Genomic DNA, 54,898 nt, shown 5'->3' on the forward strand with positions numbered 1-54,898 from the left:
TATATTAAAACGATCTTAAAATAGCTTTAAGTTACAGTAATCGCATTACGCCTCTCTCCTCCCGTATACTCAATTCGCATCCTGAAATTAATATTCAGAGTATGAATTCATTTGAAAAAGGATATTTTCATGTATATGGGTAAAAAAGTACTGTTAGCGGTTGCGATGGCTGCCATTGTATCGGGTTCTGCCTTTGCGGAAGAACAAGGTTCTGGCAAAATTACATTTAAAGGCGTGGTTATTGATGCACCATGCAGCATCGCACCGGATAGCGTTGACAAAGAAATTGACCTGGGTGAAGTGACCACTGCCGTTATCAATGCCAATAAAAAGTCTACTCCTGTTCCGGTTGATATCAACCTGGAAAACTGCCAGCTTGACGATCCTGCTGATGAGACCGACACGCCAATTACCAAAGTTGATGTCACTTTCACCAGCGCAGCAACAGACGCGACTGACACCAGCCTCATGACCAACACCTATGCCAGCGGCGCACAGAACGTGGGCGTTCGTTTGCTGGATAACGCCGAATCCAACATTACGCTGGGCGCGGCTAATGAAGTTGACCTTCTGGCTGGCTCCACCACCCAGACGCTGCACTTTAAAGCGTTAATGGAAGTCCCTGCCGGTAAAACCGCGACTGCTGGCCAGGTTGAAGCCACAGCCAACTATGTTCTGATGTACAAATAAGATTACGCTGCAACATAAACCGACTGGCTAAATAAGCCAGTCGGTTAGCAATATTATTTTGAGTAACAGGATGATGACATATAAATTACAATCAATAATCATCATAGCGTCCCTGTTAATGACGAAATTCACTTTTGCCACTGAGTTTAATATCAATGCTATTGATAAAGACCAGCGAGGCAGCGTCGATCTTTCTCTTTTTAAAGATGAGATAGCCGTCATCCCTGGCAGCTACTTTGTTACTGTTTCCATTAATGACGTCCCACTTGCTAACGGCTGGCAGCTTAACTGGAAAGAGATCAATCATTCAGTTCAGGTGTGTATTCCGCCTGAACTGGCTGATTCCTTTGCGCTCAAAGATGATATTCGTAACGCCTTATCCGAAAAAGACGGATGCCTTGATTTCGCCTCCAGACCCGATATTACCTTTAAGTTCGAGCAAGCAACCCAAACGCTGAAGGTTACCGTTCCGCAGGCATGGCTACAGTACCGCGCAGCAGACTGGATGCCGCCCTCCACATGGGATAACGGCGTCCCTGGCGTAATGCTGGATTACAACCTGTTCGCCAGCCATTATCAGCCCAATAATGGCTCATCCTCGGATAACGCCAACACCTACGGGACCGCCGGCGCCAATTTGGGTGCGTGGCGGCTGCGCAGCGATTATCAGTACACGCAAACGCATAACGACGCCGGTTCTGAGCATGACGGGCGCTTTTCACGCGTTTACATGTTCCGCCCCTTGCCTTCACTCGGGGCGAAATTGACCCTTGGCGAAACGGATTTTCAGTCCGCCATTTTTGATGCGTTTACCTATACCGGCGCCTCCCTGATCAGCGATGAACGCATGCTGCCATGGTCTCTGCGGGGCTACGCGCCACAAATTACCGGGATAGCGCAAACCAACGCTACAGTTACGGTCAGCCTGGCCGATCGCGTGATCTATCAAAGTAAAGTTCCGCCGGGACCGTTTGTAATTCAGGATCTTAACCAGTCGGTACAGGGCACGCTGGACGTCAAAGTGACGGAAGAAGACGGGCGCGTCAGCACCTTCCAGGTCTCTGCAGAATCGGTGCCGTTTTTAACGCGCAAAGGTCAGGTTCGCTATAAGCTGGCGACCGGAAAAGCGCGGAAAGATGCCTCTCATGACGTTGAGGATAACGCCTTTATGAGCGGTGAATTCTCCTGGGGCATGCTGTCACAAACCTCCCTTTATGGCGGCACGCTCGCCGATGGCGATCGTTACCGCTCCGTCGCCGCCGGGATCGGGCAAAACATGGAGTACCTGGGTGCCCTCTCATTTGACGTGACCCAGGCAACCAGCCAGCTGCCTCACCAGGCCAGCCAAACAGGTTACAGCTACCGCTTTAACTACAGTAAGCGTTTCGATACCACCGGCAGCCAGCTTACGCTTGCCAGCTATCGCTACTCCGACCCGCAGTTCCTGAGCTACGCCCGTTTTCTGGATGATGACAACGGTGACCGCCAGTCTGAGAAGCAGACGCTCAGCGTGACGGCCAGCCAGTACATTTCGGCGCTATCGCTCAACCTCTATGTCAACATGCTGCGCCAGACCTGGTGGGACGATTCGCCCTCCACGACGGGCAGCGTGACCGCGGGCTATAACTTTGACATCGGTCGCTGGAAAAACCTGGGCGTCACCGTGTCGTGGAGTAAAACGCACTATGAGGACGAAGACGACGATACGCAGTTCTACCTCTCACTGAGCGTCCCACTCGATCCCGATCATCGTCTGAATTACGACCTGCGCAACGGCGACAGCCTGAGCCAGAATGTATCGTGGTATGACACATCCGATCGCAATAATACCTGGGGCGTTTCAGCAGGCACCGAGAGCGAGAAGTCAGATGCCGGCGCGCAGGTAAGCGGCAATTATCAGCATTATTCCCCTTATGGCGATCTGAATCTTTCCGGGAGTTATAAGGCTAATGAATACAACTCCCTGAGCGCCAGCTGGAATGGATCCTTTACCTCAACGGCCAAAGGCGCTGCGCTGCATCGTCGCAGCTACGGTAACGAGCCGCGCGTGATGGTCAGTACCGACGGCGTAGGCAACATCCCGCTGAACATGTCGCGGGATGAAACCAACCGATTTGGCATCGGCGTTTTACCGTCGATTTCCAGCTATTCGCCCTCCAGCGTGCAGGTCAATATGAACAATCTGCCCGATGGCGTAGACGTGGACACCCGCGTCGTGACCTCAACCTGGACAGAGGGGGCTATCGGGTTCCGTCAGATTGCCACCCGCGCGGGCAACGATATCACAGGCATCTTACGCACCCCGTCCGGCACGCCACCGCTGGGCGCAGTTGTTCGTCTGCTGGAAAACGATCGACAGATTGGAATGGTCGCCGATGATGGCCACGTCTGGCTGGGCGCCGTAGAGCCAGAACAGCAGTTCCGCGTAACGTGGGGGGACAATCAGCAGTGTCGCTTCGCGTTACCTTCACACCTTGAAAACAGTATGCAGTTGATACTGCCATGTCAGTAAGAAACCATGATGAAACTTACCCCACTTAAAAGCCTGTGCCTGATGCTCCTTAGCACCGCCTTTGCCAGCCACGCAGCCGTTAACCTGGACCGCACGCGCATAGTTTTTCCGGAAAGCGACAAGGCCAGCAGCCTGAAGATTGAAAACCAGAGCAAAGCGCTGCCCTATCTGGCGCTCTCCTGGATTGAAGATGAGGAAGGCCGTAAGGAAGATACGCACTTTATGGCGCTGCCTCCGATTCAACGCATCGAAGCGGGTTCCGCGTCCCAGGTCAGGATCGTTAAGCAAGCGGCCACCGGCCAGTTGCCGAAAGACAGGGAATCCCTGTTCTATTTCAACCTGCGCGAAGTGCCGCCAAAAAGTGCCAGCGCCAGCGAAGAGCGCAGCGTCATGCAGGTGGCGATGCAGAGCAGGATCAAACTGTTCTGGCGTCCTAAAGCGATTACCAAAAAGCCCGGCGAGCAGGCGGAAATGCGGATGGAAATGTCAGCCACCGCGAAAGGGCTGACTATACATAACCCGACGCCGTACTACATCACCCTGGCATGGCTCAGTAAGAATGCCAAAACCATGCTGCCGGGCTTCGACAGCCTGATGCTTGCCCCCTTCGCGACGGCGACGACCTCCACTGGCGGCTACCACGGGAATTATTACAGCATCGGCTATATCGACGACTACGGTGCCCTGAAAAAAGTCGACGTGCAGTGCGCAGGAACGGCGCAGTGCACGCTCAGCGAACGGAAGATCGAAAAAGATGCGAAAGCTCGCTAACGTCCTGTTTATTTTGCTGGTTTCTACGTTGCCGTTAAAAGAGGCGCTGGCCCTCGACTGCTATCTGGGCGGTTCCGGTGGCCCCGTTGAGGAGACCAAAACGATCTCGCCGTTTGCTATCCCCAGCAATGCGCAGGTGGGAGAAAAAATCTGGGAGTCGGATGACATTAAAATCCCGGTAACGTGCGACCACAACGTTGTCGGCGGTTTTGAACAGGAAGATGTTTTCGCCTGGGTGAATCCTTACCCTGCCGCATCGGATCCCTATTATGAGCTTGGCGTGACCTATGAGGGAATGGATTACGATGCAACAGGCCAGCCTAACGGCGTCGATACCCGACAGTGTCTGGACAACCAAAACATCACAATTTATACCCCGGCGCAGATCCGGCAAATGGGCTGGGAAAACCTTATCTGCTCCGGTAACCCGGACGATATCCATACCTCGCGCACTTTTGTTGCGCGTCTGCGCTTATACGTAAAAATCAAAGCGATGCCGCCCCACGGCTACGTCAGCTCGCTGACCGATTACATCGTCGTTCAGTTTGACGGAAAAGGCGGCGTGAACCAGATGTCGGACGCGAAAAACCTGAAGTACCACATCAACGGTCTGCAAAACATCACCGTGCTGGACTGTGGGGCGACTTTCAGTATTTTCCCGGAGAATCAGGAGATCGACTTTGGCACCTTCAGCGCCCGCGATATTGTGAATCAGCAGACGCGTAAACGAACGTTTTCGGTGAAAACGACAAAGGTGCAGGATGTCCAATGTTCAGATGGGTTCAAAATGGATTCGTCGTTCTATACTACGGAATCGCTCACCGCTGAGGACACGGCATTACTCATTGGAAATGGCCTGAAGTTGCGGATACTCAATGGCGCTCAGCCTTATACCTTCAACCACTATGAAGAATATGCCGATTTTACGGGCAGCACGCTGCAATATCAGCAGGATTACACCGCAGAGCTATCACCCGTAGAAGGAAAAGCGATCCAGTCCGGCCCGTTTGAAACCGTGGTGCTGTTTAAAATTAACTACCACTAGAGACAAAAAAGCCGGGTTTCCCCGGCTTTTTCACATCAGCAATGTCAGCTGGCTTTGCGCTCGTGCGCCTGGCGATACTCCACCAGATCTTCAATCGTCACCACCGGCATGTTGTGCAGACGGGCAAAGGTGATGCACTCCGGCGCGCGCGCCATGGTGCCGTCATCGTTGGTGAGTTCGCACAGCACGCCAGCCGGTTTGAAGCCAGCCAGCGTCACCAGGTCGATGGTCGCTTCGGTGTGGCCACCACGGGTCAGCACGCCGCCCGGCTGCGCGCGCAGCGGGAAAACGTGGCCTGGACGGTGGAGATCGGATGGTTTTGCGTTATCGGCAATCGCTGCACGTACGGTAGTCAGACGGTCAGCCGCCGACACGCCGGTAGTCACGCCGTGCGCCGCTTCAATGGTCACGGTAAAACCGGTTCCGAAGGCGCTGGTGTTGTTTTCAACCATCATCGGCAGATCGAGCTGCTGGCGGCGGTCTTCGTTAATACACAGGCATACGATGCCGCTGCCGTGACGAATAGTCAGCGCCATCTGCTCAACGGTCATATTTTCGGCGGCAAAAATCATGTCGCCTTCGTTTTCACGATTTTCATCGTCAAGCACCATCACACCGCGGCCTTCGCGCAGTGCATCCAGTGCATGTTCAACACGTTGAATTGAAGTGCCAAAAGAGGAAAGTAGCGTCTGATTCATGGTAAAAAAACCTCATTAACTTTATGGTTACCAGAATCAGGGCAGTCTTAGGAGCGCCGTACAAGCGGCAAAAAAATAACGTGAGCGGGCCATGCCCGACTGGATCGTTACTCTCTCCCATCCGGACTTTAACCGTCGGCCCCGGAATTACACCGGATCTGCTGACCTTTGAGAATTCACCCAAAGCGCTCGCGGGCTTTCAGCGTTAAGCTGATTTACCGCCGGTGGGGAATTTCGCCCCGCCCTGAGAATAAGCGAGATAACTATAACGCTATTGATTAACCTGGGCAATGCATAAGCTTCAAACAAATCTGCTTTATCCTGGGTCATGACGCGCTACAATGTTCATCAACACCGAATTATCAAGGGAAGCCATTATGATTGACCCGAAAAAAATTGAGCAGATCGCGCGTCAGGTTCATGAGTCCATGCCGAAAGGCATTCGTGAATTTGGTGATGACGTTGAGAAGAAAATCCGCCAGACGCTGCAGGCGCAGCTGGTTCGCCTTGATTTAGTCAGCCGCGAAGAGTTTGACGTGCAGACTCAGGTTCTGCTGCGCACCCGCGAGAAGCTGGCGCTGCTGGAACAGCGTCTGAGCGAGCTGGAAAACCGTAATGCGCCGGAAGAAGTGAAGCCGGCACCGGCTATTCCACCGGTGGACGACCAGGCATAACTGCGGCCTGATGCCCTCACCCCAGCCCTCTCCCACAGGGAGAGGGAGAAAAACGAACGGGCCAACTGGCCCGTTTTTTACTGACTGTCTTTCTGGATCTTCTTGATGATGTTGGTGGTTGAGCACCCGTCCTCAAAATTGAGCACCATCACCTCACCGCCGTTGGCCCAGACCTCTTCGCTGCCCGCGATCTGCTCCGGCTTGTAATCCCCGCCCTTCACCAGCAGGTCTGGCAGAATGCCGGCAATCAGGCGCTGCGGGGTATCTTCTTCAAACGACACCACCCAGTCCACCGCTTCCAGCGCGCCAAGCACAATCATACGTTGCTCGAGCGGGTTCACCGGACGCGTTTCGCCCTTCAGGCGTTTGGTCGACGCATCGCTGTTCACTGCCACAATGAGGCGATCGCCCAGCTTGCGCGCGTTCGCCAGATACGACACGTGGCCCGCGTGCAGGATGTCGAACACGCCGTTGGTCATCACCACTTTTTCACCACGCTTGCGCGCGGCGGCGACGGCCACCTTCAGCTCGTCTTCGGTCATCACCCCAAAACCGGTGTCGGCGCGGCCGCGCACCGCGTTTTCCAGCTCGATTGGCGAAACGGTTGAAGTGCCCAGTTTACCCACCACCACGCCCGCCGCGGCGTTAGCGAAGTAGCACGCCTCTTCCAGGGAATTACCCGCTGCCAGCGTCGCCGCCAGCACGCCGATCACCGTATCGCCGGCACCGGTCACGTCGTACACTTCCTGCGCCTGGGTTGGCATATGCAGCGGCGCTTTGCCCGGCTGCAGCAGCGTCATCCCCTGCTCGGAGCGGGTCACCAGCAGCGCGGACAGCTCGAAATCAGCGATGATTTTCATACCGCGCTCAACCAGTTCATCTTCGGTTTTGCACTTGCCCGCCACCGCTTCAAACTCGGAGAGGTTTGGCGTCAGCAGCGTCGCGCCGCGATAGCGCTCAAAATCGGTGCCTTTTGGGTCGATCAGCACCGGTACGCTGGCTTTGCGCGCCAGCTGAATCATCGTTTGCACGCTCGCCAGCGCGCCTTTGGCGTAGTCAGACAGCACCAGCGCGCCGATATTACCCAGCGCCTGATTGATGCGCTCGTGCAGCGGCTCAGGATCAACGCCTTCAAAGCCTTCTTCAAAATCGAGGCGGATCAGCTGCTGGTTGCGCGACAGCACGCGCAGTTTCGTAATCGTTGGGTGGGTCGGAACAGAAACGAAGTCGCACTTCACGTTCACGTCCGCCAGCGACTTGCTCAGCGCGCGCGCCGCATCGTCGATACCGGTCAGGCCCACCAGACGCGAGTGCGCGCCCAGAGAGGCAATGTTCATCGCCACGTTTGCCGCGCCGCCGGGACGCTCTTCAATGGTGTCGACCTTGACCACCGGTACCGGCGCTTCCGGAGAGATGCGGCTGGTAGGCCCATACCAGTAGCGATCCAGCATCACATCCCCGACAACCATTACTCCAGCACGTTCAAACTCTGGCAGTGTTACTTTCATTCCTGACTCCAGAAAGATTCACAATTTGCGCGCGATAATATCACACTTGTTTTGTTACGCACGGTTCCACCAGCCACTTCTGCCAGCTTGTGGTGACCTGCGCGCGTTCTTCAGCGAAACACGCCAGCGCCACATGGCCCGGCTGCTCCTGCAACGCCAGGTGATGAAGCTCATCGCGCAGCGTGGTGTAGGCGCGGGTTAAGGCCTGCGCCTCCTGCTCGTCCATAATGTCGTTTTGCGCCAGCAGCTCCAGAATGCGCACGTTATCGGACCAGCGGGTCAGCTTCGGTTTGTCGTGGGCGTGCAGCAGCACCAGGTACTGAGTGATAAATTCAATATCGGTAATTCCGCCCTCATCGGCTTTGATATCAAAGCGATCGCGGTGTTTATTCCCGAGATGGGCGCGCATTTTCTCGCGCATCTCCCGCACCTCGGTTTGCAGCGTGCTGCCTTCGCGCGGGGTGGTCATGACGGCCTTGCGAATGGCATCGAACCGGGCGTGAAGCTGCGGATCGCCATACACCACGCGAGCGCGCACCAGCGCCTGATGCTCCCACGTCCAGGCTTCATTCTTCTGGTAATCGGCAAACGCGTCCGTCGAGGTGACCAGCATGCCCGCCGCGCCGGACGGGCGCAGGCGCGCGTCCACTTCGTACAGAATGCCTGACGAGGTGCGGGTGCTGAACAGGTGCATGATGCGCTGGGCCAGGCGCAGATAGAACTGACGCCCGTCAATCTCGCGCTCGCCGTCGGTCATCACGTCCGCCGGGCAGTCGTGCAGGAAAATTAAATCCAGATCGGAGCTGTAGCCCAGCTCCCAGCCGCCCAGCTTGCCGTAACCGACCACGGCAAACCCTCGCCCCTCGCGGTCAGCCAGGTGCTTCGGCTGGCCGTAGCGGGCCACCATCTGCACCCACGCCTGATGGACAACCGCATCGATAATCGCTTCCGCCAGCCAGGTTAAGTGATCGCTCACTTTCATCACCGGCAGCGTACCGGCGATATCCGCTGCCGCCACGCGCAGCATCTGAGCCTGCTTAAACTGACGCAGCGCCTCCAGCTGCTGCTCTTCGTCCTCTTCCGGCACGCGCAGGAGGTACTGGCGCAGCTCGTCGCGATAGGCGTCCGTCGCCGTCGGCTGATAGAGCGTGTTCGGGTCGAGCAGTTCGTCCAGCAGCAGCGGGTAGCGCGCCAGCTTGTTGGCCACCATCGGCGACGCGGCGCAGAGGGAAATCAGGTGCTTAAGCGCCCCCGGAAACTCGCTCAGCAGCTCAAGATAGGTAGTACGGGTGATGATCCCGCTCAGCAGCGGCATCATGCGCGAAAGCGGCACCGGCGCATCCTCGCGCGAGCAGACCTCGCTCAGCAGGTGCGGCATCAGGTGATCCAGCACCTGACGACCGCGCGGCCCAATGGCGCGCTTGTTCAGTTCGAGACGGAAATCGGCAATCAAGGCTACCACGCGGTGGCGGGCGTCGTCGCTTAGGTGCGCCAGCACCGGCGTGGTGTCATCTTCCTGAAGCGCGTCCTGCCACAGCTCGCGCCAGTGCTCCGAGATCGCATCGTCCGGCGATTCGCTTTCATCGTCGCCGATCAGATCGTTAAAGATGCGGCGAACGCCTGCCATATGGGCATCCAGCCGTTCAGTCAACGTTGACCAGCCGTCCACGCGCATGCCCCAGGCCAGGCGCGCCCGGTTAAGGTCATCGCCCGGCAGGGTCTGGGTCTGTTCGTCGTTGATGCTTTGCAGCAGGTTTTCCAGGCGGCGCAGGAACAGATAGGCCTCGCGCAGGGTTTGCGCGTCGCCGTCCGGCAGCAGATGCAGCTGCTCAATGGCGCTCAGCGTCGGCAGCAGCGAGCGGGACTGTAGCGACGGCTCGCGCCCGCCGCGGATCAGCTGGAAGACCTGAACGATAAATTCGATTTCGCGGATGCCGCCCGCGCCAAGCTTGATGTTGTCCTTCAGGCCGCGACGGCGCACCTCGCGGGCGATCATCCCTTTCATATTGCGCAGGGACTGGATCACGCTGAAGTCAATGTAGCGGCGGAACACAAACGGGCGCAGCATGGCGCGCAGCTCGTTGGCGTAAGCGTCGTCGCTGTCGCCCATGATCCGCGCTTTGACCATCGCGTAGCGTTCCCAGTCGCGCCCCTGCTCCTGGTAATAATCTTCCAGCGCGGCGAAGCTCAGCACCAGCGGGCCGCTGTCGCCAAACGGGCGCAGGCGCATGTCCACGCGGTAAACAAAGCCGTCCTGCGTCGGCTGGTCCAGCGCCTTAATCAGACGCTGCCCGAGCCGGGTAAAGAACTGGGCGTTATCCAGCTCGCGACGACCGCCTCGCGTAGAGCCATTCTCCGGCCAGGCAAAGATCAGGTCGATATCCGAGGAGAAGTTCAGCTCGCAGCCGCCCAGCTTGCCCATCCCCAGAATCAACAGCGGCTGCGGAACCCCTTCTTCGCTGCACGGCGTGCCCCACTCTTTACAGCAGGCGGCGTAGAGCCAGTCCCGCGCGGCGACAATCAGCGTCTGCGCCAGCTCGCTCAGCTGCTGCAAGGTGCTCTCTTCACTCACCAGCTCCAGCGCCTGCGCCCAGGCAATACGCACCATCACCCGGCGGCGGAACTGACGCAGAACGCGCATCAGCGTGGCTTCATCCGCCACCTCTGCCAGCGCGGTTTGCAGCCAGCCGGCATAGTGCCGCCACTCGTCAGCCTGCGGCGGCGCGCTTTCCAGCTCGGCCAGCCAGTCCGGATTGGCGCTGACGCTCTCCTGCACAAAATCACTGAACGTAAGCACGCTTTTCGCCTGCTCGCTTAACGATGATGCGGGTAACGACTCGGGTAGACGTTCGCAAACGGTCTGCCAGTGCTGCTGTAACTGCGAAGAAAGCGGCATATCAGGGGTTCCTTGCCAGAATTAACGTTTTCCGCTGTGCAGCCAGTACGGATCCTGCGAAATGGCTTCGTTGCGGAAATGCTCGATCTCAATCTGCTGACGGGTCTCAATGGCATGCTTAAGTCCCTGCCAGTTCTCCAGCCAGGCCTGCGCCTTCACGCCCTCGTACGCACCGGACAGGAGCAACATGCTGTCGATGTTACGCGCCAGGCGGGGAAGCTGGTCGCCATACTGATCGCCCAGCGGATGCGCGAAGGTGGTTCTCAGCTCGGCGGCGTGGCGGGAAAGATGGATATCCGCGAAGCGTTTAAAGTTGTCCGCGATTTTGGTCTGCGCTTTTGCATCGAGGAAGGCGCGCCAGCCGCGCGTCACCAGAAACTCGGTCAGGGCCAGTTTTGCCGCGGCATTTTGCGGGCTGTAAAGGGCGGTTTGCGCCGACACGTCGGAAAGCAGCAGCGTCTCGGTCTGGGTCAGCAGATCGCGTAAGTGAGCGCTAGCTTTACGTGGAACGATACCGCCAAACAGCGTCAGGGTATGACGCACCAGACCAATAGCGGCCAGCACCTGTTTCCTGGCATTTTTCACGTTACGCGCCCACAGCTCCTCGTGGTACTGCCACTGAGAGAGCGCAAGTTCCAGCGCCGCTTCCATGCCCTGCTCAATGCTGGATTTCGGGACGACGCGAAGAATCGGGGTCTCTCTCAGCACGCGTGGCGCATTTCCGGCAGCCAGGTGGTAGCCGCGCGCCGCTTTGCTCAGGCTGCCCTGGCGTAAACCCGGCTGGCTTACCAGCTTGCGCGCCAGCTTCAGCACGTCGCTCGCATCCCCTTCCAGCAGTTCCAGCTCCAGCTCGCAGATCGGTTCCTGGAACTTACCCGCCTTCACCTCGCCTAAATCCAGCGCAATTTCAATGCGGCTCTTGCCTTCCATCACCAGCCATTTCTCGCGAGCGAAATCGGTGCTGAACAGCGGCTGCACCTGCCCTGCCAGCGTGGCGGGCAGTTCGCCTTCCGGCCAGACTTCCGCCGGGAAACGTTCCAGCTCAAGTTCTGGCTTACTGATGTCGATATTGTATTCCGGGCGCTGATGCAAACCGCCGACCACGCGGCCGGCGATTTTCATCGTCATCTCGTAGCGTCCGTTCGCGCCGCGGATGCGCAGCCCCATATCGTGGTTGCGCAGCCAGTTGTCCGGCGTTTCGTAGTAGATGTTGAGCAACTGTACGGGTTCATGGTGCTCGCCGGAGAGGGTATTCAGATGCTGACGGAGCGCGTCAACGCTGTCTTTTTCGACGATAAATTTTAATTCGATTTCCTGAGCCATAGCCTTGTACTTTTGCGGGCGTCACAGACGCGTCAATGAGGGCGAACTTCCTCGCCATTTGTTTGTCAGTACATAGTATTTTGCGCCAAATTGCCATGCAATGAGCAATTTGTCGGGCGTAAATGTGTAGAGTCGTGACACAGATGATTCTGATTGCTGATGAATGCTTTGCGTAGAGACACTGTTGCCACTACTATCGTTCCACTTTTTATGAAAATAACGACTAATGATGCTTAAATTACGCCTGATTGGACTTACTTTACTCGCTTTTAGCGCCGCAACCGCAGTGCACGCTGAAGAGAAGCGTTACGTTTCTGACGAACTGAATACCTGGGTACGCAGTGGCCCCGGAGATAATTATCGCCTCGTGGGCACGGTGAATGCCGGCGAGGAAGTCACCCTGTTACAGACCAACGCGGAGACCAATTACGGTCAGGTTCGCGACAGTTCCGGCCGTACCTCCTGGATCCCAATGAAAGAGCTGAGCACCGTGCCAAGCCTGCGCACCCGCGTGCCGGATCTGGAAAACCAGGTGAAGACCCTGACAGACAAGCTGAACAACATCGACGGGACCTGGAACCAGCGCACCGCCGAAATGCAGCAGAAAGTGGCGCAAAGCGACGGCGTGATCAACGGTCTGAAAGAAGAGAATCAAAAGCTCAAAAACGAGCTGATCGTCGCGCAGAAAAAAGTGAACGCCGCGAACCTGCAGCTTGATGACAAACAACGCACCATTATCATGCAGTGGTTTATGTATGGCGGCGGCGTGCTGGGCGTTGGTCTGGTGCTGGGCCTGGTCCTGCCGCATCTGATCCCAAGCCGTAAGCGTAAAGATCGCTGGATGAACTAATTCGTCTTCTCTGCCAGACTTACGTATCATTCTGGAAAAGAGAAAACGGGAGAGTTGGGCGTGAAGAGTTATCTGGTCGGTGGTGCGGTACGTGATGCGTTGTTAGGTCTGCCGGTCAAAGATAAAGACTGGGTGGTGGTGGGCGCCACCCCGGAAGAGATGCTCGACGCGGGCTACCAGCAGGTAGGCCGCGATTTTCCCGTGTTTCTGCACCCGAAAAGCCGGGAAGAGTACGCCCTGGCGCGTACCGAGCGGAAATCCGGTTCCGGCTATACGGGATTCACCTGCTACGCCGCGCCGGATGTGACGCTGGAGCAGGATTTGCTGCGCCGCGATCTCACCATTAACGCCCTGGCTCAGGACGAAAACGGCCATATCATCGACGCCTACGGCGGGCAGGATGACCTGCGCGACCGTCTTTTGCGTCACGTCTCCCCGGCATTTTCTGAAGATCCGCTCCGCGTGCTGCGCGTGGCGCGCTTTGCCGCGCGTTACGCCCATCTGAGCTTCCGTATTGCGGATGAGACGATGGCGTTGATGACGGCCATGACCGAGGCGGGCGAGCTGGAACACCTGACGCCGGAGCGCGTCTGGAAAGAGACGGAAAACGCCCTCACCACCCGCAACCCGCAGGTCTTTTTCCAGGTCCTGCGCGACTGCGGCGCGCTGAGGGTGCTGTTCCCGGAAATCGACGCGCTGTTTGGCGTCCCCGCGCCGGCGAAATGGCACCCGGAAATTGATACCGGCGTGCACACGCTCATGACGCTAAGCATGGCCGCCATGCTCAGCCCTGAGGTGGACGTACGCTTTTCCACCCTGTGCCACGATCTCGGCAAAGGCTTAACGCCGAAAGAGTTCTGGCCGCGCCATCACGGGCACGGTCCGGCGGGCGTAAAGCTGGTTGACGGGCTCTGCCAGCGCCTGCGCGTACCGAATGACATCCGCGATCTGGCAAAGCTGGTCGCCGAGTTCCACGACCTGATCCATACCTTCCCGATCCTGAAGCCTGCCACCATCGTGAAGCTGTTCGATAATATCGACGCCTGGCGCAAGCCGCAGCGCGTGGAGCAGATTGCGCTCACCAGCGAAGCCGACGTTCGCGGCCGCACCGGGTTTGAAGCGTCCGATTACCCGCAGGGGCGCTTGCTGCGCGAAGCGTGGGAAGTCGCAAAAGCGGTGCCAACGAAAGACGTGGTTGAGGCAGGATTTAAAGGCCCGGAGATTCGCGAGGAGCTGACCAAACGGCGAATTGACGCGGTTACCGCGTGGAAGGAAAAGCGTTGCCCTCAGCCGAAAGAGTGAGGGCAACCCGTTATCAGAAGAAGACCACGTACACCGCAGCGGCAACGATAAAGCGGTAAATTGCGAACGGAATAAACGAGATACGCTTGATCAGCTGCAGGAAGGTTTTGATGGCAATCAGCGCCACGATAAAGGCGGTGATAAAGCCCACGGCGAACATCGGAATATCGCCTGTGGTCAGGAAGCCAATGCTTTTGTAAAGGTCCAGCGCGGTGGCGCCCATCATCATCGGCACCGCCAGCAGGAACGAGAACTCAGACGCCGCGTAACGGCTCACGCCCATCAGCATCCCGCCTGAAATGGTCGCACCTGAACGAGAGAAGCCCGGCCACAGCGCCAGACACTGGAAGCAGCCAATGATAAATGCCTGACGGTAGGTCATATCGTCCAGGCCTTCCGCACGCGGAACTTTTGGCTTCAGCACTTCGGCGGCAATCAGCAGGAAGCCCCCCACCACCAGCGCGTACATGACGTTAATCGGGTTAAACAGCGATTTAATCGTGTCGTGGAAGACCAGCCCCAGCACCACCGCCGGGATCATCCCGAGCAGGATGTGGATCAGCGTCAGGCGGCCCTTGCCCTCTCCTTCACGCTGCGGCAGGCGGCCAAAATGGATGCCGATCAGGCCAAACAGGCGACGCCAGAACATTACCACCACCGCCAGGATAGAGCCCAGCTGAATCACCACCTCAAACGTCTTTGCGGTATCGCCTTCAAAGCCCAGCAGATGGCCAACGATAATCATATGGCCCGTACTGGAAACCGGCAAAAACTCCGTCAATCCTTCGACCACACCCAGAATTGCCGCCACCAGCAGCGAGTGCATATCGCTCATCTATAAACCCCTAAAAAAAAGATATAAAAAACGGTGTCCACGCGGACCACCGTGAAAGATACAGCCTTAAGACCGATATAACCTAAAATGGTTTAGCTATTATGACGTTAAATCTTCCCTTTCAGATTTGTGCCACGCTCGATAATCACGCCCACGTTGGCCGCGCGCGCCACCGCACCCGGCTTGCTCAGCTTGATGCGTACCCACGGTGAGTTGAATTTGGTCAGCAGCAGGTCCGCCACCTCTTCCGCCACGCGTTCCACCAGCGCAAAACGCTGCCCTTCCACGTGGCCGATCACCGCTTCGCTGATGTCGGCATAGCTCAGACAGTCATTCACGTCATCGCTTTTTGCCGATTTGCGGTTATCCCATCCCATTTCGATATCGAACACCAGTTTCTGCTCGATGGTCTGTTCCCAGTCGTAAACACCAATTGTGGTGATTACCGAAAGTTGCTCTATAAATACAATATCCATCACGACCTGCCTGCTTTTTGGCTAAACCGGATACCACTTCCGGCGAATTATGCGTATTATCCACAGATGCTGAGAATACAGATACATTTTCAAAACGGAACAGCGTTATGAGTGCAATCGCGCCTGGAATGATCCTCCTCGCCTATCTTTGCGGCTCAATCTCCAGCGCCATTCTGGTCTGCCGCATTGCCGGGTTACCTGACCCGCGTGAAAGTGGTTCCGGGAATCCGGGAGCGACCAACGTGCTTCGAATTGGCGGCAAGGGAGCAGCCGTAGCGGTTTTGATTTTTGATGTTCTGAAAGGGATGCTGCCCGTCTGGGGCGCCTATGCGCTGGGCGTCACGCCGTTCTGGCTCGGTCTTATCGCCATCGCCGCCTGCGTCGGCCATATCTGGCCCGTTTTCTTTGGCTTTAAAGGCGGCAAAGGGGTGGCGACCGCCTTTGGTGCCATTGCGCCCATCGGCTGGGACTTAACCGGCGTCATGGCCGGGACCTGGCTGCTGACCATTCTGCTGAGCGGCTATTCGTCGCTGGGGGCCATCGTCAGCGCGCTGATCGCCCCGTTCTACGTCTGGTGGTTCAAACCCCAGTTCACCTTCCCAGTGTCGATGCTCTCCTGCCTGATCCTGCTGCGTCATCACGACAATATTCAGCGCCTGTGGCGTCGTCAGGAAACCAAGATCTGGACGAAGCTCAAGCGTAAGAAGAAAGACGCTAAATAAAGCGTTCGTTATGCCTTATAACTAAATGTGATTTTGGTCACCTTCTGCCTGTGGTAACTGTTAGAGACACAACACAACCACACAAAAAGAAAATGGCAGAAATCACAGATACAACTCCCCTTTCAACGGCAGGAAGAACCCCGGATGGCGACATCAAGTGGGTGCGCAGCGCATCGGACGTATCCCGTCTCGTAAACGACGGCTCACAGGGCCGGGCCAACGCCCGGATCGTGGTGGGTATCGCGCTGGGCGGGATTTTCCTCGATGCCTACGATCTGGGCGCGCTGGCGTTCGGCATTAAAGACATCACCCGCGAATTTAACCTGACGCCAGCCGGTACCGGCATGGTGGCCTCGGCGATTACCTTTGGTGCCATTGTCGGGGCGCTGCTCGGTGGTTACCTCACGGATAAAATCGGGCGCTACCGCGTGTTTATGGCTGATATGGTGTTCTTCGTGGTAGCCGCTATCGCCTGCGCGCTGGCCCCGAATGAATATGTGCTGGCGGGCGCGCGCTTTGTGATGGGGCTGGGGGTGGGGATCGACCTTCCCGTGGCGATGGCGTTTCTGAGCGAGTTCGCCAGGCTCAAAGGGCCCGGAAATAAGGCCTCCAGCGTCGCGATGTGGTGTCCCACCTGGTATGCGGCCATCAGCGTTTCCTACTTGCTGGTGCTGTTCTTCTATGCCGTTCTGCCGGAAAGCCACAGCGACTGGCTGTGGCGTTTGATTCTCGGCTTTGGAGCGGTGCCCGCGCTGGTGATTATCGCCATCCGCAGCCGCTACATGAGCGAATCCCCGGTTTGGGCGGCGAATCAGGGCAACCTGAAAGAGGCGGCGTCCATTTTGCGGCAGTCGTACAATATTAACGCCCACGTCCCGCAGGATGCGCTTACCCAGCCAGCGCCTGTCGTGAATAAAGCCAAATGGTCGAACTATCTGAACCTGTTCCGCGGCATCTACCTGCGGCGTACCACGCTCGCCACGCTGCTGTCCGTCGTCTCCTCGTTCGCCTATAACGCCGTGGCCTTTGGTCTGCCGGTGATTATTTCAAGCTTCTTTGTGCAGTCGATGCTGACCACCATTCTGATCTCGCTGGCGCTTAATCTGCTGTTTGCGTTTGTCGGCGGATTACTGGCGGCGCGCTACGTGCCGCGCTTCGGCGCGTGGCGGATGTCGCTGGCGGGTTACGCCTGCCAGCTTGTAGCGCTGCTGGGGCTGGCGCTGATTGGTCGTCCTGATGGTGCAACAGAAGGCGCGATCGCCGTCGCGATGCTGGCGCTGTTCCTGTTCGGTCAGGGATTTGGCCCGGGCGCGCATACCATGACGTTTGCCTCGCTGAGCTACCCGACCTCCCTGCGCGGCGTGGGCGTGGGTCTCAACCAGACGCTGATGCGCAGCAGCTCCACGCTGTCGCTGTTCCTGTTCCCGCTGCTGGTGGCGTCTCTCGACACCGCCGTGTTCTGGGTGATTGCGCTGGCGCCGTTTATCGGCCTGGCGTCATTGCTGGCGATCCGCTGGGAGCCGTCCGGCTATGACGTGGATGCGGAGGACTACCGGTAACGACACATCGCTTCGGTGGGTTCCCCCCCACCGAAGTGCGCTTATAAATCCTCCAGCAGCGTTCGGGAGAGTTTTTTTAGCATTTCCAGCTCATCATCATTCATCCGCATGCTGCAGCGAATCTGGTCCGGCAGCGCCATCACCTGCTTTTTCAGTTCTTTCGCCTTATCCGTCAATACGACATTTTTCATCCTTTCATCCCCCACAACCGCGATACGGTTGAGAAACCCTTTTGCCTCAAGCTTCTGAACCAGCGGGGTCAATGTGCCTGAATCAAAATAGGTTTTATCGCTGAGATCGCGAAGCGGGATGTTGTCTTTTTCATAAAGCGCCATCAAAACAACAAATTGCGGATAGGTCAGATCCATCTCCTGCAGCAGGGGGCGATACTGGCGCACGAACGCATTGGTGACCGAGTACAGCGAGAAGCACAATAAATCATCTAGCGTTTTGTTTTCTTTCATTTTTCTATCAACCCTGAATCTGTTGTCTAAAAAAAATTATAAATAATGTTTGACTAAAAGTATCTTGCACGCAAGTATTGCATCAACAACTAAGTAGCGCACTACTTAGTTATCCGTTCAAATACGTTAAAAGGGGTACTACCATGAAAACATTAACCGCCATCCTGGTTTCTTCCGTCTTCGCGTCAGCCGCGGCATCCGCTCAAACCACCAATACTCCAGCCCCGACAGCAGGCGTACAGGCATTTCTTGATGTCCTGAATGCGGGCAAAGGGAAACCGATGGAACAGATGACCCCGCAGGAGGCCCGCCAGGTACTTATTGGCGCACAGCAAGGTGCAAAACTGCCGCCCGCTCAGGTGACTGAAAAAACGATCCAGGTCAATGGCCAGACGATCGCCCTTAAAATTGTGAAGCCTGAACATGCTGCCGGTTCGCTCCCGGTATTTATGTTCTTCCACGGTGGCGGTTGGGTGCTGGGTGATTTTCCAACCCACGAACGTTTAATCCGCGATCTGGTTCGCGCGTCTGGCGCCGCAGCGGTTTACGTTGACTACACACCGTCACCTGAGGCCCATTTCCCGGTGGCAATCAATCAGGCCTATGAAGCGACAAAATGGGTCTCCGAGCACGGCCAGGAAATTGGCGTGGACGGTAGCCGTCTGGGCCTGGTTGGTAACAGCGTGGGCGGCAACATGGTGGCCTCCGTGGCGCTGCAGGCAAAACAGTTCAACGGGCCAAAAATTCGCTACAACGTGATGCTCTGGCCAGTGACGGACGCCAGCTTTGATACGGCTTCCTATCAGCAGTTCGAAAACGGCTATTTCCTGTCAAAAAACATGATGAAATGGTTCTGGGATAACTACACCACCAGCGCTGCCGACCGCAACAATATCCTTGCCTCTCCGCTTCGCGCCAGCACTGCAAAGCTGAAAGGCTTCCCGGAGACGCTGATTCAGACAGCTGAGCTGGACGTTCTGCGGGATGAAGGTGAAGCATTCGGGCGTAAACTGGATGCGGCTGGCGTCCCGGTGACCGTCACGCGCTATAACGGCATGATCCACGATTACGGCCTGCTTAACCCGCTGAGCCAGGAGCCAACGGTTAAAGTCGCCCTTGAGCAGGCAGGTGCAGCATTGCATGACCACCTGAAATAGGATCCTCATGCTTCACACAGAGCACGGCCCCGGGCCGTGCTTTTTTATTTCCTCTATCCATAAGCGACTCATATGACAGCCTTCATTTCCGCCAGGGCATACTGAAACGACCCCGATGATGCGCAGATGGAAGCAGCATGTTAGCAGCTCAGGTCACTGATAATACGTATAAAGGCTGGCAGGCGTCGCTTGCCCTGCAGTTTTGTCACGCCCCTGAGAAAACCCTCCTGCGTTCAGCGCATCACGTCGGGCCGCTTACCGTTCAGCGGCCGTTTTACCCTGAAGGGGAAACGTGCCACCTTTACCTGCTGCACCCGCCCGGCGGCGTTGTGGGGGGCGATACGCTGGACATTTCCGTTCGGCTCGACGCCAAAAGCCACGCGCTTATCACCATGCCCGGCGCCAGCAAGTTCTACCGCAGCAGCGGCCCGCAGGCGCGTCTGAGCCAGCACTTTTATCTTGATGAAAATGCCACGCTGGAGTGGCTGCCGCAGGACACCATTATCTTTCCCGGCGCGAACGCCGCGCTGCGTTCCGTCTTCCACCTGAAGGCCTCCAGCACGCTGCTGGCGTGGGAGCTGTACTGCCTGGGCCGCCCGGTAATAAACGAAACCTTCAGCCACGGCACGCTGGAGAGCCGCCTTGAGGTGTGGGTGGATGACGAACCGCGCCTGATTGAGCGTCAGCACCTCAGCGACGGCGATCTCACGCCCGTCGCGGGACACCCGTGGATCGGCACCCTGCTGTTCTATCCGGCCCGGGAAGATCATCTCGACACGGCGCGCGCGCTGCTCGCGCCTCTGAGCCATTTTGCGGGGGCAACGCTCACCGACGATCTGCTGTCGGTGCGTTTTCTCGCCCACGACAATCTGATTTGCCAGCGGGCGATGCGCGACATCTGGCAGTCGCTTCGCCCGCTTCTCACTACCAAAACCGCCTGTTCGCCGCGTATCTGGCAGACATAAGAGAACCGTTATGGAACTGACCCCCAGAGAAAAAGACAAGCTGTTGCTGTTCACCGCCGCGCTGGTTGCCGAACGCCGCCTTGCGCGCGGGGTAAAGCTCAACTACCCGGAATCGGTCGCGCTGATCAGCGCCTTCATTATGGAAGGCGCGCGTGATGGCGAAACCGTCGCCTCGCTGATGGAGGCGGGCCGCCACGTCCTGACGCGGGATCAGGTGATGGAGGGCGTGCCGGAGATGATCCCGGATATTCAGGTGGAAGCCACCTTCCCGGACGGCTCCAAGCTCGTCACCGTCCACAACCCCATCGTGTAAGGAGCGCGTGATGATCCCAGGTGAATACCAGATCCAGCCCGGCACTATTGCGATCAACGTCGGGCGTGAAACCCAAAGCGTCGTTGTCGAAAACCACGGCGACAGGCCGATCCAGGTCGGCTCGCACTACCACTTCTACGAGGTCAACCCGGCGCTGAAGTTTAACCGGGAAGCCACCAAAGGCTACCGGCTGAACATCCCGGCGGGCACCGCCGTGCGCTTCGAGCCGGGGCAGAAGCGGGAAGTGACGCTGGTTCAGGTCACGGGCGCGCAGCGCATTTTCGGCTTTCGCGGCGAGGTAATGGGCGAGGTGAAACATGGCTGAGATTTCACGTCAGGCGTATGCCGACATGTTCGGCCCAACCACCGGGGACAAGGTGCGGCTGGCGGACAGCGAGCTGTGGATCGAAGTGGAAGACGATCTCACGGTCTACGGCGAAGAGGTGAAATTCGGCGGCGGGAAGGTGATCCGCGACGGCATGGGTCAGGGGCAGATGACCGCAAAAGACTGTGTGGATCTGGTTCTCACCAACGCGCTGATCGTCGATCACTGGGGGATCGTGAAGGCCGATATCGGCGTGAAGAACGGACGGATCTTCGCCGTCGGCAAAGCCGGGAACCCGGACATTCAGCCCGGCGTCACGATCCCGATCGGCGCCGCGACGGAAGTGATTGCCGCCGAGGGGAAGATCGTCACCGCCGGCGGGATCGACACCCACATCCACTGGATCTGCCCCCAGCAGGCGGAAGAGGCGCTGGTCTCCGGCGTCACCACCATGATCGGCGGCGGTACCGGTCCGGCGGCGGGCACCAACGCCACCACCTGCACGCCGGGGCCGTGGTATATCGCCCGCATGCTGCAGGCCGCCGATACGTTGCCGGTGAATATTGGCCTGCTCGGCAAAGGTAACGGCTCCAACCCGGACGCCCTGCGCGAGCAGATCGCCGCCGGCGCCATCGGGCTGAAGATCCACGAAGACTGGGGCGCGACGCCCGCGGCGATTAACTGCTCGCTGGAGGTGGCCGAAGAGATGGATATTCAGGTGGCGCTGCACAGCGACACGCTGAACGAGTCCGGTTTTGTCGAAGACACGCTGGCGGCTATTGCCGGGCGCACCATCCACACCTTCCACACCGAAGGCGCAGGCGGCGGCCACGCGCCGGATATCATCACCGCCTGCGCGCACCCGAATATACTGCCCTCCTCCACCAACCCGACCCTGCCCTACACGGTGAACACCATCGACGAGCATCTCGACATGCTGATGGTTTGCCATCACCTCGACCCGGATATCGCCGAGGACGTGGCGTTTGCCGAATCCCGCATTCGCCGGGAGACCATCGCCGCTGAAGACGTGCTGCACGATATCGGCGCGTTCTCGCTTACCTCGTCAGATTCACAGGCCATGGGCCGCGTCGGGGAAGTGATTATCCGCACCTGGCAGGTGGCGCACCGCATGAAGGTTCAGCGCGGCGCGCTGCCGGAAGAGACGGGCGAAAACGACAACTTCCGCGTGAAGCGATATGTCGCCAAATACACCATTAACCCGGCGCTGACCCACGGCATCGCCCATGAGGTCGGTTCGGTTGAGGCGGGCAAGCTGGCGGATCTGGTGGTCTGGTCCCCGGCGTTCTTCGGCGTCAAGCCCGCCACCATCGTCAAGGGCGGGATGATCGCCTGTGCGCCGATGGGCGACATCAACGCCTCGATCCCCACGCCGCAGCCGGTCCATTACCGCCCGATGTTTGGATCGCTGGGTGCCGCCCGCCACGCCACGCGCCTGACGTTTATCTCACAGGCCGCCAGTGCGAACGGCATCCCGCAGCAGCTCAACCTGCAGAGCGCCACGGCGGTGGTGAAAGACTGCCGGACGGTGAAAAAGGCAGACATGATCCACAACGCCCTGCAGCCGAATATCACCGTCGATTCGCAAACCTACGAGGTGCGCGTCGACGGCGAACTGATAACCAGCGAACCGGCCGACGTTCTGCCGATGGCGCAACGCTATTTCCTGTTTTGAGGAGTGAAGATGATCTACTTAACCCAACGCCTGGACCATGCGCACCCGATCACCGCCAGCGTCACGCTGCCGATTGACGTGCGGGTGAAATGCCGCGCCCGCGTGTCGCTGAACGACGGTCGCGAAGCCGGGCTGATGCTGCCGCGCGGCCTGCTGCTGCGCGGGGGCGACCTGCTGACCACCGACGACGGCAGCGAGGTCATAGAAGTGATCGCCGCTCCGGAGTCGGTTTCCGTGGTGCGCTGCGCCGATCCGTTCCTGCTCGCCCGCGCCTGCTATCACCTGGGCAACCGCCACGTGCCGCTGCAGGTGATGCCCGGCGAGCTGCGTTATCACCACGACCACGTTCTCGACGACATGCTGCGCCAGTTCGGGCTGGAGGTAACCTACGCCAGCCTGCCGTTTGAACCGGAAGCAGGCGCTTACGCCAGCGATGCCCACAGCCATAGCCATTCTCACGCCCATTCACATTAAGGACTCATCATGCGCAAGTATTTACCGCTGTTACTGCTGGCCGTTTCCGTTCCCGCGCTCGCGCATCCGGGACACGGTACCGACAGCTTCCAGGCCGGCTTTCTTCATCCGCTGACCGGACTCGATCACCTGCTGATGCTGACCGGGGCTGGCGTGCTCTCGGCGCTGAGCGGCCGCAAGCTCCTGCTGCCGTTTGCCACCCTCGGCATGATGCTCGCTGGCGCCATTGCGGGAAGCCTGCTCGGCGGATTCAGCGGCATGGAGATGCTGATTATCGCCTCGCTGGCGGTCTGCGGCGTGATGATGTTTAAAACCGAAAACCGCCTGCTGCTGGCGGTACCTGCCCTGGCGATGTTCCACGGCTGGGCGCACGGCGTGGAGATGTCCGGCCACAGCTTCTGGCTTTTCACCAGCGGGTTTATGTTCGCCAGCGCCACGGTGCTGTGCGCGAGCTTCGCGGCGGGATTGCTGCTGCGACGTCACGACGGCCTGCGTAAAACCTTCGGCGGCGGGCTGATCGTCTCCGCTCTGCTGGTGCTGATGAGCTGATGGATCGCACGCGCCAGTGGCTGCGCCTGATGCAGCTCTCGAGCAGCAGCCTGCCGGTCGGGTCGTTTACCTGGTCGCAGGGACTGGAGTGGGCCGTGGAGGCGGGCTGGGTCACGAACGCCGACGCCTTCAGACGCTGGCAGATCCAGCAGATGAAGCAGAGCTTTTTCCGCGTCGATGTGCCGCTGTTTATCCGGCTGTTCCGGGCCTGCGAGCAGCAGGATCTGGCGACGGCCAAACGCTGGACGGCATACCTGCTCGCCTGCCGGGAAACGCGCGAGCTGCGCGAAGAGGAGCGCAACCGTGGGGCGGCCTTTACGCGTCTGATTAAAAGCTGGGAGCCGGACTGCCCGGCAGAGTGGCTGCCGCTGTTTGCGCAGAGCCAGCTCTGCGGCATGGCGTGGCTCGGCGTGCGCTGGGGCATTGGCGCGCGCGAGCTGGCGCTGAGCCTCGGCTACAGCTGGATAGAGAGCGCGGTGATGGCGGGCGTCAAGCTGGTCCCCTTCGGGCAGCAGGCGGCGCAGCAGCTGATTATCGAACTGAGCGACCATTTCGCCGCCGGGCTTGAGCAGGCATTTTTACGCGGAGATGACGAGACAGGCGCGGCGACGCCGCTGTCCGCCATCGCCTCCGCGCGCCACGAAACCCAATATTCACGACTATTCCGTTCCTGAGGAGTCAACATGGCTGATTACAAACATCCCCTGCGCGTGGGCGTGGGCGGCCCGGTAGGGTCGGGCAAAACCGCGCTGCTGGAAGCGCTTTGCAAGGCAATGCGCGACACCTACCATCTGGCGGTGGTGACCAACGATATCTACACCAAAGAGGATCAGCGCATCCTCACCGAAGCGGGCGCGCTGGAGCCGGAGCGCATCGTGGGCGTAGAGACGGGCGGCTGCCCGCATACCGCCATCCGCGAAGATGCCTCGATGAACCTGGCGGCGGTGGAAGCACTCAGCGAGAAGTTCGGCAATCTGGATCTGATCTTCGTGGAAAGCGGCGGGGACAACCTCAGCGCGACGTTCAGCCCGGAGCTGGCGGATCTGACCATTTACGTGATCGACGTGGCCGAAGGGGAAAAAATCCCGCGCAAGGGCGGGCCGGGGATCACTAAATCCGATTTTCTGGTGATCAACAAAACCGATCTCGCGCCGTACGTGGGGGCGTCGCTGGAGGTGATGGAGCGCGATACCAACCGCATGCGCGGCGAGCGTCCGTGGACGTTTACCAATCTTAAAGCGGGTGACGGCCTGGCAACGATTATTGCGTTTCTGGAAGAGAAAGGGATGCTGCGGGTATAGTCGTAAATGTCCCTCTCCCCGGTGGGGAGAGAGCCAGGATAAGGGGGTTACGCCTCCGGCAGTTCCGCCAGCGGCCAGCGCGGACGCACGGACACGCTCAGGTCGGACGTCGCGCCCGCATTGAGGCGCACCATCCCGGCGTAGGCGATCATCGCCCCGTTATCGGTACAGAATTCCGGACGGGCATAGAACACTTCCCCGCGACGCTTTTGCATCATCTCGGCGAGCTTCGCGCGCAGCGTGCGGTTGGCACTCACGCCACCTGCCATCACCAGGCGCTTAAAGCCGGTCTGATCCAGCGCGCGCTTGCACTTGATCATCAGCGTATCCACCACCGCGTCTTCAAACGCGCGGGCGATATCGGCGCGGGTCTGCTCGCTGTCGTCGTTATTGCGGATGGTATTCGCCGCGAAGGTTTTCAGCCCGGAGAAGCTGAAGTCCAGCCCAGGACGGTCGGTCATCGGACGCGGGAAGACAAAGCGCCCTTCCGTTCCCTGCGACGCCATTTTTGACAGCATCGGGCCGCCGGGGTAATCCAGACCCAGCAGCTTGGCGGTTTTGTCGAAGGCTTCACCGGCGGCGTCGTCGATCGACTCGCCCAGCAGTTCGTACTTGCCAATGCCCGTTACGCTAATCAGCTGCGTATGCCCACCCGAGACCAGCAGCGCCACAAACGGAAATTCTGGCGGGTTCTCTTCCAGCATCGGCGCCAGAAGATGCCCTTCCATATGGTGAACCGGGATTGCCGGCACATCCCACGCAAACGCCAGCGAACGGCCAACCGTCGCGCCAACCAGCAGCGCGCCGACCAAACCAGGCCCCGCGGTATAGGCCACGGCGTCAATATCGGTTGAGCTTAATCCGGCCTCTATCAGCGCCGCCTGAATCAGGGGAACCGTTTTACGCACGTGATCACGAGAGGCCAGTTCAGGTACGACGCCGCCGTAGTCAGCGTGCAATTTCACCTGACTATACAGCTGGTTGGCCAGAAGCCCTTTTTCGTCGTCGTAAATGGCGATGCCGGTTTCATCGCAGGATGTTTCAATACCCAGTACACGCATGACTTGTTTTACCTCGTTTCAATACCGCGCAGTGTAGAGCCTGGGCGGGTTGATGTAAAACTTTGTTCGCCCCAGGAAGAAGGCTCGTGTATACTCCTCACCCTTATTAAAGTCCCTTTCAAAATCGCATCGGTGCTTTACAAAGCAGCAGCATTTGCAGTAAAATTCCGCACCATTTTGAAATAAGCTGGCGTTGATGCCAGCGGCAAACCGAATTTATTAAAGGTGAGAGTTACATGCCGGTAATTAAAGTACGTGAAAACGAGCCGTTCGACGTAGCACTGCGTCGCTTCAAACGTTCATGCGAGAAAGCAGGTGTTCTGGCTGAAGTTCGTCGTCGTGAGTTTTATGAAAAACCAACGACCGAACGTAAGCGCGCTAAAGCTTCCGCTGTGAAACGTCACGCGAAGAAACTGGCTCGCGAAAACGCACGCCGTACTCGTCTGTACTAATCTCTTGAGGGTCAACGCCCTCAATTGACAGACAGAGTAGTAGTCGTAAGGCCGTGCTTCCGGAAGGAATGCGCGGCTTGTTTTCGTTTATAAGTCGCTTAAATTTTTGGGGCATATGGCCGGAAGAATCCCACGCGTTTTCATCAATGACCTGCTCGCCAGAACCGACATCGTCGATCTCATCGACGCGCGGGTAAAGCTGAAAAAGCAGGGCAAGAACTACCATGCGTGCTGTCCGTTCCATAACGAAAAAACCCCCTCCTTCACCGTAAACGGTGAAAAGCAGTTTTACCATTGCTTCGGCTGTGGCGCACACGGTAATGCCGTCGATTTTTTGATGAACTACGACAAGCTCGAGTTCGTTGAAACCGTCGAAGAGCTGGCGGCGATGCATAACCTTGAAGTGCCTTATGAAGCAGGCAGTGGGCCAAGTCAGATCGAGCGCCATCAGCGGCAAACGCTGTATCAACTGATGGATGGCCTGAATTCGTTTTACCAACAGTCTCTTAAGCACTCTGCGGCTGAGCCTGCGCGTCAGTATCTGAACAAGCGCGGACTGAGCGACGATGTGATTGCGCGTTTCGCTATTGGTTACGCCCCGCCCGGCTGGGACAACGTGTTAAAGCGTTTTGGCGGCAATAGCGAAGATCGTAAATCTCTCATCGATGCAGGCATGCTGGTCACCAACGACCAGGGACGAAGCTACGACCGCTTCCGTGAACGGGTGATGTTCCCGATCCGCGACAAGCGTGGCCGGGTAATTGGTTTTGGTGGTCGCGTGCTGGGTGATGCCCTGCCGAAATACCTCAACTCTCCGGAAACCGATATTTTCCATAAGGGCCGCCAGCTTTACGGTCTTTATGAGGCGCAGCAGGACAACGCGGAACCTCCGCGTCTGCTGGTCGTCGAAGGCTATATGGACGTCGTTGCGCTGGCGCAGTACGACATTAACTACGCCGTTGCGTCGCTAGGTACGTCCACCACCGCCGATCATATTCAACTGCTGTTCAGGGTGACCAACAACGTCATCTGCTGTTACGACGGTGATCGGGCCGGACGCGACGCCGCCTGGCGAGCGCTGGAAACCGCGCTGCCGTATATGACCGACGGGCGTCAGCTACGCTTTATGTTCCTGCCCGACGGTGAAGACCCGGATACGCTGGTGCGTAAAGAGGGCAAAGCGGCATTTGAAGCGCGGATGGAGCAGGCACAGCCGCTCTCCACGTTTCTGTTTAACAGCCTGATGCCGCAGGTTGATTTAAGTACCCCTGACGGGCGCGCGCAGCTCAGTACGCTGGCGCTGCCGTTAATCAGCCAGGTGCCCGGCGAAACGCTGCGCATCTACCTGCGTCAGGAGTTAGGCAACAAGCTCGGCATTCTGGATGACAGCCAGCTTGAACGTTTAATGCCTAAACAGGCTGAAAACGGCACGGTTCGCCCCGCGCCTCAGCTAAAACGCACAACCATGCGTATACTGATAGGGTTGCTGGTACAAAACCCCGAGCTTGCTCCGCAAGTGCCGTCGCTGGCGGGTTTGAACCACGAAAAGTTGCCCGGACTTGGCTTATTTTCAGAACTGGTCAACACTTGTTTGTCTCAGCCAGGTCTGACCACCGGACAACTTTTAGAGCATTATCGCGGCACAAAAGAGGCCGCTACCCTTGAAAAACTGTCGATGTGGGACGATATAGCAGATAAGGATATTGCAGAAAAAACGTTCACCGACTCGCTCAACCATATGTTTGATTCGATGCTTGAGCTGCGACTCTCTGAATTGATCGCGCGCTCGCGGACCCATGGGTTAACGCCGGCAGAACGCGAAGAGGTGCGTGTGATTACTGAAGCACGCGCCCGCAAATGAATTTAACGGCTTAAGTGCCGAATATCGATCGGGAAGCCCCCGACAGCCGCACTGAGAGGCAGCGGCAAAAATATAAGTACGCCCTCGCTTTAAAGGTTGGCAGCCCCATCGCCGACACCAATCAAACGAATTAAGTGTGGATACCGTCTTATGGAGCAAAACCCGCAGTCACAGCTGAAACTTCTTGTCCAACGCGGTAAGGAGCAAGGCTATCTGACCTATGCCGAGGTCAATGACCATCTGCCGGAAGATATCGTCGATTCAGATCAAATCGAAGACATCATCCAAATGATCAATGACATGGGCATTCAGGTGATGGAAGAAGCACCGGATGCCGATGATCTGTTGCTGGCTGAAACCTCCAACAACACTGACGAAGATGCGGAAGAAGCTGCTGCACAGGTACTGTCCAGCGTGGAATCTGAAATCGGGCGTACCACTGACCCGGTCCGCATGTACATGCGCGAAATGGGTACCGTTGAACTGTTGACCCGCGAAGGCGAAATTGACATCGCAAAACGCATCGAAGACGGGATCAACCAGGTTCAGTGCTCTGTTGCTGAGTACCCGGAAGCGATCACCTATCTGCTGGAGCAGTACGATCGCGTTGAAGCGGAAGAAGCGCGCCTGTCCGATCTGATCACCGGTTTTGTCGACCCGAACGCTGAAGAAGATATGGCGCCTACCGCCACTCACGTCGGTTCTGAGCTGTCTCAGGAAGAGATGGATGACGACGAAGACGAAGATGAGGAAGAAGACGACGACAGCGCGGACGATGACAACAGCATCGACCCGGAACTGGCGCGTGAGAAGTTTGCCGAGCTGCGTACCCAGTACGAAGTCACGCGTGACACCATCAAAGCGAAAGGCCGCAGCCATGCCGCCGCTCAGGAAGAGATCCTGAAGCTGTCTGAAGTGTTCAAACAGTTCCGCCTGGTGCCAAAACAGTTCGACTACCTGGTTAACAGCATGCGCGTGATGATGGATCGCGTACGCACCCAGGAACGCATCATCATGAAGCTGTGCGTTGAGCAGTGCAAAATGCCGAAGAAGAACTTCATCACCCTCTTCACCGGCAACGAAACCAGCGAAACCTGGTTCAACGCGGCTATCGCGATGAACAAGCCGTGGTCTGAAAAACTGCACGACGTGAAGGACGATGTCTATCGCGGTCTGCAGAAGCTGCAGCAGATTGAAGAAGAGACCGGCCTGACCATCGAGCAGGTCAAGGACATCAACCGTCGTATGTCCATCGGTGAAGCGAAAGCCCGCCGTGCGAAGAAAGAGATGGTTGAGGCGAACTTGCGTCTGGTTATCTCTATCGCCAAGAAATACACCAACCGCGGTCTGCAGTTCCTGGATCTGATTCAGGAAGGCAACATCGGTCTGATGAAAGCGGTAGATAAGTTTGAATACCGTCGTGGTTACAAGTTCTCCACTTACGCAACATGGTGGATCCGTCAGGCGATTACCCGCTCTATCGCAGACCAGGCGCGCACCATCCGTATTCCGGTGCATATGATTGAGACCATCAACAAGCTCAACCGTATCTCCCGCCAGATGCTGCAGGAGATGGGCCGCGAGCCGACGCCGGAAGAGCTGGCCGAGCGCATGCTGATGCCGGAAGACAAGATCCGTAAAGTGCTGAAGATCGCCAAAGAGCCAATCTCCATGGAAACGCCAATCGGTGATGATGAAGATTCGCATCTGGGTGATTTCATCGAGGATACCACCCTCGAGCTGCCGCTGGACTCTGCCACCACCGAGAGCCTGCGTGCTGCCACGCACGACGTTCTGGCCGGCCTGACCGCCCGTGAAGCAAAAGTACTGCGTATGCGTTTCGGTATCGACATGAATACCGACCACACGCTGGAAGAAGTGGGTAAACAGTTTGACGTGACCCGCGAACGTATCCGTCAGATCGAAGCGAAGGCGCTGCGTAAGCTGCGTCATCCAAGCCGCTCTGAAGTGCTGCGTAGCTTCCTGGACGACTAATCCAGGTAAAAACAGCAAAAAGCTCCCATTCGGGAGCTTTTTTTTTGTTTATTCCCTCTCCCTGTGGGAGAGGGCCAGGGTGAGGGTATCAGGCCGCAGAGGAGCTAAAGCCCCCGCACCATCAGCGCCTCATCCAGTTCCCGATACGCCTCCACCAGCTTATCCAGCGTCGCCCTGTTGAGCCCGCTCGGATTCGGCAGCACCCACACCTGCGTCACGCCAATGCTTATATTCTGCTTACCCCACTTAGCCCCGCGCTGGCTAAACGCCTGCTCGTAGGCCTGCTTACCGAGGATTGCCAGCGCGGCGGGCTGATAGTCTTCAATTTTCTTAACCAGCTCCCGCCCGCCGCTGCGCAGTTCATGCAGGTTGACCTCGCTCGCCTGCACCGTAGGACGCTCGACCAGCATGGTGATCCCGCAGCGCGTATCCAGCAGATGCTGCTCCTCTTCCGGCTTGAGTAACCTGTCGGTAAACCCGGCCTGGTAGATCACCTTCCAGAAGCGATTTCCCGGATGGGCAAAGTGAAAACCGGTGTGCGCCGAGGACTTGCCCGGGTTGATACCACAAAACACCACCCGCAGGCCTGGGGCCAGAATATCGTTGATCATCTTTACTCCCGATCGATACATCGTTAGAGAAGTATAAAGGATTGATTATGCGTTGTTTATAAAAACAGCAAGCAGGAGTGAATGGCTGGATTGCTGCGGGGAGTTACTTTATAATTCACCGCCACGGCCCCTTAGCTCAGTGGTTAGAGCAGGCGACTCATAATCGCTTGGTCGCTGGTTCAAGTCCAGCAGGGGCCACCAAATTTTAGCTGTAGAATCATATAATTAAGCCACTCGATTGAGTGGCTTTTTTTATTGGCTTTTTATGAGCCGGTAATACCGCCGTTAACCGTGACTCATTGAGGCCGTTCGGATCCGCTCAGAGGCGCCAGGAGTTGCAATCAGACGCTCCACGGATTCCATCGTCACGAACGTACAGCTGCAGTCCACATTGGTGCACTGGTGATAGCGCTCTTTGGTGTTTTCACTTAAATAGCGACTGGTACGCGCATGCGCTGAATGCCTGCACTTAGGACAATGAAACATATACCCCTCCGTTAAATTCACTTTATGTGAATTAATAATACTCAAAAATAACGTAATGGCAAATGAATTACTCACTATCCACAGAAAATTTTTCGTCGGTGACGTTCAGCTCAAGGCTTAGCTGCGTGGTAAATCCGCTCCCGCTCAGGGTATGAACCACCTCGCTAATGATCCACGCCTGCTCGTCGATGACCCGTTTAAAGCCGTTAACCAGCACCGGCGTTTCGGGAAACAGATCGGCTCGCCCCAGCGCCAGCTGGATAGAAAATTTCACGGTTCCCCGCTGAAGCGCGCGCCACTTCGCCTCCGCAGCCCTGATCGCCTGCTCTTCAGAGGCATACACCGTAGCGAGCTCAAACACGTTCTCCGCAGATCCCACCAGTCTCTCTTGCGGCTTCTGCTCCGTGCCCCCCGCTCCCGGCGCGGCGGCATCCGGATGCTGTCGTACCTCTGTGGGCTGCCTCCCAGGTTGGCGATTAATACTCAATTGAGTATTCTGCTGTTTTGGATCGCGCGTTTGCAGCCATTTGGCCGTCACGCCGGAATAATTTTCACGGTCGGCGACGGAAAAAAGGTGCCGATCGCCATCCCCACGTTCAATCATCATTAAGGGAATCGCCGTGCCGCTGGCCGTCACGGCCTGGCCCGCTTTCATGAAAATAACCTTTCCGGCTTTGATGGAAACAAATGCACCATTGCGTTCGGCCAGGCGGGTGAGAAACGCCGCGTCAGTCTCCTGAGACTGGTCAATATGAGAAATGGCAACGGAGGAAAGCCCCGCCGCCACGCTGGCGGTCAACTGGTTCCGCTGAGCGATGGTAGTAACTATCGCGCCGATCGTCGTGTCATGCCACGACTGTTCGCGCCGCACGTTTAGCTTCCCACGAAAATCCGCGCTGCATCCTCGAATGGTCAGGGTGTCCGGCGCGCCCCGAAATTCAATTGTGTCGATCGTAAAGTTCCCTTTCGGCTGGAGCGGGGTTCCCTCCCACCCCAGCCATAAGGAGAGCGTTGCCCCCCTGGCTGGCAGGTCTAACAGCCCGTCGGAATCATCCAGTTGAATATCCAGCTGATCGGCTTCCAGTCCACGTTTGTCGGTCATGGATAAACTGATAAGACGATGGCTAAAATTTTGCGTGATATCACGGTCGTCAAGCTTAAGCATAAAATCAGGGGCGATTTTGCCACCCGCCCGGATATTCATCTCGGCGATCATCCCCCCAGCCCTCCAATGCTATTACGTGCGCTCGTCACCAGCTCTTCAGCCTGCGTTCTTAGATCGCCAAACATTTTCATCAGCGATTCGTCCACGCGTTTTAGCGACAGGGAAAATTCAATTTTTCGCGCGGTACCATCACTGTAAAAATCCGAATGGGTGTGCGTGACTTTCTCAATGATAAACATGCCGTGAATGATGCCGGTACCGTCTATCAACGGCCATGCCCGCCCTTCATTCGCCATCAGCTCAACCGCCTTGAGAGAAAGCCGCCCTCCCGTGAGCTCCGGGTAAAGTACTCCGGTGAGGTTAAAGGATGTCTCACCTTCGCCAAGATATTGCCAGGCTTTGGATTTCCCGATGCGCTCGTTGGACGCCCAGCGGTAGTCCTTTGTAAACTGCATTGTCTGATACGGTAAGGTTCGTCGTTCAAAGACAAACAGACCCAGCACCATTAACATTTTCTCTCTCCTCAACCATACATAAAGCTGGATTGCTGCCGTCTCGCTTTATCCTGTTCACTACTCTCTATCGCCTCCCGGATTTGACGCGTCAGATCCATTCCGGAGGCCGTGCCCCCCTGCAGCGTGATGTTGTACTCGCTTTTACTCTGATCGACGTAAGAGCGTCCCCCTGTGGCGATGGTTGGCTGATACCCCTGGTAACCGCCATAGGTCCCCGTACCCGGAATATAAGCGCTGCCCGCAGGAGAGGATGCCGCTTCAGCTTTTGTCGCAGCGGAGTCGAGGTTCCCCGACTCGTTTTTGATCAGACCGAGCTTCTCCAGCAGCCAGCTGGCCTTGCCGCTCAGGCTGTTAAAGAGATCAAGCGGCGCCGTTAACGCATCGCCTAGCGCCTGACCAAAAATCACGCCAGCGTTTTTACAGCCATCCAGCGTTTCCTGCGTCGCCTTGATCGGCGTAATCAAGTCGGTGAACCATTGCCAGATACCGCCCAGCTTCTCCGAGATAGCGTCAAATACCGTTATCACCGGTGAGAACAGTGCGCCCAGCGGTGCGAAAGCCGTCGAAAGCCCTTCCATCACCCCGCCAAAGAAGGCGCTGATGGGCTCCCAGTATTTAAAAATCAGTAAGGCGCCGGCAGCAATCGCCGCGCCAAGTGCAATCACCGGCCAGCTAAGAGCACCCAGCACCGTCATGATGGCACCCCCCACTACGCTGAACACCGTGCCCAACATCCCGGCCGCGGTGATGATCATATTGACGCCCGTCAGAACCGGGGCAATAACCGTTCCTATGCCACCCAGTACGCCAGCAAACGCCTGCGCGCCGACAGCGATGCTGGCGAAGGTCTGCGTCAGCTCAGGGTTGGCATTAATCCAAAGGGAGGCCGTACTGAGCCAGCCGGTTGCGGTTGTTATCAGGCTGCGCAGAGCGCCATCTGCTTTATCGAACACGTCAATCTTCAACCCGCTCCATGCGGCCTGGAATCGGTTGATATCGCCGTCAAGATTATCGGTCTGAACGGAAGCAACGAGCGCGGCACTGCCCTTTGCCCCCTGCAGCTGCCGGCGTTTTTCATCAAGCGATCCATTATCCTCGGCGGAACGCTGCGCACCCGGAGTCTGAACCTGGCGCAACATCGCGCTGAGCGCGTTCCCGGCGGCGGCGCCGTACATCCCCTTTTCCGCCAGAACGCCAAGCCGCGCCGTTGTCTCTTCAAGCCCTATACCGGCGGCGTCGGCGGCTGGCGCAGCGGCGTTAAGGGCCGCCGCCATCTCAGCGAGGCTGGTGTTAGAAGAGGTAAAACCGCGCGTAAGCACGTCTGCGATGCGTCCGGCATCTGCATCGGCCAGGTTATACGCGGCCTGCGTGCTGCTGATAATATCGGCTGCTTTTGCAGCGTCGATATTCCCCGCCTGGCTGAGGTTGATCGCTGGCGCCGTGGCCGCAAGCACCCCATCGGCGTCATAGCCTGAACGGGCCAGTTCACTCTGTGCCCGGACGACCGCATCCGCAGGCGATCCGGTGCTAACACTGACTTCCCGTGCCTGCTGGCGAATGGCCTCAAGCCGAGCGTCGCCCTTCTCCAGACCCAGGTTTGCCTGTATGGCAGACATCTGTTTTTCAAAACTGATGCCCGGCGCCATAAAGCGGGACGTCTGGTCAAAGCCCGCTTTTGCCATACCCACGCCCGCATTAGCCAGCTGCTGCACTCGCGCGACAGCGCGCTTGCCTGACTCGTAGCGGTTCTGAACGGTACTCAGCCGCTCCTGCTGCTGGTTGACGCGGGCCAGCGCATCCCGCTGCCGGTTAAGCTGCTGCGTTTTTTCGCTGATGTTGGTTCGTAGACGACGCTCGTCCGATGAGAGCGTGCGCGTGTTTATTCCCGCCTGTGCCAGCTCAGCGCGCTGACGCTGCACCGAGTAGCGTAAGCTGTTGTACTCAAGCTTAAGATCGGCTGCCGATTTTCGGGCCGCGGACAGCGCATCAGCCTGTGCCTGGGTGGGGTTTTGCGTGTTTTTAAACTGCACCGCCAGCGCCGCGGCCTGCTGTTTCGCCTGAGCAAGGGACTGCTCCGTCATGGCGAGCTGGCCGTTTGCTTTCCTGAAGCCGTTAATACGTCCCGCCTGCTCATCGAGCGCTCCGAGCGCCACCTGCGCATCGCGGATATCGTTCGCGAGAGTGAGGCTGGCGTTATGGAGAGCGTTAAGCGGTCGGGTTGCCCGGTCAACGGCCTTAAGCAGCTCCTGAAGTCTGACATTATTACTCATGGTGGTTTCCGCTTCGCTGCAGCGCTTTTTCGCGCCATAAGAGGAGTTCGGTCACGCTCAGGGTGTACAGCTCTGACGGCGGCCAGTGAAAGATCACCGCGATATCCGCCATCAGATCGTCGACCGACAGATTTTCAGGAAATTTCAGCGAGCCGAAGCCGGTGACAAAAAACCTATCACCTTGCCTGCAAACGAGAGCAGATCGCAGGCATCCAGGCGCGCAACCTCATGCTCGGTCAGGGCTGGCGAGGTCATTCGCGGCAGCACCTTGATCAGCGCATCTACGTCAGATTGCGCCAGCGACGCCAGCGATACCCCTCGCAGGGTCCCGGCATTCGGTTTTGAAACGGTCACCTTTTCAATTTTTTGCTCACCGCGCTGAACGGGGCTATCAAGCGTGACGATATGTGGGTTTTCGTTCATGGCAGTCTCGTTGATATTTTCCATTTCGTTACTCTTCAGAAAGTTAACTTACCGGCCGGCGATCCCGGCCGGTTAAAGGGTTACAGGCCGATGGCCTTACGGTGTTCAGCCAGACGATCGACGCCGTCGACTTTCAGCACCATGTTGATGATGTCGATTTCGATGATCTCTTTGCCATCAATGGTCAGCTGGTAGTAGGCGCACTCGGTGGACATCTTGGTGGTGCCGCTCTCGCCCTGCTTGTTTTCACCGCCATCAAACTCTTTATGACGGCCGCGCATGACGATTTCGACGGCGGAGATTTCGCCGGTATCATCGCGCTGATAGGAGCCGGTAAAGCGCAGCGGCACGCTGTCCGCGCCCGGAGAGGCATACTGCGCCCACAGCGCGGCGTCCGGCAGACCGCCAACGGTCCACTCCAGCGCCAGAGCATCATCGTCAAGGCCGAGGTCGACAGAGACCGAGCCGGGCATACCGCCGCCGCGATACTTCTCCAGCTTGCGGGTAAGCTTCGGCAAGGTGACGGACTCAACAACGCCCATATAGCTCAGGCCATCGTTGAACATATTCAGATATTTCAGTTTGCGTGGTAACGCCATGCTTCAGCTCCTTAGCTATTAACCGAATCTGACAGATCTGCCAGATAGGTATCGGTGATGCGCTGGCGCAGGGTCAGATTTTCCAGCGGCGGGACAGGGGTGTAGTCGTAATCGATATACAGTTTCCCCGCTTTCAGGGTTGATGCGTCGTTCGACTCAGGGTCATACCAGCAGGAGCCGTCGACAATATAGCCGTTGGTTTTCAGCTCGCGGAACTTGGCATTAATACCGGACACAATGTCGCGGATAAGCGTCGGGGTGATAGGTTTGTCCATCGCCCACGCATGCGCTTCCGCCATGGTATCGGCCAGCACCTGTGCGGTGCGGGTGTAGTTTTCAAAGACGAATAACGGATCGTCTGAGCAGGTGCGGTTACCCCAGAATTTGAAGCCGTCGTTACGAATCAGCGTGGTGACGCCAGCCTGGTTAAGCAGGTTCGCGTCGGTGGCCTGTTCCTGCAGATCCCAGGAGACAGAAGCGCTTACGCCAGTGACGCCGTTAACGCCAACGTTTGACAGGGTTTTATGCCAGCCCATTGTCTGGTCGATTTTGGCGCGCAGGCCAAGCGCACGGGCGGTCGCCCAGGCCGTTGTTGTCGCGTTCGTGGTGGTATCCCACGCCAGAAAATCAGGGTGGATAACCATCAGCTCGCGCTGGCTGAAGTTTTTGCGGTAGTTGATCGCCTCAGAAATGGTTTTGCACCCCCATGCGCTGACATAGCCAAACGCGCGCAGGCTCTGGCACGTGGCGGCCAGCGCGGTTGCCACTTCCTGAGAGTCCAGCCCCGGTACGCCGAGAATGCGTGGCTTAACGCCGGTCACCGTTTTCGCCGTGAGAAGCGCCTTCAGACCGGTGTATTTACCGTTTTCATCGGTGGTACCGATGATGTTGGAAATGGTCTGTTTATGTGCCTCTTCCGGGGTCTCTGCAGTGCCCTCAGCCACGCGAACAACCACGACAACCGGTTTACACTGGTCGGCGATCGCCTGCAGAGAAGCGGACAGCGTCCCTGCCTTGCCGGCTTTCGCAATTGCGCTTTGTACGTTGGTAATGAGCACAGGCTCGTTTAAAGGAAATGTCTTGTCGTCAGCATCGCTGGCCGTACAGACCATGCCGATGATTGCCGTCGAGACGGTGGAAATGGTGCGGGTGCCATCGTTGATTTCGATAACTTCCACGCCGTGGTGATAGTCGCCCATCCGGTTAACTCCTTCGTTTAGTGGTGAGGCTATTGTCTGTGGAGCGCGCGATTGATGCGACGTATTGGGGTTGGGGAAAGGATTACACAACAAACGAAAAGCCCTCCGGAGGGAGGGCTTGGGCCATTCAGGCAAAAAAGCACGGCGTATCGATTTATAATTTTGTCTCAGGCAGCGGCGGCCAGACCGGTTTATTAACATCGACCCGACTCAGAAGCACACGGTATTTCTTCCACTCCTTCAAGTTCGCTGTTTCTTCCTCTGACGCCATATCCAACTCAAGCGCATCCTGCAAGGTGGCGATGACGTTATTTGCCTGAGTTAGCAGTTCCAGTTTTTTGCGTTGTGCTTCTGCTTCATAATTCACTGGTGCCGCAGTAATTTTCCCATCGTCGAAAAGAAATGCACCGCCTAATGCTTTCTCACCCGCAGCGGTAAATTCATCCGATACACTCTCTGGCCCGATTTCAACGACAATTTGATTAACCGGGAAAATCGTGCTCGCATCATATGAAAAATGAATGATTTCTTTCGAGTCAGGATTGAAAGAGACTTTCAACGTTTCTTTTGAAAGTGTCTTAAGCCACTGATACCAGTCATTGCCATTTTCATCTTTCAGAAAAACAACATTCATTTCCGGTGATTTAGCAACATAATATAATTCGAGTTCCTCCGGCGTAAGTTTAGCCACTTTCGCTGGATTATATTTCCCCCATTTTTCTAATGGGTCATATTTTTTAAATACACCTGATTGCATTCTCATTAAGCCACCCATGCCGTATACCAGTTCCCGCCGATGTTATATTGGACATAACGATATTGCACCGCTGTGTAGTTTGTCTTTTGCTGCACAGCGGTGACAACAGCACCATCTGGGGCATATGCAAACGTGTTATCGTTATTCCCGTTGGTTGCCGTTCCTAATGAAGCCAGCCTCATTCCCCCTTGCAGAAAGTTAGCGACAGTCCAGGCTTGTGTTGAAAAGTTCCCGTTGACCCATGCAGTAGTTGCATAAGGGCTCAAATCCTGCTGGGGCGGTGGGTTATTACTGGAATAAACCCTGACCAAACCGCCTGACTCATACAGACCCTGACCAGCGACAATATTCCCCCCTGTCCCAATCTGGCCGGGGACATTTAAATTTCCATTAGCATTAAATGAATATATTGCCCCGGTTCCGCTATCACCCAAAATTTGAATAATAGCGGAACCAAAATCACCACTTCCTGAACGTAATATTCCAAAACTAACTGACGCACCAAATCCATATCCACTCGTCGCGGATGTTCCTTTGACAATTGGCAGGTACATCGAAATATCTTTAGGAGTAGTATAACCAGGAACAAAAAATGGAGCAGAGGCATCAATATATTGATTTGCAAACGCCCCGCCGCCTTGCCAGTATTCAGGCTTTATCGCGTAATAACATGCATTATTTAAATACTCAACGCTTCCGCCGTAGTTTGTGATAACGTTCGTCCAACTCCCCCAATAGCCATTATCCGCATTTAAGGTGCGGAATTTCAGCCGCTTCCCGCCGTCGCTATAGGACGCCGCATACTGCACACGATAGCCATCGCCACCAAGGCCGCCCACATCAAGAATCGTCGCCTCATAACCCGGTGAATATGCTGCATCGGCATAACAGAAGCTCACTGAGTTAGCCGGGAGGGCGCTTGCATCGGCAATTGCCGTACCCGCTCTGGCGGCTACCGTTCTCAACGCCAGCGCACTACCGTTAACCAGCACGCGCCCCGGTGTGATGTCGTCGCGGCTTTCCTGAACATTTTTACCTGCGGCAGTACCCAAGCTATTTTTGAGCTTTGTCACGTCATCATTGACGGTCTTCACAGCCTTAGATGTGGCCGCAAGCGACTCAGACGCGCTGTCGGTGGCACTACTGAGCTGAACGATCCCCTTTTGCGCCGTAGTTGCGTCCTGAGCCGTATATTTACCGTTTGCAAGATCATACGCAGTCTTAACCGCTTTCGGCGTTGCCGCCTGTGCTTCAGAGGAACTGTCAGTCGCACTACTAAGCTGAGTAAACCCTTTAGCCGTCAGCGTGGCATCAGGATGGCGACGAGACTGCTCATGCTCTTCAAGCTTCTCATCAACGTACTCCTGGGTTGCCATTACTGTAGACGTATCTATCGAGAGCTCCACCGAGGCGATATCGCTGACCATGACCACCATCCTCACGGTCTGCGCACGTCCGGATCCTTCCTCCAACAACGGCTTATAGCTTTCAGCCATGTTCCCAACGGCAATCAGTGTCCCCGTGTCATCATAGAGCCCCATTTCTCGCATCCAGAAACCGCCGGTTTCAGGCAGGATGAGCAGCTCCGCGATCACATAATTTTGATGCTTGTTATCCTGGCTGATTTTATTCAGCGCATGGCGCCAGACTTCGTTAACCAGCTTCGTCTGTCCGGCATCAGGTACCGGCAACGTGCCCCCACCGTCACCCACCGCCATCGCCGTAAAATTGACTTTCTTGCCGTTCGGGACGGTCGCTGCAGCCAGTTTTTCGGCACCGGCTTTGGTGATAACCGTTTTATATTTCACTGTCATTGTGCTCTCACTTATCCGGGATAAACCGTAATGATGTCGCCGTCATAGCTCAGGGCGCCGGTATAGAGATAACCCGGAATGTCCTGGATGATATTCAGGCCAATAAGGTGGCGGCTGGCAGGCTTTGCATCAGCAATCAGCCTCTCCATTTCGTAATACATTTCCTCGGTGATACCGGTGTCCAGCACGCCAATGTCAAGGCGGAAGGTGCCGGGCGGATCGTTGGTTTCCCACCACTCGGTGACGTTGATCAGATAGCCAAGCGGCTCCACCACGCGACGCACGGCGCCAATCGTTCCTTTGTGGGCATGGATAAACCACGCCGCGCGGATAACGTCCCGCTTGGTGGCCTCCGGCCAGTTCTCGTCCCAACGGTCAACCGAAAATGCCCATGCCAGCCACGGCAGCAGATTCGCCGGGCAGGTGTCCACATTCCAGAGGTGGCGCAGCGGAACGGGCGTATTTTCGATGTCCGCACAGGCGCGCGCTGCCGCGACCTCAAGCGGCGATGAGCCAACCGGTAAAAGGCGGGTGTTACTCATCGTTCCCTCCGACAGTTACGCTGTAGTGGCTGCACCATGAGGCCTGGGTTTCATCAAGCACGATGTCAGCCGCGGGTGCGGTCAGCTCCACCCGCTGAACCCCTTCTACGTGAAGAGCGGCGTAAATGGCGGACTTGCGAATGTCGCGTCCAAGACGATGCTGAGCCGTGATATAGGCCTGTAGCCGGGCCCTTGCCGCGTTGAGTACCGGTTCGCTTTCGGGGCCGGGAAAAAGGAAAAGCGATGCTTCAATGCTGTAATCAACTATTTTGGCCGACTGGACGGTAACGCGGTCGGCAACGGGCCTGACGTCTTCATCGTTGAGGGCGTTACGAACAATAGCGATCAGCTCTTCAGACGCTATGCCGTTATTCTCGCGAGAGAGTACGGAAATCGTGACGTTCGCCGGCTGCGGGCTGATGACGGAGATGTCCGCTACCCGGCCATCTGCACTGCGGCCATGGAACTGGTACGCGCCCGTCGATCCCGCCACGCTCAGCCCTTCCGGGGCCTGCTGGATGCGCAGACGAAAATCGGTATCGGACTCCATCACAGCCGGCGTGGGCGGGAACGTGGTGTCGTCGGCAGGAGCGATCGTCAGACGCGCAAGGTTAGCGTTTGCCCCAATCTGGTCCAGATCGCTGCCCGCTGCATAGGCCAACATGACCGCCCGCGCGGCCTCGTTAACCCGCTGACGCCACATGACTTCCCGGTAGGCATTCTCCTGCAGGAGCTTCACAATAGGCTCTGACTCCAGCGTCAGCGTCCGCGCAATCGCCTCTCGCTCCTCTTCAGGATAGAGCGAGACAAAGGTGGCCTTTCGTTCTGCCAACAGCGTTTCATAATCCACCTCCTCCACGACATCAGGCGCGGCGAGCTGGCTCAGATCAACAATAGCCATAGCGTTTAACTCAGTGAAATGGTGATAGAAAAGGATTGTCCGGAGGTCGGGCGCGTGCCGGTGATATCGACATACAGCGTCCCGTCGTTCTCCGAACGCTCGAAAGTGATGGCCGTCAGGCTTATCCGCGGCTCCCATTTTTGGATGGCGGAATAGCATGCGGACATGATTTGCAGACGCAGCGCCGGACTCTGCGGCCTGTCGATCATCGCCGCCAGCAGCGAGCCGTAATCCCGGCGCATAACCCGCGAGCCAATCGGCGTAACCAGAATGTCGCGCACGCTTTGCCGGATGTGTTCAGCCTCTGAAATGCTCAGCCCGGTCTGCCTGTTCATTCCCCTGTATCGCACCGTCATTGTGTCCCCTTAGTCCAGCTTCCGCCGCTTTGCACGCTGCCGTGCGCGTGGTTGTCCACCTGCACCCCGTTGGAGGTGAATTTACCGCCGGAGTGCTCAATATTTCCGGTCATCACACCGCCCTGCTGCACTTCAAGAGAGGCGGTGATTAACCTGTTGGTACACACCACTTCAGGCGTATCCAGGGTGATGCGGGACGTTGACGTCACCCGCACCTCCGGCACGGTGGCGGTAAGCGATTCAGAGGCGGTAACGTCGGCCGTTTTAATGCCTGCAACCGTCAGCGCCCCGCGTTCGGGTTCGTACTCAATCACTGCGCCGTCAGGAAACGAGGCGTGGAAGGCATCGGGCGACCCGGACGGCGCCGGATGGTCGTCCGAGAAAATGCCGGGCAGCACAAAGGCGGTATCCAGCTCGCCGCCGATGGCCAGCAGCAGCACCTGCTCGCCCTCGGAAGGCGCCCACCACACGCGCGAACGTCCCGCACGACAGGTTAGCCAGTTCAGCCAGGTAGTTTTCATCCCGCCGGTCTGGACACGACAAAGCCCTCTGTTGAGGTCAACCTCGGTCACAACACCGATACGAATCAGATTGCGGATCGCGCGAGCGATACCGTTCATGGAAGTTAATGTATTCATGAGAAGAGAATGCCGTTCAGAGAGAACGGCAGCAACGAGACGGGGTTTTATGCGGGATGAAACAACACGCAGTACAGACAGCGGGCTCTCGGCCCGGGGGAACTTACGCCTCCCACTGGCTGACCAGCTCACCGTTGATGTACAACGACGTCGGACGCGTGACGGGCTCCGGCAGCGGCGGCTCGGGGGAATACGTCGCGTGCAGAGCCCCCTGCTCCTGTGCAACAAGCATGCGCTCGGTTAATTGCAAACTGACGCTGATATCCATCGTATCGTCATTGTTTAAGACGATCGTGAAGGAACATCCGTTTTTACGGCCTTCATCAAGGGTAAAAATGTCCGGCTGGTTCTCCCGAAGCCAGGCCAGCACGGAAACGAAAAATCCTTCGCTGTCGCCGGTGAAACCGCTGACCTTTGCATTCAGTTGGTAGTGTTTTTCAAAGGAGAGCGAGGAGGCAAGGCGGGCGTCAATATGCCCGCTTCCGACCGACATCTGCAGGCGCTCCGGGCTGGCGTTCAGTTGGGGGATCGCGTCAATTAATGCCTGGCGCAGGCTCTTGAGTTTGTGCATCGAATTTATCCTGACAGTTTTTAATGGTTTCAACCTGCAGCGCGCAGGCGATAAGGGCATACTCAAGCCTGCGAATATCCGCGCTGAGATCGCCGTTAGTGACGGGTTCGCTGCCCGGCATCGGGCAGAGGCTCACCTTCGGGCAGGCGTGGTAAACAATGGGCTGCGGAGGCGCAGGCGGTGCGGGTGTGCAGCCTGCGGACAGCATCAGGCAGCCGAGCGCTATACCAGCGGCGTAACGCTTCATTTTCATTAAGTAATCTCCCGATAGTCGCTTCCCGTCTCGCGCTCTCCTCACCCGCAGTGACAAGCGCCTCACGGAGCCTGACCTGGGCGTTTTCGTTTGATCGGGCAATCCGTTGCGACAGGAACAGCTGATGGTTAAGCGTGGCGAGGGCATTTTTTTGCTCGCTGGCGACCCGGTTAGCCGTGGCTAAGGAACGGGACAGGGTCAGATTTTCATGACGAAGCCACAGCGTGATGGCCAGCAGCCCGGCCAGCGCAAGCATGAGGGCTCTCATGGCAACCCCTTCATGCACCAGGCCTTCTCGCGGACGCGACGATTTTCGAGCCCGGTATTTTTAACGCCGTTGACGTACACCCAGCGGGTAAGCTGCTCGCACGCCTGCGACCACTGTTTACGCTTGATAAACGACACCAGCGTCGAACGACAGGCGGCGCCTGCGCCGACATTAAAGGAGAAGCTCACCAGCGCGTCGTAGACCCGTGGCGGCATCTCTACCGGCGCGCACGCCGCCAGCCGCCGCTCCACGTTGAGCACATCAGCGACCAGGTTTGCCGCGGCCTCGCGCTCGGTAATGTCCCGCGTGGGCACAACGTTTGCCGTGTGGCCAATGCCTGACGTCCATACCCCGGCGCTACATTGGTAGGGCGAGAGGCGGCATCCTTCAAGATCGGCAATCAACGCCAGCCCCTCCGGAGAGGTTTTCAGTAACCGAAAATCAGGCATCAGCACCGCCAGGGCCAGCACGCCGGCGACGCTGCAACGCTTAATGATTGAGTTCACGAATGCTCTTCTTATCGAGGCCAAGAGATTTGAGATAGCGCCAGGTTTTTCGCTTAAACCAGTAATTCGTCAGCGCGGTAAAAATGGCGCAAAGACTTCCCACGTACAGCGCGACTTTGTCAGGAGACATCGCCCCGAACCAGGCCAGCGCCACCGCCAGCCAGTAGGCGATAAACGTGGTGATTTTCTCCAGGCTCAGTCCCATAGGTTTACGGATTCTTTTGTGGGGGCGCTATCCACCTCCGGCATCTCTACCGGCGTGCCGTGAGGCAAGATAACCCCTAACTCCGCGAGGCCAGAGTTGGCCTTCAGAACGGCTTCAACGACGCCAGCCGTGCGCCCATAAACGCGGGCGCAAACGGCATCAAGCGTGTCACCCTGCATTGCATAGATCTTCATCAGTCGCTCCCAACTTCCGGTTTCCAGGTACTGAAGAGTTTCCCGGGCCAGCCGGCTTTTCGCTATCGCTGACGGATGGACGCTCGCGGGCACAACAAACCGTCCGCGGGAAGCGAAGCGCGGTTCAAATGGGAGCGTAAAAATTTCATGAGGATGTTCGGTCCGGGTAATAAAACCGGATTTAGCGCCAGCTCTCGTCTTCCCAGACTTCCCGGAGAATAGTGTCCAGCGCCTCGCGATCGGCCTCTTTTTCAAGCCCCTGGAGCTCTACCCCCGTCACCGAGCCTATTCTCACGGTCACCCGCGTTGACGGAAACAGGGACCTAATCCTGCGGGTCAGTTCGCTCTGGAAGGCTTCGGCGACGGACTGGCCAGCCAGCCGATCTTTATCGAGAGTAATGTTCACCCGAACGTTACTCTCTTTTTTAATGCGTTCCGGAACAGGCGATGCCGAGAAAACAACGGTAAAGGCGTTGTTCTTGATTAAATTTCCCCGCGCAATCTCGGCAATTAAATTCAGGGCAATCTCACGATCTCTTTCCTGACACGTTCCTTCTGTCGTCAGCCGGGCAATCATCTCGACGCGTTCAATCATGACCTGCTCGTTCAACTCTCTGTCCACACAACCTCCACCACGAGATACTGTATAAACATACAGTATCATGTATTCATAAAAAGAGTGAAGCGAAAAATCAGAACACTTCACGGTATGTACATGATATCGATGAAGATTAGCGTGCTCGCCGGGTTAACAGATCCGTTAAATACCCAATACGTTCAAGGATTTTCCGCGCCTTTTCCTGATAAGAACACGCCGCAGGAAATAGCGATCCGTCAGCTGCGCCCCTGCACCATTTGTCGTTAAAGCGGCTGACGCCTCCCGCCATAAGATGCAGGGCCTCTCCCCGGCTGATGTCTATCCCGGTGGCGAGCCGTATCTCATCAATCACCTTCTCTGGTACGCCGTTCTGCGGGTCGCTCGCGAAGACTATGGGCGACGTAGCGCCGGGGCGGATGAATTTGATGCGTTCGGTTAATGCCCGTCTCGCACGCCGGCTAAGGGGCTGAGAGAGATCGTCCTGCGTACAGTTATTGACAGAACTCCGAGAGGGCTCAGGCGCATCCTTAATTTCCGCGGCCCGCTTCGGCACAATTTTCCACTGGGTGAGCCGGGTGACAATCGGGCTGCCCGCGCCGACGGCGGAATCGTACACGCCACGAATACGGACCGTTTCCTCTCCGTACTGGTTAAACCCGGCGCGCGGTCCGTACAGCGTGCGCACCTGTAAATCATCGCGACGGACAAACGGCCCGCCCTGCGCAGTAACGTAACCCGCCCAGTCGCCGGCGTCGGCGGCATCATGGACGGCGGCAAACTCAACGCTCAAGCCGCGCGCGGCCTCAGCATCCGCCAGACGTCGCAGCTCGCGGTAGACCGTTACCGGCGCGCCGCCGATGAACTGAAACTGACGAATGTGCCAGCGCCCCGCCCAGGCCGAAACGGCGGATGCCGTCTCCTTCAGAAGCCCGCCGCTTTCGCTATCGGTCTCGCCATCGAGCGCATAGCCATCGATATTCTTAGAGATGTATTTGGCTATATAGCCGGTAGCACTGCCTTTCTTAGGATCGATCGCTTCCGCGTGAAAGCGCGCCCTTCTGGCACTTTCGCTCTGCAGCTCAACGGCATCCTCCTGCCGCGCGTAATCCCCGATAATCTGGCGAACGCATTCGACATCTTCCGGCAGCATAAACATCAGCATGTGCCAGTGGGGCGTACCGTCGTGATGGGGTTCCGCGACGCGGATACCAAATACACGGCGCCCGTCCCGGTGGAGTTTTGCCCGGATACGCGCCCAGAGACGGGTAAAGTAGCCTTGAGTATCCGCCGGGCTGGCCCCGTTCCACTTAGCGTTGGGGTAGCCCGATTTCACGGTCGCGTGGTACCGGGCGGGCGCGGTTAAGGTATAGAACTCGCCCACATAGCCCAGCGCCTCGCAGATATTTTCAAACCCGCGGATGCGGGTCATCAGTTCACAGCGGCGTATCGCCGGGTTTGCACCTGACCTGTCGTGTTTTTCAATCAGGCTGATGCGGTTGCCCTCTTCATCTTCAAGCTCCATGCCCTTAAGGAATTCACGGGTGCGGCGCTTCTGCTCGCGCCACTCGGTCACGCAGCGCCTGCTCGCATACGCCGTTCTCTTTTTGCTGACGTTGCTGAGGGCAATCTGCAAATGCTCGCGCCAGGCCGCCGCGATCCGGCGCAGGCGACCGCGCCACCACGCCTCGGAAAACATGCGGATCACCGCCGCGGCAACGTCATCTTTGTTGAAAAAGGTCTTCGACACCCGTTCCCAGTGGGGAGGCGACACGTTGAACTGTCGGGCGATCAGTCCAGCGCGCTTATACCAGACGTAAAGCGTCCGGTATTCGCCCATCTCAGCATCGTTAATATTCGCCAGCTCGCCGCGAATAAAGCTGGCGATATCTGCAGCCAGCAGATCGATATCCGCACGGGACATATCCGGAAGACGGTTATAGCGCGCAACCAGCTCAACCATCCTTGAAGCGAGGTATTGCAGGATCTGGGTGTCGAAATGGCCATTAAACACGGCCCTGGAGACCGTATTGTGCAGGCCCGCGCAGGCATAGCGTTCAGAGACAAGACGCAGGCGGGGCAGCATCCTTTTGCAGAAGCGGATCGAGAAAGCATTGGCCTTCAGGCTGCCCTGATTCTGTTCGAGGGCGTCAATCGTGCGCCAGACCTCGAAGCGCACGCAGTCAGGCTGCTGTGAGAGGGCAATTCTTGCCTGCTGCAGCGCCGCGAAGAGGCGATCGCGACGCTGCTGTTGGGCGTGCGTGAGGTAAGGGCTGGCAATGGCCGACCGTGAAGCATTCCACGGATAAGCAAATGACGTCGCCAAGTCATCCTCCACGGACGTGCTTATTTTTCATCTCCGCGATCTCCTGGCAGGTGATGCACAAGGCCACCCCAGGCACCGCTTTTCGGCGCGCCTCAGGTATCGGCGCATCGCAGTCCTCGCAGAGGAAACGCGAAGGCGATGCGGGTCGCCTGCGGGCACTGTTAATGTGGCGCTCTCTGTCTTCCTGCTCGCGCGCCTGCGCAAGATCGATAAAATCGGCCATCAGTGCAGCTCCTGAGATTCACGTTCGTAGCGGGCCGCCTCGTGGGACAGCAGTTCGGCAACGTCTTCTCCGCTCATGCCGGTTTTGAAGATATGGCTCGCCAGCGCCTCCAGGCGCAGGGAGACCGCGAGGGCTCGCGCGCATCGTTCCTCTGTTTTTGCCTCCATCAGCAGGCGTTTCAGTTCTTCACTTCCGACCGGATGAGGGCGGTTTTCACGGTTTCGCATTACGCATTCTCCTTAAATTCAGGCAATAGATTGCCCGGCGGGTTTACGCCAATAGGTTTCGGGTTGGGTTAGATCGGAAGGGCTAGCCGTTCAGGAAATAGGCTCACGACAGCACGAAAATGATTCATGGCGTTGATCAGCGCTCTCTTTTCCTCTGTCGTCAGCTCGCTGATATCGCACTCATGACGGGCGACGGGCAATCTCGCCAGGAAAAAGATGGCGGCCAGCGCCCTGCTGTTTTCTTCAAAACAGGGATCGCGCTTATCGCGCATCTCAGCCATAAACCGCGCCAGCTCTTTCCCGCTGTCGCTCCAGTATCGGGCGCGCAGTTCCGCGACGTGGTTAAGCCCGCTAAGGCGTGCCCCCACGCTAAGCGGAACCCTTGCTCGGGCAGCTTCTATTGCCATCTCTCCCCTCGCGTGAGTTTGCACAGCCCGAAGGGCCAGCCGCTACCGTGCTGAACACGGAAATAGCCCGGCATTTTCCGCCGTTTGATGATTGCGATTTCACAAGCCATGCTGCAAAATTCCCATTTTGATAATGTCTGCAATCATTAGCCTCTGTTTGCCAACGTCTGCCGCTGATTGCTCGAATTTGCAATGATATTAATACCCATTTGAGTATTAGTAAACACCCAAAGGAATATATTTTGATCTTAGATTCTCAAGTGAATAATGAAGAGTTACTCGATAGAATCTGTCAGGTATATGGTTTCACGCAGAAAATCCAGCTGGCCCGGCACTTTAATATCGCCGCCAGCTCGCTTCAGAACCGCTACGCGCGCGGCACTATCTCTTACGACTTCGCGGTTCAGTGCGCGCTGGACACCGGTGCCAGCCTGCGCTGGCTGATGACCGGGCAAGGCGCGCAGTTTGAAGGGAACCCCGCATCGGGCGATCCGGTTTCAGTTTCGGCATTCACACTTAGTGATGGTAAGTTGGAAGAAAATACCACTTTGAGCATCGACTCCGGTTTCTTTAGCAAACCGCTGGCTCGCGGCATCGCCGTTCGGGCGGAGGGAAAGCTGCACTTTATTGAAAAAGAGGCGTCGTTAACCGACGGCCTTTGGCTGGTCGAGATTGAAGGTACCGCCAGCATCCGCGACTTAACGCTGCTGCCGGGTAAAAAACTCCACGTGGCGGGCGGTAAAGTTCCCTTTGAGTGCGGTATCAACGAGATAAAAACGGTGGGTCGCGTGGTGGGGATCTACAGCGAAGTGAGCTGATAAAAGCGTTCAGGAAGCGATCGGCACAACCGTAAAGACTTTTCCTGTAACAACGTGATTTCAACAAGCACAAAAAAGCCAACCCCGCACTACCGCGGCGTTGGCCCTGTTTTTAAAGCAGTGAAACTTACAACAGGTTAAAAGACATAACGCATGCCAAGGGTAAATTCATTAGAGACGATGTGTGCTTTCATCTGTTCGTCTTTTAAGCCACGCGCGTTAGTGAAGTTGTTATATCCACTTTCGATCTTGCCCATATCGATATAGCGGTAGCCCAGGTCAACGTACAGGCGTTCAACCGGCGTATAGCTCACGCCAGCCCCTAAAGCGTAGGTCAGGTTACTTTGCGTGGTAGAAGCATATTCGCGGCCCGCGTTACCCTGCCAGCCGTTGGCTTTAATCTTGCTCACGCCAAGACCTGCCGTACCGTACAGGGAAACGCCATAATCCAGCTCATAGTCGCGATAAACGTTAACCATCAGGCGTTCGGTCTCAGTTTTCAGGTGGTTATAGCTGTTGGCAAAGGTACTGGAGCCGCTGGTATATTCGCCCTTCTGCTTAAAGGTATATTCACCCTCTGTACGCCAGCCGTTACCAAACTGATAGCCCGCAGCAATCGCCGCGCCGCCGAAGTGCTCTTTCTCTTTACCGCCCACAAACTGCCCTACCCCAGGACGTGCGCTGGTATCCATCTCCTTTGCACGCTGTTCAACCTGAAGATATTTTGCGGAACCGTAATACCCTTCCTCAGTATTTGCTGCCAGAACAGTGACCGGAATCATCGCGATCGGCAGGGCGGCTAAAATAGCTTTCATATTCATCTCTACTCCGTTGAAAAAATATTCCGCACGTCGAACAGTCGTCCGCCGATGTCAGGAAAACAGTCAGTGAGAGGGATAATAAGCAGCCCGGCCCAGGCAAACTATTCGGGCGATTACGGGTTTCACCAGGTAATTTTACGTAGGGATTGGTCTTGTTTTGATAATAATTTCTCGTTATTTCAATAGACTAAAACGAGCGCTTTCAGCGAACCTCGCGAAGACCATCACCACCCGCACGTCTTCACAAACTGCAAATCTAAAGAAATCCCCCATCGCGCCGATCATCATCCGTGTGTATTATTTCCTGTAGCTTTTACAACAACTACCCTTAACTCAAATACTTAAGCGCCAAAGCGAAAGGCATCATGAGCACACCGATCAAACGGCTAGAAATCATTAAAAATGCCATTGAACTGGAAGATGACGACATCATCCAGAGCCAGCTGACACGCCTGAAAAATGAAGCGTTTGACGATGAGCTACAGGCAATCGTCGTGGCGCTTGAGGAAAAGAACTACACCGCGGCCATGGCGGCCATAACCGCCTGGCTGCAGGGCCAGCGTGCCGTGACCCAGTGGCGCGATCCGCAGGTAGCCGCCAGCAAGCTGGAGCTGAAGGCGCTGGAAGAGCGCCTGCGCGATCTGATTGACCGCCGCAACGCGCGCGTGCAGCAGCTTGATGAGTTCAACGATCTCTATTTCTCCCGCCTCGGGCCGCTGATGCAGCAGATCCTCGCCCTTCGTAAAACGCTGGCGGAGCTGAACCTGCGTCGTCAGCTGGCGGAGGCACGTCGTCGGGAAGAAGATTACCGACGCTGCCAGCGCTATATGGCACAGGCGGTGGAGGTGCTGGCAACGCTCACCCAGCGCTGGCGCGATCTCCCGGCCGACTCCGTGCAGGCCGCTGAGGCGCGCAAGCATCTGGAGCAGCAAAGCTATCTGATTGCCAACCTGCTGGCCGAGGCGCTCGAACTGGAAAGCGGCTTAACCCGCGAAGAAGAGCCCGCGCGTCAGGCGCGCGACGAGGCCAACGAAGAGTACGAGAAGTATCGCGAGCAGCATCACGATGCCGAAGCGCGGCTGCGCAAGGGCAAGCAGCTCTCGGAAGAAGATCGGAACGAACTCAAGCGTCTCTGGCGGCAGGCGAGCAAGCTCTGCCACCCGGATTTAGTCGCAGACGATCTGAAAGAGGAAGCCAACGCGATGATGGTGCAGCTGAACCAGGCCAAACAGCGCGGCGACGTTAAAACCATTCGCTCGCTGGTGGCCCGCCTGCAGCAGGGGTTCGAGCCATTGATGGCTAGCGACAGGCTGAACGATCTGGAGCGTATCCGCAAAAAAATGGCGCAGGTCCGCGAGCAAATCGACACATTAGTGAACGAGCTGGCGGAGCTGGAAAAAGAGGAGTCCTGGCTGCTGGTATCGTCGCTGAGCAATATGGAAGCGTACTTTGCCCAGCAGGAGAAAGCGCTGCACGAGGTCCGCGCCTCGCTCGAACACCAGGTGAACGAAGCGCAGATGGATTCAGCAGCCTGATTATTTAGCGTGCCAGTATGCGCTGGCACGCACCAGCTGCTGGTCAATCGCGTCGGTTTCAAACTGGCGGCTCAGGCTTTTTACCACCTTCCCTTCTCCGGTCAGCCAGATAAAGTAATCCTCTGCCGGAACGGTCAACGATGCCAGTTGGTCAGCCACCGCCTGCTCGCTGTGGCCCACCACCCAGGTGATGTTGAATTTACTCAGGTGCGCCAGATAGTCCTTATAAGATTTGTCACCTACGGTCACTACCGCGTGAATTTCCGGAGAAACCGGCAGTTTAGCAATGCCCTCTAAACGTCGACGCAGCGCGGGCATGCCGGACTCGTCGCACACGTACAGCTGCCAGGCGTAATCCTCCGGCACCACCAGCGAACCGCGCGGTCCGCCGATGGTCAGCCTGTCGCCCACCTTCGCCCCGACTGCCCAACTGCTGGCAATGCCGCCGTCGTGAATGAAGAAATCGAGCGCCAGCTCATGATTTGCCTCATCGTACAGAGGCGTATAGTCGCGCGCCTGCGGACGTACGCCGTCGCCCCAGTCGATGCCTTCATCGGTAACCTTCGGCGGGACAAACGTGGCGCCAGGCGCCGGGAAAAAGACTTTGGTGTGGTCGTCGAAGCCGCGGGAGCTAAAGCCCTCCAGCGCCTCGCCGCCTAAAACAATACGCTGAAAGCCTGCGCTAACGCGCTCAACGCGGCGCACCGTCAGCTCGCGAAAGCGCAGGTCATTACGCACGCGCTGTGGGTAACGGGTAGATGCCATTTTTAGCCTCTTCTCTGGTGAATACGATATATCGAAATTGATTTTTAAATGATAATGATTACTAATCAGTAAAAATGCAAGTTCTTTTAGATTGCATCTGAATATATCTTAGATATAGTTTAGATATATCAAATTGAGAGGCATAACATGCGACACGAACACGACGGCGGCGGACGCCGACCGCGCTTTTTCGGCCACGGCGACCTGCGGCTGGTGATTCTGGATATTCTGACCCGCAGCGTGAGCCACGGCTATGAGCTGATCAAAGAGATCGAGAACCTCACCCAGGGGAACTATACCCCGAGCCCCGGCGTGATCTACCCGACGCTGGATTATCTGCAGGATCAGACGTTTATCACCATTACGGAAGAAGAGAGCGGTCGTAAGAAGATTGCGATTACCGCTGAAGGACAACGCTGGCTGGACGAAAACCGGGAGCAGCTGGAACAGATCCAGGTGCGTATTAAGGCGCGCAGCGTCGGGTTTCAGCTGCGCAAAAACCCGCAGATGAAGCGGGCGCTGGATAACTTTAAAGCGGTGCTGGACCTGAAGGTGAATCAGGGAGAGCTCAGCGACGCGCAGCTCAGGCAGATTATCGGCGTAATCGACCGCGCGGCGCTGGAGATCTCCCAGCTGGATTAAGCCGGCGCGCGCTCGCTCACGCGGAAGACGCGTACCAGCTCTTTCAGGTGCATCGCCTGTTCGTTAAGGGATGCCGCCGCCGCGACGGACTCCTCCACCAGCGCAGAGTTCTGCTGGGTGGTGGCATCAATCAGGCCAATCGCGCTGTTGATCTGCGAGATCCCCTCCGTCTGCTCGTGGCTGGCCTGGCGGATCTCGCGCAGGATCGCGTCCATCTCCTCCACGTTGCCGACCATGCCGTTGATCAACGCACTCGCTTTTTCCACCAGGTTCATCCCGTCCTGGGTCTGGCTGGTGGAGCTCTCGATCAGCTCGCGGATTTCACTGGCGGACGACGCGCTCTTCTGGGCAAGCTGGCGCACCTCGCCGGCCACCACCGCGAAGCCGCGACCGTGCTCTCCGGCACGGGCCGCTTCCACCGCCGCGTTGAGCGCCAGAATGTTGGTCTGGAACGCAATGGCGTCGATCAGGTCGATAATGTCGGACATCCGGTTCGACGTCTCGTTAATCAGGCGCATTTTGCTGGTCACCTGCTTCATCATCTCCCCGTTGTTTTTGACCACCGTAGCGGCATCTGCCGAGAGGTTGGTCGCTTCCCCGGTGTGCGAGGCGGTGTTTTTCACCGTCGCGGTGATCTGCTCCATCGAGGCGGCGGTCTGTTCAACGGAACTTGCCTGCTCCTCGGTGCGCGCGGCAAGATCCTGGTTACCGGCGACAATCTGCGCGGCTGCGCTGGAGATGTTCTCCGAGCCGGTTTGCACCTGCTGCACAATGTCCAGCAGGCGGTTTTTCATCTCCATCAGCGCGTGCAGCAACAGGCCCGTTTCGTCTTTGCCGTGCGGCGTGATGCTGCCCGTCAGGTCGCCCTCTGAAATGGCATTGGCAAAATTCACCGCCTCGCCGAGCGGACGGGTGATAGCGCGCACGATAAACCAGCCAATCAGGCTGCCAGCCGCGACGCTAAAGAGGGTGATCAGGATTAGCAGCAGTCGGCTAGACCTGAAGTCGCCTTCCACCAGCGCCCCGGCGTTCTGCATCTCCTGGTTCTGAATCGCAATCAGCTCCTGCACTTTGGCTTTATAGGCCTGCTGCACGGTGAGGGTGTGGGTCATCATCTCCTGGATAGCACCCGCACGGTCGTTATTCTGCACCGCCTGCAAAATGCGATAGCGCGAGTCCAGATACTGCTGACGAACGTCGCGGATCTCGGCAAGGACCTGCTGCGATTTCGGGTCCTGCAGCACCGTATTCAGCTCGCCCAAAATCACCGTGATATGCTCGCTGATCGCTTTAAGATGCTGCTGCGACTGCGCCGTGTACGTTCCCTGTTCATCCAGCAGCATGAGCTGCTGAGTGCTAATAAATTCCTGGAAGTTGTCGATTAACTGGTTCGCTTTTACCGTGGTGGGATAATCATGGGTAATGATGGACTGCATCCCGTTGTTAGCCCGGTTCAGGCTCAGTAAGGACATACTGGCGCTGACCACCATCAGGACAATAAAGAATCCAAACGCCAGAAATAATTTCGTGCCGATCTTTACGTCATGTAAGAACATATTTTCTCCATCGATGTGATTATTTCTCAGACGATCGCTGTTATCGGTAACGAATCCGCTAACTTTATGACTTTGATCGTTTTTTTATTTCATAACCATCAAAATGGATAGGTAGAGGCTATTAATTACGCCCCATCGATCGTTACCAGACCACCAGAACAGGGTTTTGCAAAATAGCATCGGGGAAAACTGACTAGGCAGGGATAAATAACTGAGGCACTTTCTTTAGTTATTTA

61 protein-coding genes, 1 tRNA gene and 1 riboswitch are annotated in these 54,898 nt (G+C 57.0%); of the genes, 25 read left to right on the forward strand and 37 right to left on the reverse strand.

The features are described from left to right. Positions 1 to 129: 129 nt before the first annotated feature. From UTO39_RS07155 to UTO39_RS07170, 4 genes are all read left to right on the forward strand, one after another. Entirely contained in the window at positions 130 to 690 is a 561-nt protein-coding gene (locus UTO39_RS07155) for a fimbrial protein (RefSeq protein WP_061097038.1), read from the forward strand. A gap of 73 nt (positions 691 to 763) precedes the next feature. Continuing rightward, entirely contained in the window at positions 764 to 3,202 is a 2,439-nt protein-coding gene (locus tag UTO39_RS07160; RefSeq protein WP_320726874.1) for a fimbria/pilus outer membrane usher protein, read from the forward strand. Positions 3,203 to 3,211: 9 nt separating this feature from the next. Beyond that, positions 3,212 to 3,973 carry a molecular chaperone gene (locus UTO39_RS07165; protein WP_320726875.1) on the forward strand — a complete coding sequence of 254 codons (762 nt, stop codon included), beginning with the start codon at positions 3,212 to 3,214 and terminating at the stop codon, positions 3,971 to 3,973. Beyond that, entirely contained in the window at positions 3,957 to 5,018 is a 1,062-nt protein-coding gene (locus tag UTO39_RS07170) for a type 1 fimbrial protein (protein WP_320726818.1), read from the forward strand. Before UTO39_RS07165 ends, UTO39_RS07170 begins: the two co-directional genes overlap by 17 nt. A gap of 44 nt (positions 5,019 to 5,062) precedes the next feature. Here the strand turns inward: UTO39_RS07170 and ribB are convergent, their stop codons facing one another. Beyond that, positions 5,063 to 5,716 (reverse strand): 3,4-dihydroxy-2-butanone-4-phosphate synthase, encoded by a 654-nt coding sequence (gene ribB / locus UTO39_RS07175; protein ID WP_253543305.1) that lies wholly within the window; start codon positions 5,714 to 5,716, stop codon positions 5,063 to 5,065. A gap of 105 nt (positions 5,717 to 5,821) precedes the next feature. Next, positions 5,822 to 5,972, reverse strand: a riboswitch (FMN riboswitch). Positions 5,973 to 6,093: 121 nt separating this feature from the next. Here ribB and ubiK point away from each other — a divergent pair. Then, positions 6,094 to 6,390 (forward strand): ubiquinone biosynthesis accessory factor UbiK, encoded by a 297-nt coding sequence (gene ubiK / locus UTO39_RS07180; protein WP_045371366.1) that lies wholly within the window; start codon positions 6,094 to 6,096, stop codon positions 6,388 to 6,390. A gap of 77 nt (positions 6,391 to 6,467) precedes the next feature. Here the strand turns inward: ubiK and hldE are convergent, their stop codons facing one another. The 3 genes from hldE to UTO39_RS07195 are packed head-to-tail and all read right to left on the reverse strand — an operon-like array spanning position 6,468 to position 12,117. Then, complete coding sequence (gene hldE, locus UTO39_RS07185) at positions 6,468 to 7,898, reverse strand: bifunctional D-glycero-beta-D-manno-heptose-7-phosphate kinase/D-glycero-beta-D-manno-heptose 1-phosphate adenylyltransferase HldE (RefSeq protein ID WP_061097033.1); 1,431 nt, start codon at positions 7,896 to 7,898, stop codon at positions 6,468 to 6,470. 40 nt (positions 7,899 to 7,938) lie between these two features. Beyond that, the gene (glnE, locus tag UTO39_RS07190; protein ID WP_320726819.1) at positions 7,939 to 10,794 is read right to left on the reverse strand and encodes a bifunctional [glutamate--ammonia ligase]-adenylyl-L-tyrosine phosphorylase/[glutamate--ammonia-ligase] adenylyltransferase; all 2,856 of its coding nucleotides are present in this window, start codon (positions 10,792 to 10,794) and stop codon (positions 7,939 to 7,941) included. 21 nt (positions 10,795 to 10,815) lie between these two features. Next, entirely contained in the window at positions 10,816 to 12,117 is a 1,302-nt protein-coding gene (locus tag UTO39_RS07195) for an inorganic triphosphatase (protein WP_320726820.1), read from the reverse strand. A gap of 229 nt (positions 12,118 to 12,346) precedes the next feature. Between UTO39_RS07195 and UTO39_RS07200 the strand changes: the two genes are divergently transcribed. Together UTO39_RS07200 and UTO39_RS07205 are read left to right on the forward strand one after the other, a co-directional pair. Then, positions 12,347 to 12,967: a TIGR04211 family SH3 domain-containing protein gene (locus UTO39_RS07200; RefSeq protein WP_028014457.1), complete on the forward strand. Its 621-nt coding sequence runs from the start codon at positions 12,347 to 12,349 to the stop codon at positions 12,965 to 12,967. A 60-nt stretch (positions 12,968 to 13,027) separates the two neighbouring features. Next, on the forward strand, positions 13,028 to 14,269 hold the full coding sequence (locus tag UTO39_RS07205) for a multifunctional CCA addition/repair protein (protein ID WP_061097030.1): 1,242 nt from the start codon (positions 13,028 to 13,030) through the stop codon (positions 14,267 to 14,269). A gap of 13 nt (positions 14,270 to 14,282) precedes the next feature. On the opposite strand, the gene bacA is transcribed toward UTO39_RS07205, so the two are convergent. Continuing rightward, positions 14,283 to 15,104, reverse strand: a complete 822-nt coding sequence (gene bacA / locus UTO39_RS07210; protein WP_028014459.1) for an undecaprenyl-diphosphate phosphatase — start codon at positions 15,102 to 15,104, stop codon at positions 14,283 to 14,285. Between the two features lie 107 nt (positions 15,105 to 15,211). Next, complete coding sequence (gene folB, locus UTO39_RS07215) at positions 15,212 to 15,580, reverse strand: bifunctional dihydroneopterin aldolase/7,8-dihydroneopterin epimerase (RefSeq protein ID WP_028014460.1); 369 nt, start codon at positions 15,578 to 15,580, stop codon at positions 15,212 to 15,214. A 107-nt stretch (positions 15,581 to 15,687) separates the two neighbouring features. On the opposite strand from folB, the gene plsY reads away from it, so the two are divergent. Both plsY and UTO39_RS07225 read left to right on the forward strand, forming a co-directional pair. Then, on the forward strand, positions 15,688 to 16,302 hold the full coding sequence (plsY, locus tag UTO39_RS07220) for a glycerol-3-phosphate 1-O-acyltransferase PlsY (RefSeq protein ID WP_061097029.1): 615 nt from the start codon (positions 15,688 to 15,690) through the stop codon (positions 16,300 to 16,302). 92 nt (positions 16,303 to 16,394) lie between these two features. Further along, positions 16,395 to 17,861, forward strand: a complete 1,467-nt coding sequence (locus UTO39_RS07225) for an MFS transporter (protein WP_320726821.1) — start codon at positions 16,395 to 16,397, stop codon at positions 17,859 to 17,861. A gap of 41 nt (positions 17,862 to 17,902) precedes the next feature. On the opposite strand, the gene UTO39_RS07230 is transcribed toward UTO39_RS07225, so the two are convergent. Further along, a complete protein-coding gene (locus UTO39_RS07230; protein WP_047367377.1) occupies positions 17,903 to 18,325 on the reverse strand; it encodes a MarR family winged helix-turn-helix transcriptional regulator in 423 nt (140 codons plus the stop codon). A 143-nt stretch (positions 18,326 to 18,468) separates the two neighbouring features. On the opposite strand from UTO39_RS07230, the gene UTO39_RS07235 reads away from it, so the two are divergent. From UTO39_RS07235 to ureG, 9 genes are all read left to right on the forward strand, one after another. Beyond that, positions 18,469 to 19,482: an alpha/beta hydrolase gene (locus tag UTO39_RS07235; protein ID WP_320726822.1), complete on the forward strand. Its 1,014-nt coding sequence runs from the start codon at positions 18,469 to 18,471 to the stop codon at positions 19,480 to 19,482. Positions 19,483 to 19,619: 137 nt separating this feature from the next. Next, positions 19,620 to 20,447 (forward strand): urease accessory protein UreD, encoded by an 828-nt coding sequence (locus UTO39_RS07240; protein WP_320726823.1) that lies wholly within the window; start codon positions 19,620 to 19,622, stop codon positions 20,445 to 20,447. Positions 20,448 to 20,457: 10 nt separating this feature from the next. After that, on the forward strand, positions 20,458 to 20,760 hold the full coding sequence (locus tag UTO39_RS07245; protein WP_003862556.1) for an urease subunit gamma: 303 nt from the start codon (positions 20,458 to 20,460) through the stop codon (positions 20,758 to 20,760). Between the two features lie 10 nt (positions 20,761 to 20,770). Next, positions 20,771 to 21,085 carry an urease subunit beta gene (locus UTO39_RS07250; protein ID WP_061097024.1) on the forward strand — a complete coding sequence of 105 codons (315 nt, stop codon included), beginning with the start codon at positions 20,771 to 20,773 and terminating at the stop codon, positions 21,083 to 21,085. Further along, the gene (gene ureC / locus UTO39_RS07255; protein WP_320726824.1) at positions 21,078 to 22,781 is read left to right on the forward strand and encodes an urease subunit alpha; all 1,704 of its coding nucleotides are present in this window, start codon (positions 21,078 to 21,080) and stop codon (positions 22,779 to 22,781) included. Before UTO39_RS07250 ends, ureC begins: the two co-directional genes overlap by 8 nt. Before the next feature lie 9 nt (positions 22,782 to 22,790). Then, entirely contained in the window at positions 22,791 to 23,255 is a 465-nt protein-coding gene (gene ureE, locus UTO39_RS07260) for an urease accessory protein UreE (protein ID WP_320726825.1), read from the forward strand. A 9-nt stretch (positions 23,256 to 23,264) separates the two neighbouring features. After that, positions 23,265 to 23,804, forward strand: a complete 540-nt coding sequence (locus UTO39_RS07265; RefSeq protein ID WP_320726826.1) for a HupE/UreJ family protein — start codon at positions 23,265 to 23,267, stop codon at positions 23,802 to 23,804. Continuing rightward, a complete protein-coding gene (locus tag UTO39_RS07270; RefSeq protein ID WP_320726827.1) occupies positions 23,804 to 24,478 on the forward strand; it encodes an urease accessory protein UreF in 675 nt (224 codons plus the stop codon). Before UTO39_RS07265 ends, UTO39_RS07270 begins: the two co-directional genes overlap by 1 nt. Before the next feature lie 9 nt (positions 24,479 to 24,487). Then, positions 24,488 to 25,105: an urease accessory protein UreG gene (gene ureG, locus UTO39_RS07275; protein ID WP_014071813.1), complete on the forward strand. Its 618-nt coding sequence runs from the start codon at positions 24,488 to 24,490 to the stop codon at positions 25,103 to 25,105. Positions 25,106 to 25,152: 47 nt separating this feature from the next. On the opposite strand, the gene tsaD is transcribed toward ureG, so the two are convergent. Then, complete coding sequence (gene tsaD, locus UTO39_RS07280; protein WP_320726828.1) at positions 25,153 to 26,166, reverse strand: tRNA (adenosine(37)-N6)-threonylcarbamoyltransferase complex transferase subunit TsaD; 1,014 nt, start codon at positions 26,164 to 26,166, stop codon at positions 25,153 to 25,155. Between the two features lie 236 nt (positions 26,167 to 26,402). Between tsaD and rpsU the strand changes: the two genes are divergently transcribed. The 3 genes from rpsU (at position 26,403) to rpoD (ending at position 30,474) form a co-directional block, all read left to right on the forward strand. Next, on the forward strand, positions 26,403 to 26,618 hold the full coding sequence (gene rpsU / locus UTO39_RS07285) for a 30S ribosomal protein S21 (RefSeq protein ID WP_001144069.1): 216 nt from the start codon (positions 26,403 to 26,405) through the stop codon (positions 26,616 to 26,618). Between the two features lie 115 nt (positions 26,619 to 26,733). Beyond that, positions 26,734 to 28,479, forward strand: coding sequence for a DNA primase (gene dnaG / locus UTO39_RS07290; protein WP_061097018.1), 1,746 nt, complete (start codon positions 26,734 to 26,736; stop codon positions 28,477 to 28,479). 150 nt (positions 28,480 to 28,629) lie between these two features. Further along, on the forward strand, positions 28,630 to 30,474 hold the full coding sequence (gene rpoD / locus UTO39_RS07295; protein ID WP_028014473.1) for an RNA polymerase sigma factor RpoD: 1,845 nt from the start codon (positions 28,630 to 28,632) through the stop codon (positions 30,472 to 30,474). Positions 30,475 to 30,578: 104 nt separating this feature from the next. Here rpoD and mug read toward each other — a convergent pair whose 3' ends face one another. Then, on the reverse strand, positions 30,579 to 31,085 hold the full coding sequence (gene mug, locus UTO39_RS07300) for a G/U mismatch-specific DNA glycosylase (RefSeq protein ID WP_151414041.1): 507 nt from the start codon (positions 31,083 to 31,085) through the stop codon (positions 30,579 to 30,581). 125 nt (positions 31,086 to 31,210) lie between these two features. Between mug and UTO39_RS07305 the strand changes: the two genes are divergently transcribed. Beyond that, positions 31,211 to 31,286: transfer RNA gene (locus UTO39_RS07305), tRNA-Ile, on the forward strand. Positions 31,287 to 31,370: 84 nt separating this feature from the next. Here UTO39_RS07305 and UTO39_RS07310 read toward each other — a convergent pair. From UTO39_RS07310 to UTO39_RS07430, 25 genes are all read right to left on the reverse strand, one after another. Beyond that, the gene (locus UTO39_RS07310) at positions 31,371 to 31,571 is read right to left on the reverse strand and encodes an ogr/Delta-like zinc finger family protein (RefSeq protein WP_320726829.1); all 201 of its coding nucleotides are present in this window, start codon (positions 31,569 to 31,571) and stop codon (positions 31,371 to 31,373) included. Between the two features lie 67 nt (positions 31,572 to 31,638). Then, positions 31,639 to 32,787: a phage late control D family protein gene (locus UTO39_RS07315; protein ID WP_320726830.1), complete on the reverse strand. Its 1,149-nt coding sequence runs from the start codon at positions 32,785 to 32,787 to the stop codon at positions 31,639 to 31,641. Further along, complete coding sequence (locus UTO39_RS07320; protein ID WP_320726831.1) at positions 32,784 to 33,248, reverse strand: phage tail protein; 465 nt, start codon at positions 33,246 to 33,248, stop codon at positions 32,784 to 32,786. The genes UTO39_RS07315 and UTO39_RS07320 overlap by 4 nt, the downstream gene beginning before the upstream one ends. An 11-nt stretch (positions 33,249 to 33,259) precedes the next feature. Next, the gene (locus UTO39_RS07325) at positions 33,260 to 35,521 is read right to left on the reverse strand and encodes a phage tail tape measure protein (RefSeq protein WP_320726832.1); all 2,262 of its coding nucleotides are present in this window, start codon (positions 35,519 to 35,521) and stop codon (positions 33,260 to 33,262) included. Then, the gene (locus UTO39_RS07330; RefSeq protein WP_041908052.1) at positions 35,514 to 35,633 is read right to left on the reverse strand and encodes a GpE family phage tail protein; all 120 of its coding nucleotides are present in this window, start codon (positions 35,631 to 35,633) and stop codon (positions 35,514 to 35,516) included. Before UTO39_RS07330 ends, UTO39_RS07325 begins: the two co-directional genes overlap by 8 nt. A gap of 32 nt (positions 35,634 to 35,665) precedes the next feature. Continuing rightward, positions 35,666 to 35,968 (reverse strand): phage tail assembly protein, encoded by a 303-nt coding sequence (locus tag UTO39_RS07335; protein WP_320726833.1) that lies wholly within the window; start codon positions 35,966 to 35,968, stop codon positions 35,666 to 35,668. A 56-nt stretch (positions 35,969 to 36,024) separates the two neighbouring features. Next, positions 36,025 to 36,543, reverse strand: a complete 519-nt coding sequence (locus UTO39_RS07340) for a phage major tail tube protein (RefSeq protein ID WP_023309235.1) — start codon at positions 36,541 to 36,543, stop codon at positions 36,025 to 36,027. Positions 36,544 to 36,554: 11 nt separating this feature from the next. Beyond that, a complete protein-coding gene (locus UTO39_RS07345) occupies positions 36,555 to 37,742 on the reverse strand; it encodes a phage tail sheath protein (protein ID WP_233002777.1) in 1,188 nt (395 codons plus the stop codon). A 154-nt stretch (positions 37,743 to 37,896) separates the two neighbouring features. Continuing rightward, entirely contained in the window at positions 37,897 to 38,517 is a 621-nt protein-coding gene (locus UTO39_RS07350) for a tail fiber assembly protein (RefSeq protein ID WP_320726834.1), read from the reverse strand. Next, on the reverse strand, positions 38,505 to 40,313 hold the full coding sequence (locus UTO39_RS07355) for a phage tail protein (RefSeq protein WP_320726835.1): 1,809 nt from the start codon (positions 40,311 to 40,313) through the stop codon (positions 38,505 to 38,507). The genes UTO39_RS07350 and UTO39_RS07355 overlap by 13 nt, the downstream gene beginning before the upstream one ends. An 11-nt stretch (positions 40,314 to 40,324) precedes the next feature. After that, positions 40,325 to 40,855 (reverse strand): phage tail protein I, encoded by a 531-nt coding sequence (locus tag UTO39_RS07360; protein ID WP_320726836.1) that lies wholly within the window; start codon positions 40,853 to 40,855, stop codon positions 40,325 to 40,327. Next, on the reverse strand, positions 40,848 to 41,756 hold the full coding sequence (locus UTO39_RS07365; protein ID WP_320726837.1) for a baseplate assembly protein: 909 nt from the start codon (positions 41,754 to 41,756) through the stop codon (positions 40,848 to 40,850). The genes UTO39_RS07360 and UTO39_RS07365 overlap by 8 nt, the downstream gene beginning before the upstream one ends. 5 nt (positions 41,757 to 41,761) lie before the next feature. Continuing rightward, positions 41,762 to 42,112 (reverse strand): GPW/gp25 family protein, encoded by a 351-nt coding sequence (locus UTO39_RS07370; RefSeq protein ID WP_041908038.1) that lies wholly within the window; start codon positions 42,110 to 42,112, stop codon positions 41,762 to 41,764. After that, positions 42,109 to 42,750: a phage baseplate assembly protein V gene (locus UTO39_RS07375; protein WP_320726838.1), complete on the reverse strand. Its 642-nt coding sequence runs from the start codon at positions 42,748 to 42,750 to the stop codon at positions 42,109 to 42,111. The genes UTO39_RS07370 and UTO39_RS07375 overlap by 4 nt, the downstream gene beginning before the upstream one ends. A gap of 103 nt (positions 42,751 to 42,853) precedes the next feature. Beyond that, the gene (locus UTO39_RS07380; protein ID WP_320726839.1) at positions 42,854 to 43,321 is read right to left on the reverse strand and encodes a phage tail protein; all 468 of its coding nucleotides are present in this window, start codon (positions 43,319 to 43,321) and stop codon (positions 42,854 to 42,856) included. After that, the gene (gene lysC / locus UTO39_RS07385) at positions 43,284 to 43,529 is read right to left on the reverse strand and encodes an Rz1-like lysis system protein LysC (protein ID WP_320726840.1); all 246 of its coding nucleotides are present in this window, start codon (positions 43,527 to 43,529) and stop codon (positions 43,284 to 43,286) included. The genes UTO39_RS07380 and lysC overlap by 38 nt, the downstream gene beginning before the upstream one ends. Continuing rightward, positions 43,417 to 43,842, reverse strand: coding sequence for an Rz-like lysis system protein LysB (lysB, locus tag UTO39_RS07390; RefSeq protein WP_320726841.1), 426 nt, complete (start codon positions 43,840 to 43,842; stop codon positions 43,417 to 43,419). Before lysB ends, lysC begins: the two co-directional genes overlap by 113 nt. Continuing rightward, on the reverse strand, positions 43,839 to 44,348 hold the full coding sequence (locus UTO39_RS07395) for a lysozyme (RefSeq protein ID WP_320726842.1): 510 nt from the start codon (positions 44,346 to 44,348) through the stop codon (positions 43,839 to 43,841). The genes lysB and UTO39_RS07395 overlap by 4 nt, the downstream gene beginning before the upstream one ends. After that, positions 44,332 to 44,553 (reverse strand): HP1 family phage holin, encoded by a 222-nt coding sequence (locus UTO39_RS07400; RefSeq protein ID WP_045260131.1) that lies wholly within the window; start codon positions 44,551 to 44,553, stop codon positions 44,332 to 44,334. Before UTO39_RS07400 ends, UTO39_RS07395 begins: the two co-directional genes overlap by 17 nt. Then, positions 44,544 to 44,747, reverse strand: a complete 204-nt coding sequence (locus UTO39_RS07405) for a tail protein X (RefSeq protein ID WP_236307807.1) — start codon at positions 44,745 to 44,747, stop codon at positions 44,544 to 44,546. The genes UTO39_RS07400 and UTO39_RS07405 overlap by 10 nt, the downstream gene beginning before the upstream one ends. Before the next feature lie 181 nt (positions 44,748 to 44,928). Beyond that, complete coding sequence (locus UTO39_RS07410) at positions 44,929 to 45,369, reverse strand: DinI-like family protein (RefSeq protein WP_320726843.1); 441 nt, start codon at positions 45,367 to 45,369, stop codon at positions 44,929 to 44,931. A gap of 109 nt (positions 45,370 to 45,478) precedes the next feature. After that, positions 45,479 to 47,668 (reverse strand): replication endonuclease, encoded by a 2,190-nt coding sequence (locus UTO39_RS07415; protein ID WP_320726844.1) that lies wholly within the window; start codon positions 47,666 to 47,668, stop codon positions 45,479 to 45,481. A 1-nt stretch (position 47,669) separates the two neighbouring features. Continuing rightward, positions 47,670 to 47,891, reverse strand: a complete 222-nt coding sequence (locus UTO39_RS07420) for a TraR/DksA family transcriptional regulator (RefSeq protein ID WP_041908022.1) — start codon at positions 47,889 to 47,891, stop codon at positions 47,670 to 47,672. Then, the gene (locus UTO39_RS07425; protein WP_320726845.1) at positions 47,891 to 48,118 is read right to left on the reverse strand and encodes a DUF2732 family protein; all 228 of its coding nucleotides are present in this window, start codon (positions 48,116 to 48,118) and stop codon (positions 47,891 to 47,893) included. Before UTO39_RS07425 ends, UTO39_RS07420 begins: the two co-directional genes overlap by 1 nt. Positions 48,119 to 48,186: 68 nt before the next feature. Further along, positions 48,187 to 48,525, reverse strand: coding sequence for a DUF5347 domain-containing protein (locus UTO39_RS07430; protein WP_320726846.1), 339 nt, complete (start codon positions 48,523 to 48,525; stop codon positions 48,187 to 48,189). A 242-nt stretch (positions 48,526 to 48,767) separates the two neighbouring features. Between UTO39_RS07430 and UTO39_RS07435 the strand changes: the two genes are divergently transcribed. Then, on the forward strand, positions 48,768 to 49,343 hold the full coding sequence (locus UTO39_RS07435; RefSeq protein WP_320726847.1) for a phage repressor protein CI: 576 nt from the start codon (positions 48,768 to 48,770) through the stop codon (positions 49,341 to 49,343). 137 nt (positions 49,344 to 49,480) lie between these two features. Here UTO39_RS07435 and UTO39_RS07440 read toward each other — a convergent pair whose 3' ends face one another. Further along, positions 49,481 to 50,164: an outer membrane beta-barrel protein gene (locus tag UTO39_RS07440; RefSeq protein ID WP_320726848.1), complete on the reverse strand. Its 684-nt coding sequence runs from the start codon at positions 50,162 to 50,164 to the stop codon at positions 49,481 to 49,483. Between the two features lie 365 nt (positions 50,165 to 50,529). Between UTO39_RS07440 and UTO39_RS07445 the strand changes: the two genes are divergently transcribed. After that, complete coding sequence (locus tag UTO39_RS07445; protein ID WP_320726849.1) at positions 50,530 to 51,699, forward strand: DNA repair protein; 1,170 nt, start codon at positions 50,530 to 50,532, stop codon at positions 51,697 to 51,699. Here the strand turns inward: UTO39_RS07445 and UTO39_RS07450 are convergent, their stop codons facing one another. After that, positions 51,700 to 52,464: a siderophore-interacting protein gene (locus tag UTO39_RS07450; RefSeq protein WP_320726850.1), complete on the reverse strand. Its 765-nt coding sequence runs from the start codon at positions 52,462 to 52,464 to the stop codon at positions 51,700 to 51,702. A 147-nt stretch (positions 52,465 to 52,611) separates the two neighbouring features. On the opposite strand from UTO39_RS07450, the gene UTO39_RS07455 reads away from it, so the two are divergent. After that, positions 52,612 to 53,106 carry a PadR family transcriptional regulator gene (locus tag UTO39_RS07455; protein WP_320726851.1) on the forward strand — a complete coding sequence of 165 codons (495 nt, stop codon included), beginning with the start codon at positions 52,612 to 52,614 and terminating at the stop codon, positions 53,104 to 53,106. Here UTO39_RS07455 and UTO39_RS07460 read toward each other — a convergent pair. Beyond that, a complete protein-coding gene (locus UTO39_RS07460) occupies positions 53,103 to 54,662 on the reverse strand; it encodes a methyl-accepting chemotaxis protein (RefSeq protein WP_266179001.1) in 1,560 nt (519 codons plus the stop codon). The genes UTO39_RS07455 and UTO39_RS07460 overlap by 4 nt on opposite strands. Positions 54,663 to 54,898: the final 236 nt, after the last annotated feature.

The organism is Enterobacter sp. 118C5 (genome assembly GCF_034107645.1).
Lineage (GTDB): Bacteria > Pseudomonadota > Gammaproteobacteria > Enterobacterales > Enterobacteriaceae > Enterobacter > Enterobacter nematophilus.

Excerpts from the sequence above, each read along its gene's own strand:
- UTO39_RS07155 (WP_061097038.1), top strand. The coding sequence starts at position 130 with ATGTATATGGGTAAAAAAGTACTGTTAGCGGTTGCGATGGCTGCCATT.
- UTO39_RS07160 (WP_320726874.1), top strand. The coding sequence starts at position 764 with ATGACATATAAATTACAATCAATAATCATCATAGCGTCCCTGTTAATG.
- UTO39_RS07165 (WP_320726875.1), top strand. The coding sequence starts at position 3,212 with ATGAAACTTACCCCACTTAAAAGCCTGTGCCTGATGCTCCTTAGCACC.
- UTO39_RS07170 (WP_320726818.1), top strand. The coding sequence starts at position 3,957 with ATGCGAAAGCTCGCTAACGTCCTGTTTATTTTGCTGGTTTCTACGTTG.
- ribB (WP_253543305.1), bottom strand. The coding sequence starts at position 5,716 with ATGAATCAGACGCTACTTTCCTCTTTTGGCACTTCAATTCAACGTGTT.
- ubiK (WP_045371366.1), top strand. The coding sequence starts at position 6,094 with ATGATTGACCCGAAAAAAATTGAGCAGATCGCGCGTCAGGTTCATGAG.
- hldE (WP_061097033.1), bottom strand. The coding sequence starts at position 7,898 with ATGAAAGTAACACTGCCAGAGTTTGAACGTGCTGGAGTAATGGTTGTC.
- glnE (WP_320726819.1), bottom strand. The coding sequence starts at position 10,794 with ATGCCGCTTTCTTCGCAGTTACAGCAGCACTGGCAGACCGTTTGCGAA.
- UTO39_RS07195 (WP_320726820.1), bottom strand. The coding sequence starts at position 12,117 with ATGGCTCAGGAAATCGAATTAAAATTTATCGTCGAAAAAGACAGCGTT.
- UTO39_RS07200 (WP_028014457.1), top strand. The coding sequence starts at position 12,347 with ATGCTTAAATTACGCCTGATTGGACTTACTTTACTCGCTTTTAGCGCC.
- bacA (WP_028014459.1), bottom strand. The coding sequence starts at position 15,104 with ATGAGCGATATGCACTCGCTGCTGGTGGCGGCAATTCTGGGTGTGGTC.
- folB (WP_028014460.1), bottom strand. The coding sequence starts at position 15,580 with ATGGATATTGTATTTATAGAGCAACTTTCGGTAATCACCACAATTGGT.
- plsY (WP_061097029.1), top strand. The coding sequence starts at position 15,688 with ATGAGTGCAATCGCGCCTGGAATGATCCTCCTCGCCTATCTTTGCGGC.
- UTO39_RS07225 (WP_320726821.1), top strand. The coding sequence starts at position 16,395 with ATGGCAGAAATCACAGATACAACTCCCCTTTCAACGGCAGGAAGAACC.
- UTO39_RS07230 (WP_047367377.1), bottom strand. The coding sequence starts at position 18,325 with ATGAAAGAAAACAAAACGCTAGATGATTTATTGTGCTTCTCGCTGTAC.
- UTO39_RS07235 (WP_320726822.1), top strand. The coding sequence starts at position 18,469 with ATGAAAACATTAACCGCCATCCTGGTTTCTTCCGTCTTCGCGTCAGCC.
- UTO39_RS07240 (WP_320726823.1), top strand. The coding sequence starts at position 19,620 with ATGTTAGCAGCTCAGGTCACTGATAATACGTATAAAGGCTGGCAGGCG.
- UTO39_RS07245 (WP_003862556.1), top strand. The coding sequence starts at position 20,458 with ATGGAACTGACCCCCAGAGAAAAAGACAAGCTGTTGCTGTTCACCGCC.
- UTO39_RS07250 (WP_061097024.1), top strand. The coding sequence starts at position 20,771 with ATGATCCCAGGTGAATACCAGATCCAGCCCGGCACTATTGCGATCAAC.
- ureC (WP_320726824.1), top strand. The coding sequence starts at position 21,078 with ATGGCTGAGATTTCACGTCAGGCGTATGCCGACATGTTCGGCCCAACC.
- ureE (WP_320726825.1), top strand. The coding sequence starts at position 22,791 with ATGATCTACTTAACCCAACGCCTGGACCATGCGCACCCGATCACCGCC.
- UTO39_RS07265 (WP_320726826.1), top strand. The coding sequence starts at position 23,265 with ATGCGCAAGTATTTACCGCTGTTACTGCTGGCCGTTTCCGTTCCCGCG.
- UTO39_RS07270 (WP_320726827.1), top strand. The coding sequence starts at position 23,804 with ATGGATCGCACGCGCCAGTGGCTGCGCCTGATGCAGCTCTCGAGCAGC.
- ureG (WP_014071813.1), top strand. The coding sequence starts at position 24,488 with ATGGCTGATTACAAACATCCCCTGCGCGTGGGCGTGGGCGGCCCGGTA.
- tsaD (WP_320726828.1), bottom strand. The coding sequence starts at position 26,166 with ATGCGTGTACTGGGTATTGAAACATCCTGCGATGAAACCGGCATCGCC.
- rpsU (WP_001144069.1), top strand. The coding sequence starts at position 26,403 with ATGCCGGTAATTAAAGTACGTGAAAACGAGCCGTTCGACGTAGCACTG.
- dnaG (WP_061097018.1), top strand. The coding sequence starts at position 26,734 with ATGGCCGGAAGAATCCCACGCGTTTTCATCAATGACCTGCTCGCCAGA.
- rpoD (WP_028014473.1), top strand. The coding sequence starts at position 28,630 with ATGGAGCAAAACCCGCAGTCACAGCTGAAACTTCTTGTCCAACGCGGT.
- mug (WP_151414041.1), bottom strand. The coding sequence starts at position 31,085 with ATGATCAACGATATTCTGGCCCCAGGCCTGCGGGTGGTGTTTTGTGGT.
- UTO39_RS07310 (WP_320726829.1), bottom strand. The coding sequence starts at position 31,571 with ATGTTTCATTGTCCTAAGTGCAGGCATTCAGCGCATGCGCGTACCAGT.
- UTO39_RS07315 (WP_320726830.1), bottom strand. The coding sequence starts at position 32,787 with ATGATCGCCGAGATGAATATCCGGGCGGGTGGCAAAATCGCCCCTGAT.
- UTO39_RS07320 (WP_320726831.1), bottom strand. The coding sequence starts at position 33,248 with ATGTTAATGGTGCTGGGTCTGTTTGTCTTTGAACGACGAACCTTACCG.
- UTO39_RS07325 (WP_320726832.1), bottom strand. The coding sequence starts at position 35,521 with ATGAGTAATAATGTCAGACTTCAGGAGCTGCTTAAGGCCGTTGACCGG.
- UTO39_RS07330 (WP_041908052.1), bottom strand. The coding sequence starts at position 35,633 with ATGGCGGATATCGCGGTGATCTTTCACTGGCCGCCGTCAGAGCTGTAC.
- UTO39_RS07335 (WP_320726833.1), bottom strand. The coding sequence starts at position 35,968 with ATGGAAAATATCAACGAGACTGCCATGAACGAAAACCCACATATCGTC.
- UTO39_RS07340 (WP_023309235.1), bottom strand. The coding sequence starts at position 36,543 with ATGGCGTTACCACGCAAACTGAAATATCTGAATATGTTCAACGATGGC.
- UTO39_RS07345 (WP_233002777.1), bottom strand. The coding sequence starts at position 37,742 with ATGGGCGACTATCACCACGGCGTGGAAGTTATCGAAATCAACGATGGC.
- UTO39_RS07350 (WP_320726834.1), bottom strand. The coding sequence starts at position 38,517 with ATGGGTGGCTTAATGAGAATGCAATCAGGTGTATTTAAAAAATATGAC.
- UTO39_RS07355 (WP_320726835.1), bottom strand. The coding sequence starts at position 40,313 with ATGACAGTGAAATATAAAACGGTTATCACCAAAGCCGGTGCCGAAAAA.
- UTO39_RS07360 (WP_320726836.1), bottom strand. The coding sequence starts at position 40,855 with ATGAGTAACACCCGCCTTTTACCGGTTGGCTCATCGCCGCTTGAGGTC.
- UTO39_RS07365 (WP_320726837.1), bottom strand. The coding sequence starts at position 41,756 with ATGGCTATTGTTGATCTGAGCCAGCTCGCCGCGCCTGATGTCGTGGAG.
- UTO39_RS07370 (WP_041908038.1), bottom strand. The coding sequence starts at position 42,112 with ATGACGGTGCGATACAGGGGAATGAACAGGCAGACCGGGCTGAGCATT.
- UTO39_RS07375 (WP_320726838.1), bottom strand. The coding sequence starts at position 42,750 with ATGAATACATTAACTTCCATGAACGGTATCGCTCGCGCGATCCGCAAT.
- UTO39_RS07380 (WP_320726839.1), bottom strand. The coding sequence starts at position 43,321 with ATGCACAAACTCAAGAGCCTGCGCCAGGCATTAATTGACGCGATCCCC.
- lysC (WP_320726840.1), bottom strand. The coding sequence starts at position 43,529 with ATGCTGTCCGCAGGCTGCACACCCGCACCGCCTGCGCCTCCGCAGCCC.
- lysB (WP_320726841.1), bottom strand. The coding sequence starts at position 43,842 with ATGAGAGCCCTCATGCTTGCGCTGGCCGGGCTGCTGGCCATCACGCTG.
- UTO39_RS07400 (WP_045260131.1), bottom strand. The coding sequence starts at position 44,553 with ATGGGACTGAGCCTGGAGAAAATCACCACGTTTATCGCCTACTGGCTG.
- UTO39_RS07405 (WP_236307807.1), bottom strand. The coding sequence starts at position 44,747 with ATGAAGATCTATGCAATGCAGGGTGACACGCTTGATGCCGTTTGCGCC.
- UTO39_RS07420 (WP_041908022.1), bottom strand. The coding sequence starts at position 47,891 with ATGGCCGATTTTATCGATCTTGCGCAGGCGCGCGAGCAGGAAGACAGA.
- UTO39_RS07425 (WP_320726845.1), bottom strand. The coding sequence starts at position 48,118 with ATGCGAAACCGTGAAAACCGCCCTCATCCGGTCGGAAGTGAAGAACTG.
- UTO39_RS07430 (WP_320726846.1), bottom strand. The coding sequence starts at position 48,525 with ATGGCAATAGAAGCTGCCCGAGCAAGGGTTCCGCTTAGCGTGGGGGCA.
- UTO39_RS07440 (WP_320726848.1), bottom strand. The coding sequence starts at position 50,164 with ATGAATATGAAAGCTATTTTAGCCGCCCTGCCGATCGCGATGATTCCG.
- UTO39_RS07445 (WP_320726849.1), top strand. The coding sequence starts at position 50,530 with ATGAGCACACCGATCAAACGGCTAGAAATCATTAAAAATGCCATTGAA.
- UTO39_RS07450 (WP_320726850.1), bottom strand. The coding sequence starts at position 52,464 with ATGGCATCTACCCGTTACCCACAGCGCGTGCGTAATGACCTGCGCTTT.
- UTO39_RS07455 (WP_320726851.1), top strand. The coding sequence starts at position 52,612 with ATGCGACACGAACACGACGGCGGCGGACGCCGACCGCGCTTTTTCGGC.
- UTO39_RS07460 (WP_266179001.1), bottom strand. The coding sequence starts at position 54,662 with ATGTTCTTACATGACGTAAAGATCGGCACGAAATTATTTCTGGCGTTT.